This window comes from [Erwinia] mediterraneensis, assembly GCF_900604315.1.
GTDB classification, from domain to species: domain Bacteria; phylum Pseudomonadota; class Gammaproteobacteria; order Enterobacterales; family Enterobacteriaceae; genus Pantoea; species Pantoea mediterraneensis_A.
This window is the reverse complement of sequence record NZ_LR026978.1, coordinates 3,521,645-3,579,315: the sequence shown is the minus strand read 5'-3', so window position 1 is coordinate 3,579,315 and position 57,671 is coordinate 3,521,645. Positions and strand designations below refer to the sequence as shown.

The following is a 57,671-nucleotide window of genomic DNA, read 5'->3' as shown; positions in this document are numbered from 1 at the left end:
CGGGTTCGGGGAGCGCCAGGAAGAGCCTCCCCCTGACGCTGGGGGGCTACTGCAGGCGCTTTACGCTTTGGTGGTGTTTTTGTCCGCTTTTTCGCGCTTTACCGGCGGGACAAGAGCAACCTCAGCTTCAGTCGCAAAGGGCTCGACAAATTTCCGCCCGTAAAAGCTGTCCAGCATAATCTGTTTCAGCTCGGTAATTAACGGATAGCGCGGGTTGGCGCCGGTACACTGGTCATCAAAGGCGTCATCCGCCAGTTTATCGACCTTCGCCAGAAAATCCGCTTCCTGCACGCCTGCTTCACGGATTGATTGCGGAATTCCCAGCGCGGTTTTCATCTCCTCCAGCCATGCCAGCAGTCTCTCGATTTTCTGTGTGGTACGATCGCCAGGGGCGCTTAAACCCAGGTGATCTGCAATTTCGGCATAACGGCGGCGCGCCTGCGGGCGATCATACTGACTGAACGCGGTCTGCTTGGTCGGGTTGTCGTTAGCATTGTAGCGAATGACGTTGGCAATCAGCAGGGCATTGGCCAGACCGTGCGGGATATGAAATTCTGAGCCCAGCTTGTGCGCCATGGAGTGACACACTCCCAGGAAGGCGTTGGCAAAAGCGATACCGGCAATGGTTGCGGCGTTATGCACGCGTTCGCGCGCTACCGGATTTTTTGCACCATCCCGATAGCTGGCGGGCAGGTTCTCTTTCAGCAGTTTCAGCGCCTGTAATGCCTGTCCATCAGAATACTCATTCGCTAATACCGACACATAAGCCTCAAGTGCATGGGTGACCGCATCCAGACCGCCAAAGGCGCACAGGGAACGCGGCATGTTCATTACCAGATTGGCATCAACGATGGCCATATCAGGCGTCAGGGCATAATCCGCCAGCGGATATTTCTGGCCGGTAGCATCATCGGTCACCACCGCGAAGGGGGTAACTTCAGAGCCGGTGCCGGAAGTCGTTGTGATGGCAATCAGACGTGCCTTCACGCCCATTTTTGGGAATTTATAGATGCGTTTACGGATATCCATAAAGCGCAGCGCCAACTCTTCAAAATGGGTTTCAGGATGTTCATACATCACCCACATAATTTTCGCGGCATCCATCGGCGAGCCGCCACCCAGCGCGATAATCACATCAGGCTTAAAGCTGTGCATCTGGGCGGCCCCTTTACGTACGATGCTCAGGGTGGGATCGGCTTCCACCTCAAAGAACACCTCTGTTTCGATGCCGTGCGCCTTCAGCACGCGCGTCACCTGATCCGCATAGCCATTATTAAAGAGGAAACGGTCAGTAACGATAAAGGCACGTTTTGCGCCATCGCTGGCCACTTCCTCCAGCGCGACGGGCAGGGAGCCACGACGGAAATAGATCGATTTCGGGAGTTTGTGCCACAACATATTTTCAGCTCGCTTGGCCACGGTTTTCTTATTGATCAGGTGTTTCGGGCCGACGTTTTCAGAAATGGAGTTGCCGCCCCAGGAGCCGCAACCCAGCGTCAGCGAAGGGGCCAGTTTGAAATTATACAGGTCGCCAATGCCGCCCTGTGAGGCCGGGGTATTGATCAGAATACGCGCGGTTTTCATTTTGTCGCCAAAGTAATGCACGCGCTCGCGCTGATTATCCTGGTCAGTATAAAGGCAGGAGGTATGGCCGATACCGCCCATCGCAACCAGTTTTTCCGCTTTCTCAACGGCATCTTCAAAGGTGGTGGCGCGATACATCGCCAGCGTCGGCGACAGCTTTTCATGGGCAAAGGGCTCCGACTCGTCAACCCGTTCAACTTCACCGATCAGAATTTTTGTGGTATCCGGCACGCTGATGCCTGCCAGCGCCGCGATTTTTATCGCAGGCTGACCGACAATCGCTGCGTTAAGCGCGCCGTTTTTCAGGATCACATTCTGCACCGCCTGTAATTCCTGTCCTTGTAGCAGATAACCGCCATGACCGGCGAAACGCTCGCGAACAGCATCGTAGACGCTATCCACCACAATCACTGATTGTTCAGAGGCGCAGATCACGCCATTATCAAAGGTTTTGGACATCAGAATCGACGCCACGGCCCGTTTGATGTCGGCGCTTTCGTCAATCACCACCGGCGTATTACCGGCACCAACGCCTATTGCGGGCTTACCGGAACTGTAGGCCGCTTTCACCATGCCCGGGCCACCTGTGGCCAGGATCAGATTGATATCCGGATGGTGCATCAGTTGATTTGACAGTTCAACGGAGGGCTCATCGATCCAGCCGATAATATCTTTCGGCGCGCCAGCAGCGACGGCAGCCTGCAGTACAATGTCAGCGGCTTTGTTGGTGGCGTTTTTGGCGCGCGGGTGCGGGGAGAAAATGATAGCATTACGGGTTTTCAGGCTGATCAACGCTTTAAAAATAGCGGTAGAAGTGGGGTTGGTGGTCGGCACAATGCCGCAAATGACCCCTACCGGCTCGGCGATGGTCAGGGTGCCGAAGGTATCGTCACTGGCCAGCACGCCGCAGGTCTGCTCATCTTTATAGGCGTTATAGATATATTCGGAAGCGAAGTGGTTTTTGATGACCTTGTCTTCCACAATCCCCATGCCGGATTCGGCAACCGCCATTTTCGCCAGAGGAATACGGGCATCGGCAGCGGCGAGGGCTGCCGCGCGGAAAATCTTATCAACCTGTTCCTGAGTGAAGCTGGCATACTCACGCTGGGCATGTTTCACACGTTCAACCAGCGCATTAAGTTCAGCGACATTTGTAACGGCCATGATGCTCTCCTGAAGGAAATTAAACTCTTTTAGTAAACATGCCCGCTCAGTCGTCACATTGCATAACAGGAGGGCGGGAAAGTTTTCCGTTTACTGAAAGGGTTTGCGGCTCGTCAGCATGGAAATTGCGCCTGAAACGTTTTCGTTACAAAAAGAGTATCGGGTTTAGCTGTGGGGGAGCTTGATGTAGATCAATTTTTGTGCAAGCTGACTCGTTTCAGTTGCGGTTTTTTCACGAGGCGAAGCGGGGGATTGTGCTCAGCAAAGCAAGGTGGCAACAACAGCGAGCAGAGCGAAAATTAAGCAGGGCATTTCACTCTGTTTTAACAATGGTGCTGGCTCGACTGCCGCTTTTGCACTACATTATGCGCGAAATTTCCTGGCGTGACGGAGCTCTCTTTGAACCCAGCTATTCTGGATTTATCAGGTTACATTAAGTTTTTTATCGGCCTGTTTGCACTGGTTAACCCGGTGGGCATTATTCCGGTTTTCATCAGCATGACCAGCTATCAGGCGGTCGCCGAAAGAAATAAAACCAACATGACGGCGAACCTTGCCGTCGCCATCATTCTCTGGACCTCGTTGTTTTTAGGCGATGCTATTCTGCGCCTGTTTGGCATCTCGATAGATTCTTTCCGCATCGCCGGAGGTATTCTGGTGGTCACCATCGCCATGTCGATGATCAGCGGTAAACTGGGTGAAGATAAACAGAATAAACAGGAGAAATCGGAGACGGCCATTCGTGAAAGCATTGGCGTGGTGCCTCTGGCACTGCCATTGATGGCCGGACCGGGAGCTATCAGCTCGACCATTGTCTGGAGCACGCGTTACCATAGCTGGCTGAATCTGCTGGGTTTCAGTCTGGCTATCGCTATTTTTGCCTTTTGCTGCTGGCTGCTTTTCCGCGCTGCTCCGCTGATGGTACGGGTACTGGGCCAGACGGGCATTAACGTCATTACGCGTATCATGGGATTATTGTTGATGGCGTTGGGCATTGAATTTGTGGTCACCGGCATAAAAGCCACCTTCCCCGGTTTGCTGAATTAAACCGGCTGGGTAGCTCCACTTATTTTTTCTTACAAATCTTATTTTGACCCTTTATGGTGCAATCAGGGCAAACTGATGCACCATAACAAGGACACTATTCACGTTGCTTAATAGCGCGATGTCATTATCAGCGCCATTACTGGCGTGCCTCCCCTGGCGTCATCTTGCGCCTGACAATGTGATAATTATCACAAGATAAAATGCTACTTTCCAGGAATCATCTGGCGTATTTAGCGCCGGATGCCTGAAATGACGGTTTTTTTATGATGAATATCCCTCATGTGAAAACATTATGTGAACAAATCAGGGGTCACAAAGCTGCCTGTCTGTCTGCCGGGTACTGGTTAAAACCAACGCCTAAAAATCAATGTGTTAACTGATATTTTGGTGCGAAAATTAACACTTTCCCCCTGACAAAAGTCGTGATAAAAGAGAATTAGTTAACATTATGGTTATTTTTGTTTTGCTACCCAGGGAAATGTTCTGTTAATTTTCTCCGCACTGAAATTTTTCAGGGTAGAAAGTAAAACGAGTACGGATTTTGCTTACTTACTTTCTGGATGGTGTTTAAAGCCTGGCGTTTTTTTAATGAGATGGCGAAACGCGCGACAACGCTCTCCTTTACATAAAACCGCAGCGGCAGCGTAATCCCTGTTTATCACTGAATGCTCTGCTCACCGCCTCTCCCTGGTGCCATGGATAAAGCGCAGGGCAGGCAGCGAGATCCGGCGTGCGTTGCGGGGAGAGAGCCGTTCGACAAGCGGACAGATCAGGTAACTTTACGCGACGGGCATACCTGACGAGACAGCCAGGATGCACGTTGTGATGGCAAGACCCCTGCAGGGGTTAATACGCTTCCTGTGTAACACAGCAGTAAGCGTCCCGGAAACGGGGGACGCCGCAGCGCGACTGGCTGCGGTGATTATAAAAAAACTGGAGTGTAATAATGACCAACATCACGAAAAAGAGCCTGCTGGCCGTCGGCGTTATGGCGGCGCTGAGCACCCTGGCAGGCAACCCTGTTCTGGCCGCGGACGTTCCCGCTGGCGTGGAACTGGCAGCAAAGCAGGAACTGGTGAAGGGCAACGGCGATGAAATTCAGTCGCTGGACCCGCATAAAATTGAGGGCGTGCCGGAATCAAATGTAAACCGCGATCTGCTGGAAGGGCTGGTGATCAGCAACACGCAAGGGCATCCGGTACCGGGCGTGGCGGAAAGCTGGGACAATAAAGATTTCAAAGTCTGGACTTTCCATCTGCGCAAAAATGCCAAATGGTCGAACGGCGAGCCGGTCACCGCGCAGGACTTCGTTTACAGCTGGCAGCGTCTGGCGGATCCGAAAACCGCATCCCCCTATGCCAGCTATCTGCAATATGGTCATCTGCTGAATGTGGATGACATCATCAGCGGCAAGAAAAAGCCTTCTGAACTGGGCGTCAAAGCCATTGACGATCACACGCTGGAAGTGACGCTGAGCGAGCCGGTGCCTTATTTCTTTAAACTGTTGATCCATCCTTCCATGTCGCCGGTCTACAAACCTGCCATTGAGAAAGCGGGCGATCAATGGACGCAGCCGCAAAACTGGGTGGGTAACGGCGCCTTTAAACTGGAATCGCACGTGATTAACGAACGTATTGTGCTGGTGCGTAACCCGCAATACTGGGACAACGAACATACCGTGCTGGATAAAGTCACCTTTCTGCCGATCCCGTCTGAGGTCAGTGACGTCAACCGTTACTTCTCAGATAACGGCAGCGATATGACCTACAACAATATGCCGATCGAGCTGTTCAAAAAGCTGCAGCGCGACAACGGTAAAGAGTTGCATGTTGATCCTTATCTCTGCACCTATTATTACGAAATCAATAACCAGAAAGCGCCGTTCACCGATCCGCGCGTGCGTGCGGCACTGAAGCTGGGTATCGATCGTGACATCATCGTAAATAAAGTGCTAGCCCAGGGCCAGGTGCCTGCCTACAGCTATACGCCGCCTGCTACTGACGGGATAGAGCTACTGCCGCCGGACTGGTTCAAATGGTCACAGGAAAAACGTAACGAAGAAGCCAAAAAGCTGCTGGCGGAAGCGGGCTACACGGCTGACAAGCCGCTGACCTTTAACCTGCTCTATAACACCTCAGATCTGCATAAAAAGCTGGCGATTGCGGCTTCTTCCATCTGGAAGAAAAATCTGGGCGTTAACGTTAAACTGGAAAACCAGGAGTGGAAAACCTATCTGGATACCCGTCATCAGGGCAACTTTGATGTGGCGCGTGCCGCCTGGTGTGCAGACTATAACGAACCCACTTCGTTCCTGAATACCATGCTTTCTGACAGCAGCAACAACACCTCGCATTATAAGAGCGACGCCTTTGATAAAGCGCTGCACGCTGCGCTGGGCGCAGCAGACGATAAAGCGCGTGCGGCTGACTATCAGCAGGCTGAGCAGATTCTGGATAAAGATTCCGCTATCGTACCGGTCTATTACTATGTGAACGCGCGCCTGGTGAAACCCTGGGTAGGCGGTTACACCGGGAAAGATCCGCTCGATAACGTCTATGACAAGAACCTGTATATCATTAAGCATTAATAGCAGACGGGCTTATTGACACTGGCGGCGCTCGCGCCGCCTTTTCGCTCTTTTCACATAGGTGAAACAACGGCCTGGTAGGTATGGCAATGTTAAAATTCATTCTGCGTCGTCTTCTGGAAGCGATTCCGACGCTCTTTATTCTGATTACCATCTCGTTCTTTATGATGCGTCTGGCACCGGGCAGCCCGTTCAGCGGGGAACGTACGCTGTCGCCAGAAGTGATGGCCAATATCGAAGCCAAATATCATCTGAACGATCCCATCGGCAAACAGTATGTTGACTATCTGATTCAGCTGGCGCATGGCGATTTCGGCCCGTCGTTTAAATACAAAGATTATTCCGTTAACTATCTGGTCGGCCATGCGTTTCCGGTTTCCGCCAAACTGGGGCTGGCAGCCTTTATCCTGGCGGTGGTTCTCGGCGTCACTGCGGGAGTGATCGCTGCGCTGCGGCAAAACAGCCTCTGGGATTATATGGTGATGGGGGTGGCGATGACCGGGGTGGTGATCCCCAGTTTTGTCGTGGCGCCGTTACTGGTGCTGATTTTTTCTATCAGTCTGCGCTGGCTGCCCGGAGGCGGCTGGAACGGCGGACAGTGGCAGTTTATGCTGCTGCCGATGGTGGCGCTCTCCCTGGCTTATATCGCCAGTATCGCGCGTATCACCCGCGGCTCCATGATTGAAGTGATGCACTCGAACTTTATTCGTACCGCGCGAGCCAAAGGCTTGCCGCTGCGCCGCATCGTGCTGCGCCATGCGCTGCGACCCGCATTGCTGCCGGTGATCTCTTATATGGGCCCGGCTTTTGTTGGCATTATTACCGGCTCCATGGTGATTGAATCCATTTATGGTCTGCCAGGCATTGGTCAGCTCTTCGTGAATGGCGCCCTGAACCGCGACTATTCACTGGTGATGAGCCTGACCATTCTGGTGGGGGTCCTGACCATTCTGTTTAACGCGATTGTCGACGTCCTGTACGCGGTGATCGATCCGAAAATTCGTTACTGATTCTGGAGCTCGCCATGCTACTGAGTAAGAAAAACAGCGAAGCTCTTGATGCTTTTAGTGAAAAGCTGGAAGTCGAAGGGCGTAGCCTGTGGCAGGACGCACGTCGTCGTTTTATCCATAACCGTGCGGCGTTGATCAGCCTGCTGGTGCTGCTGCTGATTACGCTGTTTGTGATTTTGGCGCCGCTGTTATCGCCCTTTGCCTATGACGATACCGACTGGGGCATGATGTCTGCGCCGCCGGATACCACCTCGGGTCACTGGTTTGGTACGGATTCGTCCGGGCGCGACCTGCTGGTACGTGTCGCCATTGGCGGACGCATTTCGCTGATGGTTGGTATCGCTTCGGCGCTGATCGCGGTGATTGTCGGCACCCTCTACGGGTCGGTTGCCGGCTACCTCGGCGGCAAAACCGATTCGGTGATGATGCGTATTCTGGAGATCCTGAACTCCTTTCCCTTTATGTTCTTCGTAATCCTGCTGGTGACCTTTTTTGGCCGCAACATTCTGCTGATTTTTGTCGCCATCGGCATGGTCTCCTGGCTGGATATGGCGCGTATTGTGCGCGGGCAAACTCTTGGTCTGAAGCGTAAAGAGTTCATCGAAGCGGCGCAGGTAGGGGGCGTCACTACCGCCAGTATCGTATTGCGCCATATCGTACCCAATGTACTGGGCGTGGTGGTGGTTTACGCCTCGCTGCTGGTGCCGAGCATGATTCTGTTTGAATCTTTTCTCAGCTTCCTGGGACTCGGCACCCAGGAACCCCTGAGCAGCTGGGGCGCACTGCTCAGCGACGGCGCTAACTCTATGGAAGTCTCGGCATGGTTGCTACTGTTCCCGGCCGCTTTCCTGGTGGTTACGCTGTTCTGTTTCAACTTTATTGGCGATGGCCTGCGTGATGCCCTCGACCCGAAAGATCGTTAAGGAGTTTCCCGATGACTATTCATGAATTTCAGCCGACGCCGGCTGCCGCTGCGGGAAACGAACAGCTGCTGGAGGTCAAAGATCTACGCGTCACTTTTTCTACCCATGATGGCGATGTGACGGCGGTGAACGATCTCAACTTCGCGTTGCGCGCGGGTGAGACGCTGGGCATTGTGGGCGAATCCGGCTCCGGGAAATCGCAAACCGCCTTTGCGCTGATGGGGCTGCTGGCGAAAAACGGGCGCATCAGTGGTTCTGCCCGTTTTAACGGTCAGGAGATCCTCAACCTGCCGGAAAAGGCGCTGAACCGGCTGCGTGCCGAGCAGATGGCGATGATTTTCCAGGATCCCATGACCTCGCTGAATCCCTACATGCGCGTAGGCGATCAGCTGATGGAAGTGTTGAAGCTGCACAAGGGCATGAGCAATGCACAGGCGTTTGAAGAGTCGGTGCGTATGCTGGATGCGGTGAAAATGCCGGAAGCGCGCAAGCGCATGAAAATGTTTCCCCATGAGTTTTCCGGCGGGATGCGCCAGCGCGTGATGATCGCCATGGCGCTGCTCTGTCGTCCGAAACTGCTGATTGCCGATGAGCCCACCACGGCGCTCGATGTCACCGTGCAGGCGCAGATCATGACACTGCTGAACGAGCTGAAGCGCGAATTTAATACTGCCATTATTATGATTACCCACGATCTCGGCGTGGTGGCCGGGATCTGTGACAAAGTGCTGGTGATGTATGCCGGACGCACCATGGAATATGGCCGCGCGCGCGATGTGTTTTATCAGCCGGCGCATCCTTACTCTATCGGCCTGCTGAATGCGGTGCCGCGTCTGGATGCGGAGGGGGACGCGCTGATGACCATTCCGGGGAATCCGCCCAACCTGTTACGTCTGCCGCAGGGCTGTCCGTTCCAGCCACGCTGTCCCTATGCGATGGATATCTGTGCCAAATCACCGCCCCTTGAGCCTTTTGCTGAAGGCCGGCTGCGCGCCTGCTTCAAGCCGGTGGAGGAGTTAGTATGAACGCCACAGCTGAGAAAAAAGTATTGCTCGAAATCGCCGATCTGAAAGTGCATTTCGATATCAAAGATGGCAAACAGTGGTTCTGGCAGCCAGCCAAAACCCTGAAGGCCGTGGATGGCGTCAGCCTGCGCCTGTATGAGGGCGAGACGCTGGGCGTCGTCGGGGAGTCGGGCTGCGGGAAATCCACACTGGCGCGCGCTATTATTGGTCTGGTGAAGGCGACGGATGGCCGCGTGGCCTGGCTCGGACGCGACCTGCTCGGGCAGAGCGCCGAAGAGTGGCGTAAGGCGCGTAGCGATATCCAGATGATTTTCCAGGATCCGCTGGCCTCGCTGAATCCGCGGATGACCATCGGCGACATCATTGCCGAACCGCTGCGTACCTACCATCCGGAGATGTCGCGTCAGGAGGTCAAAGATCGCGTCAAAGCGATGATGATGAAGGTGGGGTTGCTGCCCAACCTGATCAACCGCTATCCCCATGAGTTTTCCGGCGGCCAGTGCCAGCGTATCGGGATTGCCCGCGCGCTGATCCTTGAGCCGAAACTGATTATCTGTGATGAGCCGGTGTCGGCGCTCGATGTGTCGATTCAGGCGCAGGTGGTGAACCTGCTGCAGCAACTGCAACGCGAAATGGGGCTGTCGCTGATTTTTATTGCTCACGACCTGGCGGTGGTGAAGCATATCTCCGATCGCGTGCTGGTGATGTATCTCGGTCATGCGGTTGAGCTGGGGACCTATGACGCGGTCTATAACGACCCGCAGCATCCTTATACCCGTGCGCTGATGTCGGCGGTGCCGATTCCCGATCCCGATCTGGAAAAGAACAAGCAAATTCAGCTGCTGGAAGGGGAACTGCCGTCACCGATCAATCCGCCATCCGGCTGCGTTTTCCGTACGCGCTGTCCGATTGCCGGACCGGAATGTGCGAAAACCCGACCGCTGCTGGAAGGGAGCTTCCGTCACGCGGTCTCCTGTCTGAAGGTTGATCCATTATAACGGGCAGAAAAAAGCCGGGTGGATAACCCGGCTTTTTCACATCACTTCTTTCCCTGACCTTTCCCTCACCCGGCAGGAGAGGGGAATGGCGTGTGCGGCTTTCCCGTGAGGGAGAAGGACGCAAAGGCGTGACTTATTCACAAGGCGGAAAAACGGGCAGCATGCCCGTTCTGCGTTATTCGCGCCAGAGAATATGGCACAGCTTATGGTCTTTCTCGCGGCAGAGCAGGATACGGGCAAACACATCGGTGATCGGTTCGCCGTCTGCTTCGCCCAGACCAATCACCACTTCTGAGAAAAAGTCAGGGTTGATGTCGAAATCAACATGCTCCTGCCAGTCTTCTGACGGGTCAAACAGCTCGGCACCGCCACGCTCTTCAAACTGTAAGTTGAAAAGGATGATATCTGCCGGATCGAGATTATCGCCTGCCAGCTCAAGAAAAATATCGTAAGCCTGTTCCAGGGTTTCATCTTCAGTAAGGCGATTATTTAAATCCATGATCTGTCCTGTACGCCGCTTGCGGGCATTTAACAATTTCGCTCGTTTTACAGCAAAGGACTGAAGAAGTAAAACAGTCGTTCAACGATACGTTGCCACCAGGCACGTTTCGCCCAGCGCCGGGCGTCCAGCAGGCGTGAACGCGCAATATAATCGTCCTGAACGCGCGCAAGATCGCTGCCAAAACCGGCATCATCCACCACCAGCGTAATCTCAAAATTGAGCCACAGGCTGCGCATATCCAGGTTAACGGTGCCGATCAGGCTCAGCTGCCCGTCAACCAGCACGCTTTTGGTATGCAGCAAACCGCCTTCAAACTGATAGATTTTCACCCCCGCCTCCAGCAGCTCGCTAAAGAACGCCCGGCTGGCCCAGCCCACCAGCAGGGAATCATTATGTCGTGGCACAATAATACTGACATCCACGCCGCGCAGCGCTGCCGTACAGATCGCATGTAACAGGTCGTCGCTGGGCACAAAATAGGGCGTGGTCATAATCAGTTGCTCGCGCACGGAATAGACCGCGGTCAACAGCGCCTGATGGATCATATCTTCCGGAAAACCCGGGCCGGAGGCGATCACCTGGATGGTATGGCCGCTCTCCTGCTCAAACGGCATAATGTTGCTGTCCGGCGGCGGCGGTAAAATACGTTTGCCGGTTTCAATCTCCCAGTCGCAGGCGTACACAATCCCCATGGTGGTCGCAACCGGTCCTTCCATGCGCGCCATTAAATCGACCCACTGACCAACGCCCGCCTCCTGCTTGAAGAAACGCGGATCCACCAGATTCATACTGCCGGTATAGGCAATATAGTTGTCGATAAGCACCACTTTGCGGTGCTGACGCAGATCCATGCGGCGCAGAAACACACGCAGCAGACTGACTTTCAGCGCCTCGACCACATCGATACCGGCGTTACGCATCATGCCCGCCCAGGGACTGCGGAAAAAGGCGACGCTGCCCGCTGAGTCCAGCAGCAGGCGGCAATGGACGCCGCGCCGTGACGCCGCCATCAACGCTTCGGCCACTTCATCCGCCAGCCCGCCCGGCTGCCAGATATAAAACACCATCTCGATGTTGTGGCGTGCCAGCTGAATATCGCGGATCAACGCCAGCAGTACGTCATCGGCACTGGTCAGCAGCTGCAGCTGATTGCCTTTCACGCCCGCGATGCCTTGCCGGTGCTGGCAGAGCTGAAACAGCGAACGCGCCACATCGCTGTGCTCAGTGGCGAAGATATGGCGGCACTGCTTTAGCTCATTCAGCCAACGCGCGGTTGAGGGCCACATGGTACGCGCCCGCTCGGCGCGGCGCTTACCCAGATGCAGTTCGCCAAAGGAGAGGTAAGCGATAATCCCCACCAGCGGCAGGATGTAGATAATTAACAGCCAGGCCATGGCCGACGTCACTGCACGCCGCCTCATCAGGATGCGCAACGTAATACTGGCAATCAGTAACCAGTATCCGAACACCAGCAACCAGCTGACAAGCGTGTAAAATGTGGTCATGTAAGTGGACATCCTGTTCGCGCTTTGATGGAGAAAGTGTACGTGCAGACGCGCAGCAACGAAACCCTTAATCGTCGCACGTTATCGATAAGAAATCCGACTTGGCATTACGCCGCGGCGTTCTATAATGCGCCGCGTAAATGCAGCAAAAGAGGATGTCATGAGACGTAGCAGAAATGAAGTTGCCCGCTGGAGAATGTTGCGTCAGGCTACGCGGCGTCGCGCCCGCTGGCTGGAAGGTCAATCACGCCGCTACAAGCGGATCCACGCGATTCGTCATCAACTGGCTCAGCAGCAGCGTCGCTCGATTCTGTTTACCACCCAACATCTGTAAAACGAAGGCACAGTCGGTGCCTTCGTTTGTTCTGTGGCCAGCCTTGCCTGCAACACATTGCGGGCAAGGCTGGCTGTACGCTTTTTCGCAAGATAAAACAGACGGCAGGCGAAAAAGGTGTTAAGGTGGATTTTCTTACAGCAACAAAATGAAGGTTTTTATCTTAAACGTAAAATTCAAATGCCCGTGCTGTCACGGTCATCAGTATCGCCTCTCCGTGTTCGACGTCTCCCGCAACAATCCCCATGGCGCAGTCTGCATCTTCTGTAAATCAGTGATGAAGGCAAGCCCCCGGTCGGCTGTCAGCATGGCACATAACACACCCGTTTGCGCGTAAACGCGCATACAACTTCTCAGGCGTCAGGTTAACTCCCTTTCTGGTACATTACCAAAGTGGAACTGAATGATTGTTACACTATCCTGGCTAACTGCACAGGGTAATTACATAATCAGGTACAGGCCGCCGACCATGACGCTGACAGATAAAATATGCATTAATTCAACCATTTCCTCTCTCCTTTCCTTGCGGATACACTTCTAAGTCAAGAGCAAAATTGCCGAATGGTCAAAAAATTTACATTGATAAATTTTATCGGTTTTCGGTGGCGTCTGCGGTCCGGCGTGACAGGGCAATGAGGTTACGGGAAACGCCACAGCAGGCAAGGCAAGGAAGAAAGGGCGGGAAGCGCGGGTCTTTTCGCCCTGTTCATGGCAGTCAGACCCGCTAAAAGATGATTGCGGGAGGTGGCATTAAAAGGTGCGGCGGAACGGCTTCACCGAAACTTGTTTATACACCCCGGCGGCAATATAAGGGTCATCTTCTGCCCAGGCTTGCGCCGCTTCCAGTGAAGGAAACTCTGCGATAATGGTTGAGCCGGTAAAACCCGCTGCGCCCGGATCGTTACTGTCTACTGCGGGCATCGGCCCGGCGACGATTAAACGACCTTCATCCTGTAACATCTGCAGGCGCGCCAGATGGGCAGGGCGCACGGCCGTCCGTTTTTCCAGTGAATCGGCATTGTCTTCCGCATAAATGACATAAAGCACGTTAGCACTCCCGTTAGCTTTCTGATTTTGCCCACACGTTATGTGATTGTTAATCGAAGTGCAAACGAAACATCAAACTGACCGATGCTGACGCATAAAGGGCTAAAGAAAGGGTTTTTATGCGGTGGTGATTTCGCCTGTTATTGTAATTGATTGCTATTTGCATTTAATATTGACGCCTCACTCAATTAACACGATTGTTATGACGACGCTGACTACTCCTTTTCCAAAACGTGCGCCTGTATCTTTATTGCTTTCCGTTATCCTGCACGGTACAGCCATTGCCGGTTTACTTTACGCCTCGTTTCATCAGGTTATTGAAGTGCCAAAAGCGTCGCAACCGATTAGCGTTTCCCTGGTGGCTCCGGAAGTTCAGCCAGAGCCGGCACCGGCCGTGCAGCCGCCTCCGGAACCGGAGCCGCAGCCAGAACCCACTCCGGAACCGGAACCTGTGGCAGAGCCACCGAAGCCGGAGCCGGTACCGGTGCCGCTACCGCAGCCCAAACCCAGGCCGAAGCCCAAACCGAAACCGGTGAAAAAGCAGGAGTCGCCGAAGCGCGAAGTCAAACCGCGTCAGGAGCCGCGTCAGCAGGCCAATCCGTTTGATCATAGCGTGCCCGTGACGCAGAACCGACCTGCGACTGCGCCAAAACCGTCAACAGCGCCTGCGCAAACCACGGTGTCGAATGGTCCGAAAGCGCTCAGCGTCAGTAAACCCGGCTATCCGCAACGCGCGTTCGCTTTGCGTATAGAGGGACGTGTGCGGGTACAGTTCGACGTGGACAGATCGGGGCGCGTGGATAATATCCGTATTCTCTCCGCCGAACCGCGCAACATGTTTGAGCGCGAAGTGAAGCAGGCGATGAAGAAATGGCGTTATCAGAGTGGACGGCCAGGGCAGAACCTGACCATGAATATTGTGTTCCGGATCAACGGCACCAGTATGGAATGACAAAAGGCGGTCAGATGACCGCCTTTTTTCCGCTTACTTTTCCTGTTGTGGCATCTGTCGCCAGATATAGAAGCCACTGAACAGCGTAAACAGCAACGTCAGCGCCGTCAGGCCAAATACTTTGAAGTTCACCCATACCGCCTGCGGCAGCCAGAAGGCGACGTAGATATTCGCCAGGCCGCAGAGCAGGAAAAAGAGCGCCCAGGCAATATTCAGGCGGCGCCAGGCACCTTCCGGCAGCTGCAGCTCTTTACCCAACATGCTCTGAATCAGCGGCTGTTTCATCCACCACTGGCTGTAGAGCAGCGCCAGCGCAAACAGCGAATAGATCACCGTGACTTTCCACTTGATGAACTCATCATTGTGAAACACCAGCGTCAGGGTGCCAAACACCGCGACCAGCACGAAAGTAAAAATGGTCATCTTTTCCAGCTTACGGTAGAGCACCCAGCTCACCACCAGGGCCAGCCCGGTCGCGACGATCAGCGCGCCGGAGGCGACAAAGATGTCGTACAGCTTGTAAAAAATGAAAAAAACCACCAGCGGAAGAAAATCGAGTAACTGCTTCATAATAATTCCAGTCAGGGCAGGAGCGTTAAGCCGGTGCGCCTGATCATTCAGGCGCACAGACCTTTAACGTAACAGCATATAAAGCCGGTACAGATAGATAATCAATATGGCTGAAACCAGATTACCCAGGGCATTCAGCACGATTGAGGCTACTGTCGCGGGCAATACCGTAAACGACGAGAAGAAAAACATCAGCACGATTTTTGCCAGCAGCCAGAGCACAATTGCTGGCGCGATCAGCCGCATATTCTTCCACGCCATACGCACACTGGCACGCATTGCCCCCATCACGCCCATCTTCTCACTGACCAGCATCACCGGCGACAGCGCAAGCAGAATGGCGAGCAGCACGCCCGGCAGCATCAGCACCATAAAGCCCAGCTGTACCAGCAGGGTGATCAGGAAGGTCTGGATCAGCAGCTTAGGCAACTGCGGGGCGGAAGCGCCGATGGCGCGCAGTGCACTGACGCGCTGACCGGCAGATACCATCGGGATCAGGCACAGCATGCCACCCAGCAGCAGCGTATTGCCGATCAGCGCGGCAAGCGTGCCCGCCGCAGAGGCGCGCAGCAGAACACGCTGCTGCTCTGGCGACATATTCTGCACCAGTTCAAACAGTGACGAGGCGCTTCCATCGCTTTGACTCAGCACGGAGAGCTGCCCGGCGTCAGGGGTCAGCGCATGGCCGATAATGACCGTAATGAAAGAGGCCACTAACGACATCAGCACAATAGTAACCAGCTGATGACGCAAAAAATTTCCTGTGTCACGGTATAACGAGCTTGCCGTGATAGACATGTACACTCCTTGAGGAAAACCGGGTTAATTAACCCGGCGATTGTACATGTTCTGGTGGGCTGCTGGCACCCAGACTTACATAACTTTCAGTTATGACAGGCAGAGAGGCGGCAGACAGCGGCGGCAGGCCATAACGCGCGCGGGCACGATCGCAGGCGTCGTTGTGAACACCGTTTTCGCCAGACATCATGAAATCGCGACAGGGCGTGGGACGCTGATCATAAATGCCACAGGAGACGCAGCCGCCCACCTCGCCCTGCAGCGCGACACAGCGCGGTGTAGACGCGTTTGTGCCGCGCATATTGCGCATAAACAGGTTCAGCGGCTCCGTCAGCGCAGCAGGGACCTTCCCGCCAGCATCATCCGCTTCAGCCCAGTAGAAAGAAACACGAAAGTGGGCGCAGCAGGCGCCACAGCTCATACAAGGGTTAAGGTTATTGCTCATTTGATCGCCCGCCACTCCTGAGGCATCGAACCAAAATCACCGGGGAACAGCAAAATAATCAAGCCGCTGAATCTGCGCAAGCGGATTTTTTCAACCCTGAGATCTGGCAACGTTGATCTAAATCAACCCACTGTTTATTAAACCTTTTATGCAGGATGTTCTGCGTGATTTTTGCCGCGTTTCGCGTTAAATCTGTCGCCAGAATTTTTTAGCGTAATCTCCATTTTCTCTGACAAGGGGTGAATATGAAAAGGACTGCACTGGCGGCCGCGATAGCGCTGCTTTTACCGGGTATGGCACTGGCGCACCAGGCCGGCGATTTCTTTATGCGTGCGGGCTCTGCCACGGTCCGGCCCACGGAAGGCTCTGACAATGTATTGGGGCTGGGGGGATTTGACGTCAGCAACAATACCCAGCTCGGCTTAACCTTTACCTATATGGCGACCGACAATATCGGCGTTGAGCTGCTGGCCGCCACGCCGTTCCGCCATAAAGTGGGACTGGCTGCCACCGGTACCCTGGCCACGGTGCGCCAGCTGCCGCCGACCCTGATGGCGCAGTACTACTTTTTTGACAGCCGCAGCGCGGTACGTCCCTATGTGGGCGTCGGGATTAACTACACCACCTTCTTTGACAGCGACTTTAACCAGACCGGGCGTGATGCTGGCCTGAGCGACCTCAGCGTGAAGGATTCCTGGGGCGTTGCCGGACAGGTGGGGCTGGACTATCAGATTAACCGCGACTGGATGCTGAACGCCTCGCTCTGGTATATGGATATCGATACGGAAGTGAAATTCAAAGCGAACGGCCAGCAGCAGAATATCAATACGCGTATTGATCCCTGGGTATTCTTTTTTGGCGCGGGCTATCGTTTCTGAGGGGACAACAGCCGGGCCGGTGCAGCGCCGGCCCGGCTGGAGGCTTACTTGATTTGCATATTATTGGTTACGGCTTTTACGCCTTTCACCTGACGGGTCACTTCTACCGCACGGCTCGCCATCTGCGGTGAAGAGACAAAACCGCTCAGCTGCACACGTCCTTTAAAGGTTTCCACGTTAATTTCTGTCGATTTCAACGTATCCTCTTTCAGCAGTTCAGCTTTGACTTTGGTTGTAATCACGGTGTCATCAATATAGCCACCGGTACCTTCCTGCGTTGAGGTGGGGGCACAGGCACTCAGCGTCAGCGCCATCACTGCCGCAGCCAGCATACCTGCAAAGACTTTGAATAATTTCATGGCTTTTCTCCCTGTCTCACAATGTCGTGCGTCGTCACCATAACGGCGCGCTTAAAGTGTGGTGCAGAAGAGAGGAAATGTACAAACCGGAGCTGTAAAAAAGCAGAAAAATCATGCCTTACCCGCAGGTAAGGCATCGGGAACTCAGCGCGTAGCTGCTTTCAGGGTGCTGACAAAGTTTTTCAGCTCAGCCAGCATCACGTCCGGCTGGTTATGGTGACGTTCAATGATCTTCACAATTGCAGAGCCGGAAATCGCACCCGCTGCACCGGCCGCCACTGCCTCTTTCACCTGACCGGGTTCAGAGATACCAAAGCCCTGCAACGGCGGCGCGGCATGGTATTCACGCAGTTTGGTAACCAGATGCTGTAATGGCATGCTGGCGCGATTCTCGGCACCGGTTACCCCGGCGCGCGACAGCAGGTAGGTGTAAGCACGGCCATGAGAAGCGATTTCCCGCAACAGATCGTCATTAGCGTTAGGCGGGCAGATAAAGATAGGCGCAATCTGGTGGCGCATCGCCGCCTGACGGAAGGGCGCTGACTCTTCCACCGGCACATCGGCAACCAGCACAGAGTCCACGCCGACCGCAGCGCACTGAGCATAAAAGTTGTCGATCCCCTTATTGAACACCAGGTTGGCATACATCAGCAGGCCAATGGGTAATTCCGGATATTTTTCCCGCACCGCCGCCAGTATTTCGAAGCATTGCGCCGTGGTAGTACCGGCCGCGAAAGCACGCAGCGTGGCGCTCTGAATAGTAGGGCCGTCCGCCAGTGGATCGGAGAAGGGAATTCCCAGTTCCAGCGCATCCGCGCCGCCTTCCACCAGGGCGTCAATAACCTGCAGGGAGAGCGCGGGAGAGGGATCGCCAAGGGTAACGAAAGGCACAAAAGCGCCTTCTTTGTTGGCCGCTAAACGTTGAAACAAGCGATCATAACGATCCATCAGATTTCTCCCTTCGCTGTTAAGATATCGTGAACGGTAAAGATGTCTTTATCTCCGCGACCGGAGAGGTTAACCACCAGCAACTGCTCTTTGTCCGGGTTCTCACGCATCATCTTCAGGGCGTGGGCCAGCGCATGGGAAGACTCCAGCGCCGGGATGATCCCTTCGCTGCGGCAAAGTTCTTTAAAGGCCGCCATTGCTTCATCATCGGTGATGGAAACATACTCGGCGCGGCCTGTGCTGTTGAGGTGAGCGTGCTGTGGCCCCACGGACGGGAAATCGAGACCGGCGGAGATGGAGTAAGATTCCTCAATCTGGCCTTCTTCGGTCTGCATCATCGGCGCTTTCATGCCGAAATAGATACCTACGCGGCCATGTTTCAGTGGCGCCCCGTGCTCGCCGGTTTCGATACCGTGGCCCGCCGGTTCAACGCCAATCAGGCCCACTGCGGTTTCGTCAATAAAGTCGGCAAACATCCCGATAGCATTAGAGCCGCCACCAACACAGGCGATCACCGCATCTGGCAGGCGGCCCTCTTTGCCGAGAATCTGCGCTTTGGTCTCCTCCCCGATCATGCGCTGAAACTCGCGCACAATGGTGGGATAGGGGTGCGGACCGGCGGCGGTGCCCAGCATATAGTGTGCGGTTTCGTAGCTGCCTGACCAGTCGCGCAGGGCTTCGTTACAGGCATCTTTCAGCGTGGCGGAGCCGCTGTGTACCGGGATCACCTCAGCACCCATCAGACGCATTCGGAAGACGTTGGGCGACTGGCGCTCCACATCTTTCGCACCCATATAGATGCGGCATTTCATGCCCAGCAGGGCGCTGGCGAGCGCAGAAGCCACCCCGTGCTGACCGGCACCGGTTTCAGCGATAATCTCATTTTTGCCCATGCGTTTAGCCAGCAAAGCCTGACCCAGCACCTGGTTGGTTTTATGCGCGCCACCATGTAGCAAATCCTCACGCTTCAGGTAAAGACGCGTTTTGGTGCCTTTGGTCAGGTTACGGCAGAGCGTCAGCGCCGTGGGACGTCCGGCGTAGTTTTTCAGCAGATCGGCAAACTCCGCCTGAAATTCCGGGTCACGCTGCGCGCTGACAAAGGCTTCTTCCAGCTGCTGTAAGGCTGGCATCAGGATCTGCGGGACATACATCCCGCCAAATTCGCCAAAATAGGGATTGAGTAAGGTCATTTTTTCATTTTCCTGTTTCCGGCCCGCCACAGACGGGCCTGCCAATCAATAAGCGCGCAGGGAGCGGAATACCGCCGCGAGTTTGCTGCCATCTTTAATGCCTGGCGCAGACTCCACCCCGGAGTTAAAATCCAGGCCCGCACAGCCCAGCCGTGCCGCTTCCACGCAGTTAGCGGCGCTGAGTCCGCCTGCCAGCATCACATTGCTTAAATCCTGCCCCTGCAGCAGCGACCAGTCAAAACGCTGACCGCTACCACCCCGGGCGTTGTCAAAGATATAACGATCCACATGCGGCCAGTCGCGCGCAGGCAGCGCTGAGTCAATACTCAACGCTTTCCAGATCTCTACCTGAGCAGGCAGCGCCGCACGTAACGCAGCGACATATGCAGGGTCTTCGTCGCCGTGCAGCTGCACCGCTGTCAGCGCCAGCGTCTCAGCAAGAGTGACAACGTCACTGATTTCTGCGTTGCGCACTACGCCAACATAGTTCAGCGGCGCGGCAGCCACCACACTCTGCGCCTGCTCCAGCGTAATCTGGCGCGGCGACCCGGCAGCAAAGATCAGACCGCCATAAATAGCGCCCGCTTCGTGTGCTGCACGCGCATCTTCCGCACGGGTCAGGCCGCAGACCTTGTTATCACCCAGCAGAACACGGCGCACTGCCAGGTTGAGATCGTTTTCGCCCATCAGCGCCGAGCCGATAAGAAAACCGTTGGCGTAATGGCTCAGCTCACGCACCTGGGCGTAACTGTGAATACCGGATTCGCTAATCACCGTCACGCCGTGGGAGAGGCGCGGCGCCAGCTGACGCGTACGTTCCAGATCGATGGAGAGGTCACGCAGATCGCGGTTATTGATACCCACCACTTTCGCTTCCAGCGCAATGGCGCGCTCCAGCTCCGCTTCGTTGCTGACTTCGGTCAGCACGCCCATTTTCAGGCTGTGCGCCACGGCAGCCAGCGCGCGATACTGTTCATCATCCAGCACCGACAGCATCAGCAGAATGGCATCCGCCTGATAGTAACGCGCCAGGTAGATCTGATAAGGGTCGATAATAAAATCTTTGCACAATACCGGCTGGGTCAGGGCTGCACTGACGATGGGCAAAAAGTCGAAGCTGCCGTGAAAATATTTCTCATCTGTCAGAACGGAAACCGCAGAGGCATGATGACGATACACTGCCGCGATGGCCGCCGGATCGAAATCTTCGCGGATCACCCCTTTCGAAGGTGACGCTTTTTTACACTCCAGAATAAAGGCCGTGCGGGGTCCCTGCAGTGCCGCGTAGAAGCTGCGCGTGGCAGGTTCTACCTTATCCTGAAAGGTGGCCAGCGGCTGTTGCGCTTTGCGCGCTGCGACCCACACCGCTTTATCCTGAACAATTTTGTGAAGTACGGTTTCCTGCATGGTTATCCTCGTGCTGCCAGTGCAACCACACGCTCGTATGCCTGACCGCTACGAATAGCCGCCAGCGCGCGCTGTGCGTTGTCTCGCAAATCCTCATTACCGAATACTTTCAGAAGCATCGCAACATTGATAGCGACCGCTTCCTCGTGCGCCTGCTGGCCTTTACCCTGGAGCAAACGGCTGAGAATGTCACGATTTTCTTCCGGTGTACCGCCCGCAAGCGCCTCTTTGGGATGGAAGTTAAGACCGAAATCTTCCGGCGAGAGCTGGTAACTGGTGATTTCCCCTTCGCGCAGTTCCGCCACCTGAGTGTTGCTGTGTAGCGCCACTTCATCCATACCGCCGCCATGCACTACCGCCGCACGCTGATAGCCGAGCACTTTCAAGGTCTGGGCAATCGGCAGCACCAGTTCCGGATGATAAACGCCGATCACCGCCAGCGGCGGGCGAGCCGGGTTAATCAGTGGGCCGAGCACATTAAACAGCGTACGCGTTTTCAGCTGCTGGCGTACTGGCATCGCATGACGGAAACCGCTGTGGTACTGCGGCGCGAAAAGAAAGCAGACGTTAAGTTCATCCAGCGCGCGGCGTGCCTGTTCTGCGGGCATATCGAGATCGATACCGAACGCCGCCAGCAGATCGGAGGAGCCCGACTTGCTGGAGACGCTGCGGTTGCCGTGTTTGGCCACTTTCAGACCGCAGGTGGCGGCCACAAAGGCGCTGGCGGTAGAGATATTAATGCTGTTGCTGCCGTCGCCGCCAGTGCCGACAATATCCGCAAAGGCATAATCGGGGCGCGGGAAAGGTTTCGCATCTTCCAGCAGCGCCGAAGCGGCACCGGCGATCTCTTCCGGGCGCTCGCCACGCACTTTCATGGCGATTAACGCGGCGGCAAGCTGTGTGGGTTCCAGTTGTCCGGTAATAATAGCGCTGAACAATTGATGGCTTTCTGCCTGACTCAGCGTCTGTGCCTGATAAAGCTTTTCCAGTATCGGTTGCATGTGCATATCTCTGTTATTTCGCCAGCGCCCAGGCCAGCGTCTGCTCCAGCAGTCGTGCGCCCTGAGTGGTAAGAATGGATTCCGGATGGAACTGGAAGCCACAGACCCGGTCGGCCTCGTGGCGTACGGCCATCACCATGCCGTTAAAGCTGGCGTTTACCGTCAGTCCGGCGGGGATATCGCTGCCGACCAGCGAGTGATAGCGGGCGACCGGCAGCGGATTGCTCAGCCCGGCAAACATCGCGGCGCCATCGTGGGTAATCGCCGACGCTTTACCATGCAGAATTTCGCCCGCCTGGCCGACCTGACCGCCATAGGCTTCCACAATCGCCTGATGCCCGAGGCAGATACCGATAACCGGCAGGCGGCCACGGATTTTCTGCAGCAGCGCCGGCATACAGCCCGCATCTGCCGGTGCGCCAGGGCCAGGGGAGAGCATCAGTACCGGATTTTCCATGCTCTCCAGCTTCGCAATCAGAGTGTCAGCGGGCACGTTATTACGGTAGATCACCACGTTGTGACCAAAGGTGCGCAGCTGATCAACCAGGTTATAGGTAAAAGAGTCGAAATTATCGAGCAGCAGGATATCGGCCATCAGAACATCTCCTTACAGTGGTGCGCCGTGGCGATGGCACGCAGCACGGCACGCGCTTTATTGCGGCTCTCGTCCGCTTCCGCCTGTGGTTCAGAGTCAAGCACCACACCGGCACCCGCCTGTACGGTGGCAACGCCATTTTCTACCCAGGCAGAGCGAATCACGATGCAGGTATCCAGATCGCCGTGCGCGGTGAAATAGCCCACTGCGCCGCCATAACTGCCGCGCCGCGTACCTTCGGCTTCAGCAATCAGCTGCATGGCGCGGACTTTCGGTGCACCGCTCAGCGTGCCCATGTTCATGCAGGCGCGGTAAGCGTGCAGTACATCAAGATCCGCACGCAGTTTGCCTACCACGCGCGACACCAGATGCATGACAAAGGAGTAGCGATCAACCTTGGTCAGGTCCGCCAGATAACGGCTGCCCGGCTCGCAGATGCGCGCCAGATCGTTACGCGCCAGATCCACCAGCATCAAATGCTCCGCCAGCTCTTTATGATCGGTACGCATTTCCAGTTCAATACGGCTGTCAAGGTCACGATCCAGCGTGCCATCCGCGTGGCGACCGCGTGGACGGGTACCGGCGATAGGGTAGATTTCAATCTGACGGGATGTTGCGTCATATTTCAGCGAACTCTCGGGCGAGGCGCCGAACAGGGAGAAGTCGCGGTCCTGCATAAAGAACATGTACGGGCTGGGGTTGCTGTGTTTCAGCGTCTCATAGGCAGCCAGCGGCGAAGGACAGGGCAGCGAGAAACGACGCGACGGCACCACCTGGAAGATTTCTCCCACACGAATGGCGTTTTGCATACGACGCACAATCTGGCCAAACGCTTCGTCGCTCTGGTTACAGCTCAGCGTCATCTGCTCCATGGTCTGTACCGGCAGCGCCGGCGCAGGCTGCTGCATCTGGCCGTGCAGCTGTTCAATGCGGCCCTGCAAACGCTGAAACTCGCTGGTTGAAGGCACAAACAAGCTGGCCTGCAGACGGGCGCTGCGTTGCTGGTGATCGATCACCAGTAAGGTTTCTGCCAGATAAAAGCAGTAATCCGGGCAGTTCTGCTCATTTTTCAGCGCAGGCAGCTCTTCAAAACCCGCCACCAGGTCGTAGGCAAAAAGTCCACCCAGCAGCATCGCTTCACGCTCATCCTCGGGCACTCTTACCAGCGTGGGGATCAGGCGCAGTGCATCAAATACTGACAGCGATTGCAGACGTGAATCTTCATCCTGTACGCTTTCGGTCTGGGGAAAATAGAGCTCACGGCCATCGGGACGTGCTTCAGTTCTGACGCTCTGCGGCAACGCCGCATCCAGCAGCGGCAGCAGGGCGCGGCCATTTTCCGTCAGTGCCTGCACCGTGACGCAATTGCCCAGTGCGGTAATACGCAGCGCGCTGTCAACGATCAGCAGGCTTTTCAGGTTGCGCTTGCTGTCGATATCCGCAGATTCCAGCAACAGGGTAGCCGGACGTGATCCGCATAACTGATGAAATACTGCTGCCGGATCTTCGCGGTAAGGCGCGGTGCCGGTAATCAACTTCAATCCTGGTGTCGCATTAGCCATGATGAATTCTCTGAATTTCGCTCAAAAAAAAGCCCGCTTTAATGGCGGGCTCAGGTATCTGCACAGCGTTTAAGCAAATTGTGCACGACAGCGTCGCCCGATATCGGGAGAGCCGCGCCACCAACCCATTAACAGTGAATTAAGCGTTGTCATGATGAAATACCCGTTGCCCGTGAACTGAACTTGTGTACTAGTTAACTGGTTCAGCGGCAAAAAGTCAATACTCTTTTTCACCGAAAGGCAAAATCGTTATCATGCCCGACAGAATATTATTCAGCGGGAGTTATCTTGACGGAAATTTCACGTTTTCCTCTTTATGATTTACACAGCCATACCCTGGCATCCGACGGATTATTGACCCCGGAAGCACTGGTACAACGCGCAGTGACGATGCGGGTCGGGGTGCTGGCGATTACCGATCATGACTGCGTGGCGGGGGTGGCCCCGGCTCAGGAAGCCGTGGCGCGTCTGGCGCTACCGCTCAGCATTGTGCCTGGCATTGAAGCCTCCACCTGCTGGGAAAATCATGAAATCCATATTGTGGGCTTAAATATCGCTACGGCTCACCCGGCGATGGTCAGTTTTCTGGCGGCGCAGAGCGCGGCGCGGCAGGCACGTGCCGTATTGATTGCAGAACGTCTGGCGAAAGCGCAGATCCCTGATGCGCTGGAAGGGGCACAGCGTCTGGCGGCAGGCGGCATTCTGACGCGTGGTCACTTTGCCCGTTACCTGATCGAGATCGGCCGCGCTGGGAACATGGCGCAGGTATTCAAACATTATCTCGCCCGGGGCAAAACCGGTTATGTGCCGCCGCAATGGTGTACAATTAAACAAGCCATTGATGCAATTCATCATTCTGGCGGCTATGCGGTACTGGCGCACCCGGGGCGCTATGGCCTCTCGGCGAAATGGCTGAAGCGCCTGATCGCGCATTTCAAAGAGGTCGGCGGAGATGCCATGGAAGTGGCGCAATGTCAGCAGGCGCCTGATGAGCGTCGTCAGCTGGCGCAGTATGCACGCGACAATGGACTTGCCGCTTCCCAGGGGTCCGATTTTCATCAACCCTGCCCGTGGATCGAACTGGGCCGCAAGCTTTGGTTACCGGCGGGCGTCGAGCCGATTTGGGAACGTTTTCCTGCGCTGGCACCGGCTATCAACGACACGGAAAGGTGACACGAGGTTTTTATGAGTCAATTATTTCATATCCATCCCGATAATCCCCAACCGCGCCTGATCAAACAGGCGGTGGATTATCTGAACAAAGGCAGTGTGATTGTCTATCCGACCGATTCGGGATATGCGCTGGGTTGTCGGCTTGAAGAAAAAAACGCCATGGAGCGTATCTGCCGTATTCGCCAGCTGGATGAACAGCATAATTTCACGCTGATGTGTCGTGATTTGTCGGAATTGTCCATTTATTCTCACGTCGACAACAGCGCTTTCCGTCTGATTAAAAACAATACCCCAGGCAGCTACACCTTTATCCTGAAGGCGACCAAAGAAGTACCGCGCCGTCTGATGAACGAGAAGCGTAAAACGATCGGTCTGCGCGTGCCCTCCAACCCGGTCGCGCTGGCGCTGCTGGAGGCGCTGAATGCGCCTATGATGTCGACCTCGCTGATGCTGCCGGGCAATGACTTTACCGAGTCGGACCCGGAGGAGATCCAGATGAGTATCGGCAAACAGGTCGATCTGATCATGCATGGCGGGACGCTCGGTCAGCAACCCACCACGGTGGTGGATCTGACCGATGACTCGCCGGTGATCGTGCGTGCCGGTGTCGGAGACACGCGCCCCTTCCAGTGATGTTTGCAGTCAGACACCTGTGGCGGGTGTCTGACCGAGATTCTCTTCCAGCCAGTTTTTGAAATCGGCGTAGGGAATATAGAGCGAGACATCTTTCAATATTACTTTCCCGTTGCGGCGCTGCTTAATCTCGTTGCTGTAGCCGACAATCACTCCGCTCAGCGTTGCGTCTGCGTTATAAACGCCGCCGCCCGACATGCCCTGTACCACCCCCGCATTTGACGCCATCGCCAGGCAAGGGCTTTTATTCCAGCGATTGCGAATAGCGGTGCGCGCCAGATTAACGCCCGACGATTCAACCGGCAGGGCGGAAATAAAACTGTAACCATACATCTTTACCCGATCGCCGATCTCACTGCTGCGAAATCGGGCCAGAGTATCAGCATCATTTTTATGATAAATAAGGGCGATATCGCAATAAGGGTGCCAGGCTTTAACGCGCTGAACGGCATATTTCGCCACATGCGCAGCGGTCAGACTATATTGCGGGGTAACAGGAATGCTGGTGCCCAGGGTGCCCAGACCTAAAATCGTCGGAATGCCGGTTACGCTCATGTCGACATGCTGCAGCGCATCCCGGCTGTAGCGGGTCTGGCCCACAGAGCAACCGCTCAGCGCCAGCACCGCGAGCGCTGATAATAAAGCGATTTTTTTCATGATATTAACTTTTAATAAGCATGTCGTTAAATTTCCTGGTGAAGAAATTGACATACTAATGCCAGCTCATCCCTAAGCAGGAGTGGCGCAGGCGTCCGTTATACGCCGCTTGTTTTTAGAATAAATTTTAAATTTAACCTTAAGGATCAAAGCCTTTATTTTAGGTATGCGCTAAAGCATGACTGAGTCATATTCAGGCGCGACCTTTGGCATGGAAAAGAATTCTACACAACTTTTATAACCAGACAATTAAGGGCAGGCGGCGGCGATTAAATAACACAAAAAATAGCGCCTTAATTCAATCCCGATGTGAAAAAACGGGGTAATTTATTTATACCGCTGTATCAGCCATGATCTAACGGAAATGTGCCAGATAAAATACTGATGTAGCGGGAAATGGCAGAGGATGTCCAGCTTTTTCGGCGCAGACTGGGTTAACGTGAACCTGCCTGGCCGATTTATCTCAGCGACAATCTCAGGAAAAGATGTCCAGAAGCGGAAGGAGTGGTGTAGAATAGCCGGTCAACTCGCATTTGCCGGTGCCACGCGCATCAGCCATGCCGATTATCTGGTCAGGGGCTGGTAATCCCTGACAACTCTGTTCATTACCACGACGCCTGTGAAGGCGACAGCGAGGCAGCTCAATGAGCGAAAAATTACAAAAAGTTTTAGCGCGCGCCGGTCACGGCTCGCGTCGCGAAATCGAAGCGATGATTTCTGCGGGTCGTGTCAGTGTGGATGGCAAACTCGCCACCCTGGGCGATCGTATCGAACCCAGCAAGTCCCTGAAAATCCGTATCGACGGTCATCTGGTATCAATTGCGGAATCCGCCACCGAAGTGTGCCGCGTGCTGGCCTATTACAAACCGGAAGGCGAACTCTGTACGCGTAACGATCCGGAAGGACGCCCCACGGTGTTTGATCGCCTGCCAAAACTGCGTGGTTCACGCTGGATTGCGGTAGGACGTCTGGACGTGAATACCTGCGGTCTGATGCTGTTCACCACCGATGGCGAACTGGCCAACCGTCTGATGCACCCGAGTCGGGAAGTTGAACGTGAATATGCGGTACGCGTATTTGGCGAAGTGGATAACGACAAAGTGCGTCAGCTCAGCCGTGGCGTGCAGCTGGAAGATGGTCCGGCGGCGTTCAAAACTATTAAGTTTGGCGGCGGCGAAGGCATCAACCAGTGGTATAATGTGACACTGACCGAAGGACGTAATCGTGAAGTGCGTCGTCTGTGGGAAGCGGTGGGCGTGCAGGTGAGCCGACTGATCCGTGTACGCTACGGGGATATCTCTCTGCCAAAAGGACTGCCGCGTGGCGGCTGGATGGAGCTGGATCTCGCTGCGGTGAACTATTTACGCACCCTGGTGGAGATGAAAGAAGAGACCGTGACCAAACTGGCGGTGGAAAAAGATCGTCGTCGTACCAAAGCGAACCAGATTCGTCGGGCCGTGAAACGTCACAGCCAGGTGAGCGGGGCGCGCCGCAGCAGTAAACGCAGCTAACGAGGCCGCGCAGCCGCCAGACGGCTGCGCAGTTTCCTGCTACCAGTCAATGCCCTGTTGTGCCTGAATGCCTGCATCAAACGCGTGCTTAACCGGACGCATCTCAGTGACCGTATCCGCCATCTCCATTAATTGCCGGTGACAGCCGCGGCCAGTCAGAATTACGTTTTGCTGCGCCGGGCGCTGGCTGAGTGCCGCCATCAGCCGCTCCAGCGGCAGGTAATCCATCGTGACCATATAGGTAATTTCATCCAGGATTACCAGATCGAGATCGGCATCGGCCAGCATGCGTTCGGCATGCTGCCACACCGCCAGACAGGCCTCGGTGTCACTCTGCCGGTTCTGGGTTTCCCAGGTAAAACCTGTCGCCATTACCTGAAACTCGACGCCGTGCTGCGCCAGCAGGTTACGCTCCCCGTTGGGCCATTCCCCTTTGATAAACTGAATCGCGCCGACTTTCTTGCCATGTCCCACCGCACGCAGAGCAGTGCCAAAGGCGGCGGTGGTTTTCCCTTTGCCGTTTCCGGTAAATACCATCATGATGCCGCGCTGTTGATCAGCGGCAGCGATGCGCGCATCCACCTGTTCTTTCAGCCGCTGCTGGCGCTGCTTATGGCGATCATCCTGCATTATTCAGCGGGCCCCGGTTTTCTGCCGGGCTGCGCATCAAAGCTGATGCCCGTCTTGCGTCGGCTGTCATCGCCCATCAGATAGAGATAAAGGGGCATCAGATCCGCTGGCGTTTTCAGCTTGCTGGCATCCTCTTCCGGGAAGGCGCTGGCGCGCATTTTGGTGCGTGTACCGCCCGGGTTAATGCAGTTCACCCGTAAATGGCGATTTTTATACTCATCGGCCAGCACCTGCATCATGCCTTCGGTAGCGAATTTCGACACCGCGTACGCTCCCCAGCCCGCACGTCCTTCGCGACCAACGCTGGAGGTGGTGAAAACCAGCGAGCCGGCAGCGGATTTGAGTAGCAGAGGCAGCAGGGCCTGGGTAAGGTAAAAGGTCGCATCAAGGTTGATCTGCATCACTTCGCCCCAGACCCGGGGATCCAGTTCCGCCAGCGGAACGATATCGCCCAGAATACCGGCGTTGTGCAGCACACCATCAAGACGGGGCACCTGGTCGCCAATCGCCTGCGCCAGCTGCTGACAGCTCTCCGGCGTGGCGCTGGAGAGATCCAGAGTAAAGCTGCGCGCCGGACGCGCGTTTAACTGACTGATGGCACGTTCGACCGCCTGCAGTTTTTCCAGGTTTCGTCCCAGCAGGATGACCTCGGCGCCATAACGGGCGTAGGTCAGCGCGGCTTCACGGCCAATGCCGTCGGAAGCACCGGTCACGAGGATGATGCGATTGGTAAGCAGATCGCTTTTTGGTTGATAGTGCACAGCGATATCCTTTAACAAAGGTCTGAGATACTTTGGGGCTTTATGCCTGATTTCTTCTTCAGGTGCAATCACCGGCAGGCGCATTCTGTGCCAGCTGCTGGCAATTCAGGCGACGAATGGCTGTGAAGCCGGTAAACTAACGGCTTGCTCTAATTCACTGTTTAATAAGGCGGCGGAATGGATTTACTGTTTCAGTATGGATTATTTCTGGCGAAGGCGGTAACACTGGTGGTGGCGATTGCCGCTATCGCGCTCATTATCGTTAACCTGAGTCAGCGTAAACGCAGTCAGAGCGGCCAGCTACGGCTGAGCCATCTGGGCGAAGAGTATCAGCATATGAAGGATGATCTTCTGCTGGCGAAGATGAAGCCGCACGAGCAAAAAGAGTGGCTTAAACGGCATAAAAAAGAGGAAAAAGAGCGGACGAAAGCGGAGAAACTGCAGGCAAAGCAGGGGATCATTCCTGCAGCCCGGCCCACGCTTTATGTGCTCGATTTTCGCGGCAGCGTGGATGCGGCAGAAGTCGCCTCGCTGCGCGAAGAGGTTTCGGCAGTGCTCGCCGTGGCTGTCCCTGGCGATGAGGTGCTGCTGCGTCTGGAGAGCCCGGGCGGCGTCGTACATGGCTACGGCCTGGCGGCCTCGCAGCTGCAGCGTCTGCGTGACCACGGGTTACGCCTGACGGCGGCCGTGGATAAAGTGGCCGCCAGTGGCGGCTATATGATGGCCTGTGTCGCGGACCGCATTGTGGCTGCGCCTTTCTCCATCATCGGCTCCATCGGCGTGGTCGCGCAGATCCCTAACTTCAACCGGCTGCTGAAGCGCAACGATATTGAGGTTGAGCTGCACACGGCAGGCGAGTACAAGCGTACCCTGACGATGTTTGGTGAGAACACGGAAGAAGGCCGGGAAAAATTCCGCGAAAATCTGAATGAAACCCATGTGCTGTTTAAAGATTTTGTCCATCAGATGCGGCCGGGGCTGAATATTGAGGAGGTCGCGACCGGGGAATACTGGTTCGGCCGCCAGGCGCTGGCGAAGGGGCTGATCGACGAGATTGGCACCAGCGATGAACTGATCATCAGCCAGATGGCAACATATAATGTGCTGGGCGTGCGTTATGCCCGACGCAAAAAAATGATCGATCGCTTTACCCACAGTATGGGGGCGGTAGCAGAACGGCTGGTATTGAAATTTTGGCAGCGCGGCGAGAAGCCGCTGCCGTAATGCAAACCCGGCTCTGGCCGGGTTTTTTTATCTCTGCACGTCAGCGGCGAATGCTGCAAACAGAGCGGGTAAACAGGGGCGCGTTTATCGTTTTCAGTAACGGCTTTTATTAAGGAAAAGCGAAGTTGTGAAACGTCCCTCAGGGTTTGTTTTTACATCATCTTATCTGAGGGAAAAGCGATAAAATAATTGGTATTATTTTTTCAGGCGCAGGGAATTTTCCAGTTAAATCTGGTGTGCAAATGGCTTCGTTTTAACTTTACAGTGCTCAACATTTTTTGACACCAGACGAAACCTTTCTATATTACATGCCAGTTGCTCCCTGTGCTGAATTGAACTTCTGACGATAAAAAGTGGCGAAAAATTAAACAGAGTGCTAATTAAGTTGCGTAACGTATTTTATCAGGTAGAGTGTGGGCGATTCAGAATTTGGGGAGATTACGCCAGGATGCGTGATAAAGTCAGATAGAAAACGCGATTGTAATCAAAAAGTTGCATAAGCTTATGCAATCTGGCCTGAGATTTACCCTGCTGCCTTGAAAAAGTAAAGTGGCGCAGCAATATTGAACCCGATGGGTTTTTGGGTATCTAATCCACTCCCGTTTATCAGGACGTTTTCATTAGGTAAAGGTTATTATGGGTAAAGCACTCGTTATCGTTGAGTCCCCGGCAAAAGCCAAAACAATCAATAAATACCTCGGCAATGACTACGTGGTGAAATCCAGCGTCGGTCATATCCGGGATTTGCCGACCAGTGGTTCAACCGCCAAAAAGAGTGCTGATGCGGCACCCGGAAAAGCGGGTAAAAAAGTTAAAAAAGATGAAAAAGCGGCGCTGGTCAGTCGTATGGGCGTTGATCCCTATCATGGCTGGCAGGCGAATTATCAGATTCTGCCGGGTAAAGAAAAGGTGGTCTCTGAACTGAAAGCGTTGGCCGCCAGCGCCGACCACATCTATCTCGCTACCGACCTTGACCGCGAAGGGGAAGCCATTGCCTGGCACCTGCGGGAAGTGATCGGCGGCGATGACAAACGCTTCAGCCGCGTGGTGTTTAACGAAATCACCAAAAATGCGATTCGTCAGGCGTTTGAACAGCCCGGCGAGCTGAACATTGACCGTGTTAATGCGCAGCAGGCACGACGCTTTATGGACCGCGTGGTGGGCTATATGGTTTCGCCCCTGCTGTGGAAGAAAATTGCCCGTGGCCTTTCTGCGGGCCGCGTTCAGTCGGTCGCTGTGCGACTGGTGGTGGAACGCGAACGTGAAATCAAAGCCTTCGTTCCGGAAGAGTACTGGGAACTGAATGCCGAGCTCACTACGCCGCAGGGAGACGCGCTGCCGATGCAGGTCACTCACCAGGGCGAGAAAGCGTTCCGTCCGGTGAATGGCGAACAAACGCAGGCGGCCGTGGCGCTGTTACAAAAAGCGCGTTTCGAGGTAGTGGATCGGGAAGATAAACCGACCAGCAGCAAGCCTGGCGCTCCCTTTATTACCTCTACGCTGCAGCAGGCGGCCAGTACCCGCCTGGGCTTTGGCGTAAAGAAAACCATGATGATGGCGCAGCGGTTATACGAAGCGGGGCATATCACCTATATGCGTACCGATTCCACAAACCTGAGCCAGGATGCCATCGCAATGGCGCGTGGCTATATAGATGAAAACTTTGGCGCCAGATATCTGCCGTCATCGGCGAACACCTACGCCAGCAAAGAGAACTCTCAGGAAGCGCACGAAGCGATCCGTCCTTCTGATGTGAATGTGCAGGCGGAAAAACTGAAAGATATGGAAGCGGACGCGCAGAAGCTCTATCAGCTGATCTGGCGTCAGTTTGTGGCCTGTCAGATGGTGCCGGCGCAATATGATTCCACCACGCTGACGGTCGCCGCCGCCGACTTCCGCCTGAAGGCAAAAGGCCGTACGCTGCGTTTTGATGGCTGGACCCGCGTAATGCCTGCGCTGCGCAAAAATGATGAAGATCGTACCTTGCCGCCGGTCAATGTGGGTGAACAGCTCGACCTGCAGCAACTGGTGCCGAGCCAGCACTTCACCAAACCACCGGCCCGTTTCAGCGAAGCTTCGCTGGTGCGTGAACTGGAAAAGCGTGGCATTGGCCGTCCGTCTACCTATGCGTCGATTATTTCTACCATTCAGGATCGTGGCTATGTGCGGGTTGAAAACCGCCGCTTCTATGCTGAGAAGATGGGGGAAATTGTCACCGATCGTCTGGAAGAAAATTTCCGCGATCTGATGAATTACGACTTTACCGCGCACATGGAAGACAGCCTCGACCAGGTAGCGAATAATCATGCGGAGTGGAAAGCGGTCCTGGATAACTTCTTTGCCGATTTCAGCCAGCAGCTGAGCCAGGCGGAAAAGGATCCGGAAGAGGGGGGCATGCAGCCCAACCAGATGGTGCTGACCTCCATTGATTGCCCGACCTGCGGGCGCAAAATGGGGATCCGTACTGCCAGCACCGGTGTGTTCCTTGGTTGTTCAGGCTATGCGCTGGCCCCGAAAGAGCGTTGTAAGCAGACCATCAACCTGATTCCGGAAAACGAAGTCCTGAACGTGCTGGAAGGGGATGATGCTGAAACTAACGCTCTGCGTGCCCGCCGTCGTTGCGGCAAATGCGGCACGGCGATGGACAGTTATCTGATCGATAACCAGCGTAAACTGCACGTCTGTGGTAACAACCCGGAATGCGAAGGTTACGAAATTGAGCAGGGCGAATTCCGCATCAAAGGTTATGACGGTCCGGTGGTGGAGTGTGAGAAATGCGGCTCAGAAATGCACCTGAAAATGGGACGTTTCGGCAAGTATATGGCCTGCACCAACGACGACTGTAAAAATACGCGTAAGATCCTGCGCAACGGTGAAGTCGCACCGCCGAAAGAAGATCCGGTGCCGTTACCGGAACTGCCGTGCGAGAAGTCGGATGCTTACTTTGTTCTGCGCGATGGCGCTGCCGGGGTGTTCCTGGCTGCCAACACCTTCCCGAAATCGCGTGAAACCCGCGCGCCGCTGGTGGAAGAGTTGCAACGCTTCAGCGATCGTTTGCCGGAAAAACTGAAGTATCTGGCAGAGGCGCCTGCCGTCGATCCGGAGGGCAATAAAACGCTGGTACGCTTCAGTCGTAAAACCCGTCAGCAATATGTCGCCTCGGAAAAAGAGGGTAAAGCGACAGGCTGGTCCGTCTTCTATATCGACGGCCGCTGGCAGGAAGTGAAAAAATAAGCTAACGCCTTATATTTTCCTTATCAGGCCAGCCTTCGGGCTGGCTTTTTTATTGCCAGCTTAAAACCACGTCCTGCGGGCGTGGTCATCAATAAGTTTTTGGCTCTGCCGTATCGTCTCTGGATTTGAATCTTACGGAACAGGCAGAAACTGCTTTTTAAGGTTTTTGGTACACCCCTATGGGGTACAATCAAAGCCGCCTTCTATGAAGGCGGATTTTTACTGCCTTATAACGAAATGTTCTACTCTCAGGAAGGTGATGATATAGTAGTTATAGCGTTACGCGCCTTCTTAACGCCTCATCTCATCTGTATCGCAGCTCCGTTACCCAGGGGCTTGCGGCACCATAGCCTTACCGGGACGGAACATTATGAAACTGCAGCAGTTGCGCTACATCGTCGAAGTGGTGAATCACAATCTTAATGTCTCTTCGACAGCAGAAGGCCTTTATACTTCGCAGCCAGGTATCAGCAAACAGGTGCGTATGCTGGAGGATGAACTGGGCGTACAAATTTTCGCCCGCAGCGGAAAGCATCTGACGCAGGTCACGCCTGCTGGCGAAGAGATTATCCGTATTGCACGTGAAGTATTGTCGAAGGTCGATGCGATAAAGTCAGTGGCTGGCGAACATACCTGGCCTGATAAAGGTTCACTCTACGTTGCGACGACGCACACCCAGGCGCGCTATGCCTTGCCGGGCGTGATCAAAGGGTTTATTGAACGCTATCCGCGCGTTTCTCTGCACATGCATCAGGGATCTCCCACGCAGATTGCGGAAGCGGTCTCCAAAGGTAATGCGGACTTCGCTATCGCAACAGAGGCGTTACATCTCTATGACGACCTGATCATGCTGCCTTGCTATCACTGGAACCGCGCGATCGTGGTGACGCCTGACCATCCACTGGCCGGAAAAGGGCAGGTCACTATTGATGAACTGGCAGAATATCCGATCGTCACCTACACCTTTGGCTTTACCGGTCGTTCTGAACTGGATACTGCCTTTAACCGGGCAGGATTAACGCCGCGCATTGTTTTCACCGCGACCGATGCCGATGTCATTAAAACCTATGTACGGCTGGGGTTAGGGGTCGGGGTTATCGCCAGTATGGCGGTCGATCCGGTATCCGATCCCGATTTGGTGCGTATTGAAGCTTCGGAAATTTTTACCAACAGCACTACCAAGATTGGCTTTCGCCGTAGTACCTTTCTGCGCAGCTATATGTATGATTTTATTCAGCGCTTCGCTGCGCATCTTACGCGCGATGTGGTCGATACGGCGGTGGCGTTACGCTCAAATGAGGATATTGAAGCGATGTTTAAGGATATTAAGCTTCCGTTTAAATGATTGCTTAACTAACAGTTTCCCGCCGGGCCGCCTTTGCGGCCCTTTTTATTGGGCTTTCTTTAGAGCCAACATTAGATTAAAAGTTGCCTTTCTTTTCTTATAAATGAAACATGGCTCACATGTTTCTCTATTGTTATTAGTTAAATGAGAAACAGTACACATTTTTTCGTTTCCCGCTTTGCAGCCTGCCAGGATTATTCCCATACTCTGATTAAGACATACCACAAAGGCCGCTAATATGGGGTGTTAAGAAGGAGGCTTTAATTATCACTGGATCTAAATTTAACTTAAGCCAAATTTAAGTAGCATTATTTTGGGTGGTTGAAAAGTATCTGGCAGTAATATTTTTTGATGCTTTGCGCCACGTTTGATAAATAGCCTTAATCGTTGAGCTCAATAAAAATAACTGGATTTTTGGTCTTAATGTGTTTAGGATTCGTCCTAAATCTTAATCGATGTTATCAATCGTTTTATTGAGAGTGATTATCATAAACTATGGCTACGAGAATAACTGTACAACCTGATTTCCGGGCGAAAAGTGCTAAGGCGAAACGTACGGGTAACCTCCGTCGCAAGGCCTGGTTAACCATCTTTGCTGCTTCGGCACTTTTTTGGGTAGTAGTCGCATTCATGATTTGGCGTATGTGGGGTTAAGCCATGTGGGCAAATACTCTCAGTCGTAAACATCCGTTATCTGCTCGTCAGCTCAGTACACGTTCGTGTAAGAGCAATGAGTCCAGAGGAAAAGATGAAAAAGTGATGATTCCCGATTCCTGGGAGCTGAATGAAAACCAGCGTCACTTCATTGAATCTTTTCTGGACGCTAAACAAAAATAACGCAGATAATCTGTTTTATTTGATCACGATCTCTTTCTGACGCTCATTAGCCCGTCATCCTGGCAGGCCGATAAAAAGCGCTTCTAAACACTCAGCATAAAAATGGTGTACTCAACCCTGGGTTGGGCACGGTCTGTGGTTTTTATCAGCCGTCATGCGGCAGGAGTGTAACTTATGAATATCATAAAAATATCCTGGTTCAGTGCATACGCTTTCTCATTCACCTTTTGGGCTGCCGCTGCCTTAATCCTTCTCTGAGCCTGCCCCTCCTCGGTTAACACAAAATGCCTCGCCTGTTGCGGGGCATTTTGTATTCAATCGCATGTGTTCATTCGTGTTGTAATAAAAACGTTAATAAGATTGTGGTCTATCTTTAACATAAACCTTTTTCCCGCTGAGGTTAGCCAGATTACGATAAAAAGGAGGAGCTATGTCGTCTACCCTACGCGAGCAGAGTCAGGACACACTGGAGGTGAAGACACAAAAATACCACTTCTACAGTTTGCCTCGCGCTGCTCAACAGCTCGGAAATATTGATCGTTTACCTAAATCCATGAAAGTTCTGCTGGAAAATCTGTTGCGCTGGCAGGATGGCGATTCCGTCACCACCGAAGATATTCAGGCGCTGGTTGACTGGCAGCAACAGGGTCATGCTGATCGTGAAATTGCTTATCGTCCGGCACGCGTTCTGATGCAGGACTTTACCGGCGTACCGGCAGTGGTGGATCTTGCTGCCATGCGTGAAGCCGTAAAACGCCTGGGCGGTAATGTTGAGAAAGTGAACCCCTTGTCGCCGGTCGATCTGGTGATTGACCACTCGGTTACCGTTGACCGCTTCGGTGACGACGACGCGTTTGAAGAGAATGTCCGTCTGGAGATGGATCGTAACCACGAGCGCTACGTGTTCCTGCGCTGGGGACAAAAAGCCTTTAATAAATTCCGCGTGGTGCCGCCCGGCACTGGCATCTGCCATCAGGTGAACCTTGAATACCTGGGTAAATCGGTCTGGTACGACAGCCAGTCGGACGGCAGCATTGTCGCTTATCCCGATACGCTGGTCGGTACCGACTCGCATACCACGATGATTAATGCGCTGGGCGTGCTGGGTTGGGGGGTTGGTGGTATCGAGGCCGAGGCGGCCATGCTGGGCCAGCCGGTCTCAATGCTGATCCCCGATGTCGTAGGCTTTAAGCTGACGGGTAAATTACGTCCCGGTATCACGGCAACCGACCTGGTACTGACCGTCACGCAAATGCTGCGTAAACATGGCGTGGTCGGGAAATTTGTTGAGTTTTACGGTGACGGCCTGGCGGATCTGCCGCTGGCGGATCGCGCGACCATTGCCAACATGGCGCCTGAGTATGGCGCGACCTGTGGTTTCTTCCCGGTAGATGAAGTGACCATCGCTTATATGACATTGACCGGACGCGATGCCGGGCAGGTGGAACTGGTGGAGGCCTATGCCAAAGCGCAGGGGCTATGGCGTAACCCGGGCGAGGAGCCGATTTTCACCAGTACGCTGGCGCTGGATATGGCTGAGGTGGAATCGAGCCTGGCGGGACCAAAACGTCCGCAGGATCGCGTTTCCCTGGCTGACGTGCCCGCGGCTTTTGATGCCAGTAATGAGCTGGAAGTGAATCAAGCGCAAAAAGCTCATAAAACGGTGAGCTATATCGACAGCGATACCGGACTGACCCATGAACTGGAAGATGGGGCAGTGGTGATTTCGGCAATTACCTCCTGTACCAATACCTCGAACCCGAGCGTGCTGATGGCCGCTGGCTTGCTGGCGAAAAAAGCGGTCAACCTTGGCCTGAAGCGCAAGCCCTGGGTGAAAGCCTCTCTGGCGCCTGGCTCGAAAGTGGTATCCGATTACCTTGCCGTGGCGCGCCTGACGCCTTATCTGGATAAGCTGGGCTTTAACCTGGTGGGCTATGGCTGTACTACCTGTATCGGTAACTCCGGCCCGTTACCGGATAATATCGAAAGTGCGATTAAAGAGGGCGATCTCACTGTCGGCGCGGTGCTTTCCGGCAACCGCAACTTTGAAGGGCGTATTCATCCGCTGGTCAAAACTAACTGGCTGGCGTCGCCGCCGCTGGTGGTCGCCTATGCACTGGCAGGAAATATGAAGATCAATCTGCAAACGGATCCGATCGGTAAGGATCCAACAGGTAAGCCGGTCTGGCTGAAGGATATCTGGCCAACGCCAGAAGAGATCGCCGATGCAGTGCAAATGGTGACCAGCGACATGTTCCACAAAGAGTATTCTGAAGTCTTTGACGGTACGCCGGAATGGCAGGCGATTAAGGTCAGCGAGGCCGCTACCTACGACTGGGACGAAGGATCCACCTATATTCGTCTCTCGCCGTTCTTTGATGATATGGAAAAAGAGCCGAAGCCGGTGCAGGACATCCGCGGCGCGCGCATTCTGGCGATGCTGGGCGACTCGGTCACCACGGACCATATTTCTCCGGCAGGCAGTATCAAAGCGGAAAGCCCGGCCGGACGCTATCTGCTGGCGCACGGGGTAGAGCGCAACGACTTTAACTCGTACGGTTCGCGCCGTGGTAACCATGAGGTGATGATGCGAGGCACCTTCGCCAATATCCGTATCCGCAATGAAATGGTACCGGGAGTAGAGGGAGGATATACCCGACATTATCCCAGCGGCGAACAACTGGCCATCTATGATGCGGCGATGAAATATCAGGAAGAGGGCGTCCCGCTGGCGGTTATCGCCGGTAAAGAATATGGCTCAGGCTCCAGCCGTGACTGGGCGGCGAAAGGCCCGCGTTTGCAGGGGGTTCGTGTGGTGATTGCGGAATCCTTTGAACGTATTCACCGTTCAAACCTGATCGGGATGGGCATACTGCCGCTGGAATTCCCGCAAGGCGTCACGCGTAAAACGCTGGGGCTGACAGGGGAAGAGCGCATCGATGTGGAGAACCTGACCGATCTGACGCCGGGTTGCCGCGTGAAAGTAACGCTGACCCGGCCGGGTGGGGAATCGGAAACGCTGGAAACCCGTTGTCGCATCGATACCGGTAATGAACTGACCTATTACCGTAACGATGGCATCTTACATTATGTAATACGCAATATGCTCACCTGAAAGCAAAGCCGGGGAAACCCGGCTTTATTTTTTATTCTCTCGGTAACAGATGCCCCATTTTGGCGGCTTTAGTATCCAGATAGTGCGCATTTTTTGGATTACGCCCCACAATCAGCGGCACACGCTCAACAATATTGATCCCGGCCTCGCTGAGGATCTCCACTTTGCGCGGATTATTGGTCAACAGGCGTACCTCGTTGATCCCCAGCAGTTTGAACATATCGGCACACAGGGTAAAGTCGCGCTCGTCAGCGGCAAAGCCCAGCTGATGGTTAGCCTCTACCGTATCGTAACCTTTGTCCTGTAAGGCATAAGCGCGGATCTTGTTCAGCAGACCAATATTGCGCCCTTCCTGCCGATGGTACAGTAACACCCCACGTCCTTCTTCAGCGATAGCCGTCAGCGCGGCCTCCAGTTGAAAACCGCAGTCACAGCGCAGGCTGAACAGCGCATCGCCAGTCAGACACTCCGAGTGAACGCGCGCCAGTACCGGCAGATTATCGGTGATATCCCCGTAAACCAGCGCAACATGATCGTGACCCGTTGCCAGTTCTTCAAAACCTACCATGAGGAAATCTCCCCATGGCGTTGGCAGTTTGGCTTCTGCCACCCGTTTAAGCTGCATGTGACTCTCCAGAACCTTCAGAGGATGCGCTATCATCATGGTAGCGCACAGGCCAGCGTGGCCTGACAAATCAGACATTATTGTGCCATAACCGGCAACAGGGCTGTTAATCTGTCAGAGCGATTGCAGTGATAAAGCACAATTATCCAGACTGCAAGAGTTATGTTATTATTTTTCAAGCTAAAGTTATGCCAGGCAGCAGACAGGCGCAGCAGTAAAAGGGGAAAAGGATGTTTAAAATCGCTCAATGTACCACCTTCGGCGCACTATTACTGCTTATCACGCCAACCGCTTTCTGGCTCTCTGGCTGGCAATGGCAGCCAGACGACAGCCCGGGCCCGGTGCTGAAATTCTTTTTTATCATGACGGAAACCGTAACCCGCCCCTGGGGCATTATCACCAGCGTGCTGCTGAGTGGCTGGGTGTTATGGTGCCTGCGCTTTCGTCTCAAGCCCGCGATCCTGTTGCTGATTATCATGAACGGCGCAATTCTGACCGGGCAGTACACCAAATCCTGGATTAAAGAGCAGGTGCAGGAGTCGCGCCCCTATGTGCTCTGGCTGGAACAACATCATGGCATCAATCAACAGGCTTTTTATCAGCTCGAGCGCCAGCAACGTAGTGAGCAGGTTGCCATGCTGCTGGCGGGCGATACGCAATTGCCCGACTGGCTGAAACAGCACTGGGCCTTTGAAACCGGCTACGCGTTTCCCTCCGGTCATACATTGTTTGCGGCCAGCTGGGCGTTACTGGCGATTGGCTTACTCTGGTCGCGTCGGCATGTTAAAACTGTCGTCATCCTGTTTATCTGGGCCGCGCTGGTGATGGAGAGTCGTCTGCTGCTGGGCATGCACTGGCCGCAGGATTTAGCGGTGGCGACCCTGATCGCCTGGTTGCTGGTAACCGTAGCTATCTCGCTGGCGCAGCGTTTCTGTGGCCCGCTCACGGTGCCGCCTGCCGAACATCAGGAGATACGGGAACGGCAATGATGATTGTAAAGCGCTCATTGATCCCCATATTGTAGACATTACCGGTATAACATTGCTGTCAGGGAGCAGTATCCTGGCCCCGTTTTTGGCATAATTCATCTGGATAACCTCACAACAGGATGCACTGTGAAATATTTGCTGATTTTTTTAGTGGTTTTGGTCATCTTCATCATCTCTGTCACCCTGGGTGCACATAACGATCAGATCATTACCTTCAATTATCTGCTGGCGCAGGGCGAATTCCGTATCTCTACGCTGCTGGCAGCGCTCTTTGGTGCTGGCTTTCTGCTCGGCTGGGCGATTTGCGGTCTGTTCTGGCTGCGGGTTCGCGTGTCGCTGGCCCATGCACAGCGCAAAGTAAAGCGCCTGCAGGCGCAGATTGAGCAGGGCAATACCGTCTCGTCTGCAAACGTGCCTGCCAGCAGGGAATAATCTGGATGCTTGAATTGCTGTTTCTGTTACTGCCTGTTGCGGCGGTTTACGGCTGGTATATGGGCCGTCGCAGCGCGCAACAAGGTAAGCAACAGGAAGCGAACCGCCTTTCCCGCGAATATGTGGCCGGAGTGAACTTTCTCCTCTCTAACCAGCAGGACAAAGCGGTCGATCTTTTTCTCGATATGTTGAAAGAGGACAGCGGCACGGTGGAAGCGCACCTGACGCTGGGTAACCTGTTCCGTTCGCGTGGAGAAGTGGACCGCGCTATCCGCATTCATCAGGCGTTAATGGAAAGCGCCTCGCTGAACTATGAGCAGCGCTTACTGGCGGTGCAGCAGCTGGGGCGCGACTATATGGCTGCGGGCCTGTACGACCGCGCCGAAGATATGTTTAACCAGCTGACGGACGAAACAGACTTCCGTATCGGCGCGCTGCAACAGCTGCTGCTGATCCATCAGGCCACCAGCGACTGGCAACAGGCTATCGAAGTAGCGGAGCGGCTGGTGAAGCTGGGTCAGGATAAGCAAAAGGGTGAAATTGCCCATTTTTATTGTGAGCTGGCGCTGCAGGCGATCAGCAGCGACGACCTTGACCGTGCGATGGGGCTGCTGAAAAAAGGCGAGGCGGCCGATCGGCAAAGCGCGCGTATCTCGATCATGATGGGACGGATCCTGATGGAGCAGGGTGACAATGCCAGAGCGGTTGATCGCCTGCAGCGTGTGCTGGAACAGGACAAAGAGCTGGTGAGCGAAACGCTGCCGATGCTGCAAACCTGCTATCAGCGACTTAATCAGGCGGACGCCTGGACCCACTTTCTGCAGCGCTGTGTGGAAGAAAACACCGGTGCTGCGGCCGAACTCTATCTGGCCGATATTATTGAGCAACAGGAGGGTGCAGAGGCGGCGCAAAATTACATTAACCGTCAGCTGCAGCGTCATCCTACCATGCGCGTTTTCCATCGCCTGATGGATTTCCACCTGCACGAAGCAGAGGATGGTCGGGCGAAAGAGAGCCTGATGGTGCTGCGCGATATGGTAGGCGAGCAGATTCGTACCAAACCGCGTTACCGCTGTCAGAAATGTGGCTTTACGGCCCATGCGCTGTACTGGCATTGTCCCTCCTGTCGCGCCTGGTCATCAGTGAAACCGATTCGTGGACTGGATGGCCAGTAGTGGCCATCTGCCCGGTCTGCTGACAGAGGTGTTTATAGTTACAACATACCCATAAGAAATTAACCTGCCAACCTGCACCAGAGTGCACTGAAAAGTCTGGCAGAAGATGAAGAAGTGGCAGCTATCCCTGACGGCAGGTAGAATGCTTGCCGTTTGTCAATCGCGCCTGCACCGGGTGCGCACTGCCGAGGAATTGTTAATGTCTTCTCACGCCCTGACCCCTTCTCCCGTTCTGGTGGCGCTGGATTACGCCGATCTGAACCGCGCGCTGGCTTTTGTTGATCGTATCGACCCGCAAAGCTGCCGGTTGAAAGTGGGTAAAGAAATGTTCACGCTGTTTGGTCCGTCGTTGGTTAAAACGCTGCAGGCGCGCGGTTTTGACATTTTCCTTGATCTCAAATTTCATGATATTCCCAATACCACTGCCCATGCGGTAGCCGCAGCGGCAGAACTCGGCGTCTGGATGGTAAATGTCCACGCCAGCGGCGGGGCGCGCATGATGGAAGCGGCGCGCGAAGCGCTGGTGCCCTATGGCAAAGATGCGCCATTGCTGATAGCGGTAACAGTGCTGACCAGCATGGATGCCGATGACCTGAAGGATCTCGGTATTACGATCACGCCCGCTGAGCAGGCGGAACGCCTGGCGCGCCTGGCGCAGCGTTGTGGCCTCGATGGCGTGGTCTGCTCGGCACAGGAAGCAGCCCGCTTTAAACAGCAGCTGGGCGACGCCTTTGCGCTGGTTACGCCGGGTATTCGTCCGGCAGGCAGCGAGGCGGGTGATCAGCGTCGCATTATGACGCCACAGCAGGCAAAACAGGCGGGCGTCGACTATATGGTAATTGGCCGGCCGATTACTCAGTCCGCCGATCCGGCAGCAACGCTGCACAACATTCTTGCCAGCTTACAGGAGGCCTGATGGCGCAGGACAATCCTCTCGTCTACTCAACTGAGAGCGGCCGTATTGAACAGCCGCAGGCAAAAGCCGAACGCCCGAAAGGTGACGGTATCGTACGTATTCAGCGTCAGACCAGCGGGCGCAAAGGCAAAGGAGTATGTCTGATCAGTGGTATTGATCTGGATGACGTTGCCCTGGACAAGCTGGCTGCTGAGTTGAAGAAAAAGTGCGGATGTGGCGGCGCGGTGAAAGAGGGCGTGATTGAAATTCAGGGCGACAAGCGCGATCTGCTGAAAAGTTTGCTGGAAGCGAAAGGGATGAAAGTCAAACTCGCGGGCGGTTAACAAAAGAGCGGGCCACTCTGTGGCCCGATGACAGGTAGATGCGCTGCGTAAAGCCGAAAATTATTCTTATTGCTGATCGGTCATTAATGAACCTGATGACCAATAATGCCGCCTACCGCTGCACCGCCAACCGTTCCTAACGCGCTGCCGTTGGTCAGTACAGAGCCGCCGATAGCGCCTGCGCCAGCACCGATAGCGGTGTTACGGTCACGTTTGGACCAGTTAGAACAGCCGCTCAGGGCGACTACCAGCGTGGTAGCCAGTACTGTTGCAGTGATACGTTTCATCGTTGTTGTCATAAACTTCTCCTTAGTTATTCGCAGAGGCAACACCTTCAGTATAGGTGGTTTGCTCTGATTTTCTTCACCCGCTGAGTCGGCGTCACTTCTCTTCCGTGACGTACGCAGTAAGCGGGGCATCCTGGGCGCTTCAGTTCCGGGCGGGTGAACAGCCATCGTGCGCGGCCTGCTAAACAGATCCGCTGATTGCCTGAGACAAGTTTAAACTTTACGCTGCGGTTACAAAGGTAGAAAACTCTTAATTCGCGCCACATATTTTCACACACAGCCATATTCTGCTGCTTTTCCAGCCAATCCCTCCATAACGATTTTCACTGCCGGTCCGCAAAATCACCTGATAACTTCGATCAGGAGAATATGTTTATGCTGGAAGATCTTAAACAGCAGGTACTGGAAGCGAATCTCGATTTACCGCGTTATCAGTTGGTCACTTTTACCTGGGGTAACGTCAGTGCGGTAGACCGTGAGCGCGGGTTGCTGGTCATCAAACCTTCCGGGCTTGCTTACGATAAGATGCAACGCGACGATATGGTGGTGGTTGAACTGGAAAGCGGCAACATTATCGAAGGGAACAGAAGACCTTCATCAGATACGGCAACCCACCGCGCTCTCTATCTCGCCTGGCCGCAAATCGGCGGAATTGTCCATACCCATTCCCGCCATGCCACCATCTGGGCACAGGCGGGTCGCGCGCTTCCCGCCTGGGGCACTACCCATGCCGATGATTTCTATGGCGAGATTCCCTGCACACGCGCCATGCGCGATGAGGAGATCCACCACAACTATGAGTGGAATACCGGTCAGGTGATTATTGAAACCTTCACCACACGAGAGCTCTCACCGGAAAGTATTCCTGCTGCGCTGGTCAATTCTCACGGCCCCTTTGCCTGGGGTAGCGATGCGCAGGCGGCAGTGCACAGCGCGGTGGTGCTGGAAGAGGTGGCTTATATGGCGCTTTATACGCAGCAGTTGCGGGCTGATTTGCCGCCGATACAGCAGAGCCTGCTGGATCTGCACTATCAGCGTAAACATGGCAAAAACGCCTGGTACGGACAGCGTTAATTCTTTCTGCGCCGCGGCTTACCACAAAGGGCGCCCCTGGGCACCCTTTGTCACTGGTATGGCGACGCAGGCCAAAGTAATGAAACAATGTATATATAAAAATAAAACAGCATTTCAAGTTTAAGCTGAGATCACTTTTTTCTTTGCGTACTCTCGCTATTTTGCTGGTCTTGCCTGCGGGCATCCCTAACGCAATCTCCTCTGGATCAGCAAAGGTGACACCATTATGCATATCAAGCGTGCGATAGATAAACTTCCCGGCGGCATGATGCTGGTACCATTATTCATCGGTGCTCTGTGCCATACCTTTTCTCCCGATGCGGGGAAATATTTTGGCTCCTTTACCAATGGTCTGATTAGCGGCACGGTGCCAATTCTGGCGGTCTGGTTCTTCTGTATGGGCGCGTCGATTAAGCTCAGCGCAACCGGCGTGGTACTGCGTAAATCGGGGACGCTGGTCATCACCAAAATTGCCGTGGCCTGGGTAGTTGCCGCCATCGCAGCACGGGTAATGCCAGAGAATGGCATCGAAGTGGGCATGTTCGCCGGTCTCTCTACCATGGCGCTGGTTGCCGCCATGGACATGACCAACGGCGGATTATATGCCTCGATCATGCAGCAGTACGGCAGCCGTGAAGAGGCGGGGGCCTTTGTGCTGATGTCGCTGGAGTCGGGGCCGTTAATGACCATGGTGATCCTCGGCACTGCCGGCATCGCCTCCTTTGAGCCACATCTTTTCATCGGGGCAGTATTACCCTTCCTGGTGGGCTTTACCCTGGGGAATCTCGATCCGGAACTGCGCGAATTTTTCGCTAAAGCGGTGCATACCCTGATTCCGTTTTTCGCCTTCGCGCTGGGTAACACCATTGATCTGTCGGTAATCGCGCAAACCGGTATGCCGGGAATTTTGCTGGGCCTGGCGGTGATCGTGATCACCGGTATTCCGCTGATAATTGCCGATCGACTGATCGGCGGCGGAGATGGTACGGCGGGCATTGCCGCATCCAGTACCGCCGGGGCGGCGGTGGCTACGCCGGTCCTGATTGCCGAAATGATCCCGCAGTTTAAGCCGATGGCGCCGGCGGCGACTGCGCTGGTGGCCACTTCGGTGATTGTGACGTCGGTGCTGGTGCCGATTATTACCGCCCTCTATTCCCGACGCGTAAAGCGCGCTCATCTGTCTGTCGGCCAGCGCGCGGCTATCAAGTAAGCCTGCTAATTAATTCCCGGCAACCCCGTCGGGAATATCTCTGTAATTTACTTTAGAAATCAAACTCTCATTTGGTATGGCCTCACTCTGGATTACGCTGATGTGGCGTAGAACGCATCAAATAAACAGAGGATAGAGACTATGTCAGTAATTAATCAGCCAACCTGCAGACTGTTCACCGAAGCGGGAAAAACCAGCCAGCTTGTCGCTTATTATGAAGAAGGACGCAAAACCATGTGGATGATGCTGCAGGCGCAACCACGCCCCAGTTTCAACCATGAGTTGATCGAAGAGATCATGAACCTGAGCTATGCCGCACAGCGTTCTGGTTTGCCGATCGATTTCTGGGTTACCGGTTCGCTGGTGCCGCAGATGTTTAATGCCGGCGGTGATCTGCGCTTTTTTGTCGAGTGCATTCGCAACGGGCGTCGCGAAGCCTTGCGCGCTTATGCCCGCGCCTGCGTGGACTGCATCCATTCGGCGGCAAAGGGGTTCGATACCGGGGCGGTGACGCTGGCGATGATTGAAGGCAGCGCGCTGGGCGGTGGTTTTGAGGCCGCGCTGGCGCATCACTTCATCCTGGCGCAAAACAATGCGCGCATGGGCTTTCCGGAAATCGCCTTTAACCTGTTTCCCGGCATGGGCGGCTACTCACTGGTGGCGCGCCGGGCCGGCATGAAACTGGCGGAGGAGCTGATTTGCGAAGGGGAGTCGCACAGCGCCGAATGGTACGAAGCGCGCGGACTGGTGGATAAAGTGTTCCAGCCAGGGGAGAGTTATCGCGCCACGCGCACATTCATTGATACCTTACGTCCTAAACTGAACGGCATACGGGCGATGTTAAAAGCCCGTCAGCGGGTACTGCAACTCTCCCGCGCCGAGCTGATGGACATCACCGAGGACTGGGTCGATTACGCCTTTACGCTGGAGCCGAAAGACATTGCTTATATGGAACGCCTGGTACAGTTACAAAACCGACACAGCGCTACGTTGCGTAAAGTCGGCTAATTCTGACCAGCGAGATTAAACGCGGGCAGGATGCTTAGTCAGCCAATGCCCGAACTGTTCGGCGGGCATTGGCTTCGCGTAGTAATAGCCCTGACGGCCATCCACACCGCTGTTAAGCACAAACTCCTCCTCAGACTCGGTTTCAATGCCTTCGGCGATCACCTGCAGATCGAGGGCCCTGGCGACCGCCACAATCGCCCGTACCAGTGACTGCGAAACGGGTTGCTCATTCACGTTACGGATAAAGCTCTGATCCAGCTTGATGGCATTGATCGGTACGCGCGCCAGCTGCGACAACGACGAATAGCCGGTGCCGAAGTCATCCAGATGCACCTGAGCGCCCAGATCCTGAAACTGTTTCATCAACATCAGCGCCTGGGATTCGTTCTCAATCAGACAGCTTTCCGTAAGTTCTATATCGATCGGGCAGCACACCAGATCGCTCTCCGCCATCGCCTGTTTCAGATCGCTGTAAATGCTTTGATCGATCAGCTGACGCGGCGAGACGTTTACTGCCACGCGCAGATCGATGCCTTCGTGTCGCCACTGCAAAATTTGCTGCAGAACATTGAGCATCACCCAGCGGCCAAGGGGGACGATCAGCCCTGACTCTTCGGCATAGGAGATAAAGTCGCCCGGCGGCACCAGACCGCGCTCCGGTGAATGCCAGCGTACCAGCGCCTCGGCACTGCGCACCTTGCCATCACGATCGACTTTTGGCTGGTAGTATACGATCAGTTGATCCTGCTCCAGCGCCTTGCGCAGGTTAGTATCCAGCCACAGATACTCAAAGACGCGCTGATTCATTTCGCTGGCGAATACGCAAAAACGGCCGCGGCCATTCTCTTTGGCGTGGTACATCGCGGTATCGGCATTGCGGATCAGGCTTTCGCGATCGGTCCCGTGGGCCGGGGCGAGAGCCACGCCGATGGAGCAGCCGCTGTAAACTTCAATCAGACCAATGCGGAACGGCTGGCGCAGACGCTCCAGAATGCGTGCGGCCATCGCTTCCAGCGCTGCCTGACTGGTCTGCTCGGCCAGCACCACAAATTCATCGCCGCCCAGACGGGCGAGGGTCTGGTTTTTCTCAAGGCAGCTGAGGATCGCCAGCGACACTGCCTGCAACAGCTGGTCGCCAAACATATGGCCGTAGGCGTCATTGACCTTCTTAAAGTTGTCCAGATCGAGATAAACCACCCCGGTTTCCTGCAGGCCTGCTTTCTCCAGGGCCAGGCTGATTTGCTGATGAATGGCGTTGCGATTAGGCAAACCGGTGACGGTATCGGTGTTAGCCAGTACCCGCAAACGCTCCTGCGCCCGTCGCTCTTCAGTAATATCGGTTCCGGAACAGATTAAGAAAATTTCATTTTTCCCGCTGCCGCTGTGGACAAACTTATTACGAAACAGAAACAGACGTTGACCTTTTTTGGTTTTAATCCAGCGTTCCACTTCGTAGGAGTTACCGTCGCGGAAAAAGCCGGCAATGTTGCGCCGTGACGCACTCGCTTCTTTGCGCGTCATAAACAGCTGAAACACATTACGGCCAATCACTTCCTGCTCTTTCAGGCCGGTATACTCTTCACTCAGCCGATTGAAGCGCTGGATATTGCCGCGCTGATCGAGAATAACAATCACCGAATTGGCTTCTGATACCACCTGTTCGGCAAAAGAGAGTCCGAGCGTCAGGTCGCGCGCTACCGAGGAGGTATCGCCCCAGGCGGAGGCGGTGCCAGCCCAGCTCGACTGATTGACCTTGCGGCCGACAAAGTGCATCGCTACCGGCTCGCCGTGCAGCGAAAGAGTCAGGTTGATGCTGGACGTAATCACGGTCATGGCACGCAGCAGACTGGCCTGTGGAGGTGTCAGCGGCACGGCAAGATTAATATGTGCGTTCTCATTTTCTGCCAGATGCAGAGCATCACTGTCCGCGGTAAGACGCCAGTAAGGGCTGGTGGTACCAAACAAGGTATACAACATCGATTGCCCTTGTTCATCGGTCATGAAAACTTCCTCCGGAGAAATGCTCTGCAGGGGTTATGTTATTATTTAGCAACAGTATTCATCAAACCAGCTTCAGTACAAGCAGCCTGTTGAATTTATTTTTTCTTTCCGCGAAAAATGATGAAAAAAGCCCCGCTGTGCAGGGCTTCGGATCTCAGCACGGACATTTTCCCAGCTTGCCCGCTTTACCGGGAAAGCGCGCTTCAAGGCAGTAGCGGTGAAAGGCGCGTTCATCCATCGGCGTCTGGTCTGGATGATGGGTACGCATATGCTGCAGGTAATTTTGATAATCCTGCACGCCAACCATCAGGCGAAACGATCGTTGCAATCCACGCCACAGCGCCCGCCAGGAAAACTGCGGAGCAGGCGCAGCAAACAGCGGGCGGCAGCTGCGGATGGCACCGAGGCTGTCAGGTAGCACGGCGCGACGAATGGCATCAGACATGGCGCACCTCTTCCCGTAAAGAAACTTCGGCTTCGTGGATAGTGGGGACATTGCTCTTCAGCGCCCGGCGGATAACAAAAAAGGCGGCGATAAGCATCGTTACCGCGACCAGCATAAAGAACCCGCACAAAATCGCGTTGATCTGATTGCTGAGGATAATGGTCTGCATATCCGCCATGCTTTTGGCCGGGGCAATAATCACGCCTTGTTCCACGCCCTTGCTGAACTTATTCGCCTGTGCCAGAAAGCCGATGGCGGGTTTTTCATGAAAGATCTTCTGCCAGCCCGCTGTCATCGAGGTGACAAACAGCCAGAGGGTCGGCAACACCGTAACCCAGGCGTAGCGCTGTTTTTTCATTTTAAACAGCACCACGGTGCCCAGGATCAGCGCCATGGACGCCAGCATCTGGTTACCGATACCAAACAGCGGCCACAGGGTATTGATGCCGCCCAGCGGATCCACGACGCCCTGATAGACGAAAAAGCCCCAGCCGGCGACGGCGACGGTGGTACCCGCCATATTGCCGATCCAGGAGCGGTTGTTCGCCAGCGCAGGCACCACGGTGCCAACCAAATCCTGCACCATAAAGCGACAGGCGCGGGTACCGGCATCCACTGCGGTCAGAATGAACAGCGCTTCAAACAGAATGGCAAAGTGATACCAGAATGCCATCATCGCGCGGCTGTTAAACACATCGGTAATAATGTGCGCCATGCCCACGGCAAACGTGGGCGCGCCCCCGGCGCGGGAAAGCACCGAACTTTCTCCCACGTCGCGCGCAATGGTGCTCAACATTTCCGGCGTGACCACAAAGCCCCAGCCGTTAATGACCTGCGCGGCGTTTTCCACCGTAGAGCCAATCACGGCGGCCGGGGCGTTCATGGCAAAGTAAACGCCGGGATCGATCACCGAGGCGCAAATCAGCGCCATGATCGCCACAAAGGACTCCATCAGCATCGCGCCGTAGCCGATAAAGCGGGTATGGCTTTCACGCTCCACCAGTTTAGGCGTCGTGCCGCTGGACACCAGGGCATGAAAGCCCGAGATAGCGCCACAGGCGATAGTGATAAACAGGAAGGGGAAGAGCGCACCGGAGAACACCGGACCGCTGCCGTCAATAAAGCGCGTCACGGCGGGCATTTTCAGATCCGGCATGGCAAACACAATGCCAATGGCGAGGCCGATAATCACGCCGATTTTCAGGAAGGTGGAAAGATAATCACGCGGGGCCAGCAGCAACCAGACCGGCAGCACCGAGGCCACAAAGCCATAAATCACCAGCACCCAGGTAAGGGTGGTGCCTTTCAGGGTAAAGAAAGGGCCCCAGTAGGGATGCTGCGCAATATCGCCGCCGTAGATAATCGCCGCCATCATCAGTACGAAACCGATAATGGATACCTCGGCGATTTTTCCGGGTCGCAGAAAACGCATGTAAATGCCCATGAATAACGCAATAGGCAGCGTCGCCGCGATAGTGAACAGGCCCCAGGGACTGTCAGCCAGCGCTTTCACGACCACCAGCGCCAGCGCCGAGAGAATAATAATCATCACCCCCAGCGCGCCCAGCATGGTAATAACCCCGGCAAAGGGCCCGAGTTCCTGGCGGGCCATCTCACCGAGAGAGCGTCCGTCACGCCGGGTAGAGATAAACAGCACCAGAAAATCCTGTACCGCACCGGCGAACATCACACCGACCAGAATCCAGATGGTGCCGGGCAGAAAGCCCATCTGCGCCGCCAGAATCGGCCCGACCAGCGGCCCGGCGCCGGCAATCGCAGCAAAGTGGTGACCAAACAACACCCACTTATTGGTGGGCACGTAGTCGAGTCCGTCATTATAACGTTCTGCTGGCGTACGCCGCCGATCGTCCAGTTCGAATATCTTGCGGGAAATAAACAGGCTGTAGAAACGGTAGGCGATGCTGTAACAGGCAACCGCGGCGATCACCAGCCACACAGCATTCACCTGTTCGCCCCGACTGATTGCCAGCATGGCAAACGCAAAGGCACCGAGTAACGCCACAGCTAACCAGATAATGCCGGTTTTGACGTTGTTCATTACTGACTCCTTGTTGGATCGAGAGGGAAGCGATCAAAAACAAGTTAAAAGTAATGTAATTGTTTGTCAGGGAAAGAGAATCAGTAAAGAAGTGTGAAGCAGAAGACAAATTTAACTTTTGCTGGTGGGCAAAGAAAAAAAGCGGGATAACTCTGTTATCCCGCACTGTTTTTAACTCAGATTGTCGTCAGGCTACCGGACGAGCAACCACGCTACGTGTTTCCATGCGCACTTCTGCGATAGTTACATCAATCACATCCGTAACGCGGTAAACGGTCTCGCCTTTAATCTGTACCGTACCGTTTTCCTGACTGCACACCAGTTCATCACGCACCGCGTGAATAAAGGGAGCAGGGATAAAGGCCACGGCGCCGTTCTCCAGCAGACGCACCCGCATCCCGCCGCGTGAGACATCGATAATCTCCGCGCTGAACTTACGGTCGCTGCCGGCAGCAGGGGCCAGGAAGCGCGCGTAGAGCCAGTCACCCACATCACGTTCCGCCATGCGGTTCAGACGACGACGTTCGCTCATGGTGAGCGTCAGCGCATCCTGGGGACGCGCCACGTCGGCGCCACGAATGATCGCTTTCAGCAGACGATGGTTGACCATATCGCCATACTTACGAATCGGTGAGGTCCAGGTCGCATACGCTTCCAGCCCGAGGCCAAAGTGCGGGCCGGGTTCGGTACTGATCTCGGCAAAGGCCTGGAAACGACGAATACGGCTGTCGAGATATTGTGTTGGCAGGGCATCCAGTTGCTGACGCAGCGCGCGGAAGCCTTCCAGCGTAGTGATATGCCGGGCATCCACGGTAACGCCGTGTCCGGCAAGCACGCCCGCCACCTGTTCAGCATTGGCGGCGTCGAAGCCGTAGTGCACGTTGTAGATACCAAAGCCCAGTTTGTCGCGCAGCACTTTGGCGGCGCAGACGTTGGCCAGAATCATCGCTTCTTCGACCATGCGGTTAGCGATGCGGCGCGGCTCGGCCAGAATATCCAGCACTTCGCCTTTTTCGCCCAGCAGGAAGCGGTAGTCCGGGCGATCTTTGAACACCAGCGCGTGCTGCTGACGCCACTCGCCGCGCGCCAGGCAGAGGCGGTGCAGCAGACGAATTTGTTGCGCGATGGTTTCGCTGGCAGGCTGCCACTCACCGGCATTTTCCAGCCAGTCAGAGACTTCGTCATACACCAGTTTGGCTTTGGATTCGATCCAGGCGGCAAAGAAGTGGATATCATCCGCCAGACTACCATCTTTTTCCACCGTGACGCGGCACACCAGCGCCGGACGACGCACCTGCGGACGCAGCGAGCAAACATCGTCAGACAACTGACGCGGCAGCATCGGGATATTGAAGCCCGGCAGGTAGTTGGTAAAGGCGCGCTCTGCGGCCAGCTTATCCAGCTCGCTGCCGGGCGTCACATAGGCGGTAGGATCGGCGATAGCCACCGTCAGGCGCAGCGCGCCTTCCGGCGTCTCTTCCACATACAGGGCATCGTCCATATCTTCGGTGCTGGCGCTGTCGATGGTGACAAACGGCAGAGCGGTCAGATCCTCACGCGTAAGATCCTCTTCCAGCATCTCGCCGAAAGTGACGTCCGGGGCTTCGCGTTCCAGATTATGGCGCGACAGAGTGACCCACCAGGGTGCCAGATGGTCTTCCGCAGTGGTGATAAATTCGGTCAGTTCAGCATAAAAGCCGCGATCGCCCTTCAGCGGATGGCGGCGCATCTCGGCAACCGCCCAGTCGCCCGCCTGAAAATCGTGGGTCAGACCACGTACGGCACGGCAGGGAATAGCATCTTTCAACAGGGGATGGTCCGGCACAATAGAAAGACGATCGTCTTTCTTTTGTACCCGGCCAACGAAGCGGCTCAGGAAGGGCTCAACCAGTGTTTCCGGCTCGGCACTCTCACGATCTTTATCCGTGTGGATGATGGCCACAACGCGGTCGCCATGCATCACTTTTTTCATCTGCGGCGGCGGAATGAAATAGCTCTTTTGCGCATCGACTTCAAGGAAGCCGAAGCCTTTTTCGGTGCCTTTCACTACACCTTCCGCGCGCGGGGTTTGCGCGTGGAGTTTCTCTTTGAGCTGCGCGAGCAGCGGATTATCCTGGAACATAGTTTATTTAGTTTCGTGGCCTAACAGCGGCAGACAGTTTTACGCGAATCAGGGGCGCGCGGCAAGGCCAAAACAAGGGAAAAAGCCGGCAGAGCCGGCTTTTTATCTGGGAAAACAATACCGTTACGCGATACGTTGCGTTGACATTGTCGCGGTCAGTGCCAGCTTCACCGGAACCGATTTTGAGGTCGGCGTGCCGCTCACGTCACCAAAGCTGGAAAGGGGCACCAGCGGGTTGGTTTCAGGATAGTAAGCAGCCAGATTACCCCGTGGAATGTTGTAAGGCACCAGCTTAAAGCCGCTGACGCGACGGCTGATACCATCATTCCACACCGTTTCAATATCCACCAGCTGACCTTCGCTGAAGCCCAACGCTTCCATGTCTTCCGGATGGATAAAGACCACTTCGCGCTGACCGTAGACGCCACGATAGCGGTCATCGAGACCGTAAATGGTGGTGTTGTACTGGTCGTGCGAACGCAGCGTTTGCAGCGTAAAGGGCACGGCTTCATCCAGCTGCGGGAAGAGCGAGGCCGGCAGGGCGGCAGCGCTGAATTCCGCTTTCTGCGACGGCGTATTGAAACGCAGTTCGGCAGCGGCGTTACCCAGGTAGAAACCGCCCGGGATATCACACTTGTTGTTGAAGTCAGCAAAGCCCGGGATGGTAGCGGCGATATGATCGCGGATCAGGTTATAATCGCCTGCCAGCGCCAGCCAGTCTACTTTCTCATTGCCCAGCACTGCATTGGCGATACCGGCAACAATTGCCGTTTCTGAACGCTGCGTCTCTGCCAGCGGGATGCCAACACCTTCAGAGGCGTGCACCATGCTGAACGAGTCTTCGACGGTGATGAACTGCGAACCGGTAGCCTGCAGATCGCGCTCGGTACGGCCCAGGGTCGGCAGAATCAGACTTTCATGACCCGGTACCAGATGGCTGCGGTTCAGTTTGGTGCTGATATGAACCGTCAGACCACAGCGCGCGAGCGCTTCTTCGGTACGCGGAGAGTCAGGCGCGGCGGCGGCCAGGTTGCCCCCCAGCGCAATCAGCACTTTAATCTCGTCACGCAGCATTGCGCCCAACGCTTCGACAGTATTATGACCATGCTCGCGCGGCGGTTCGAAATTGAAGTGAGCGCCCAGGGCATCCAGAAATGCCTTGTTCGGCTTCTCATCGATCCCCATAGTGCGGTTGCCCTGCACGTTACTGTGACCACGAACCGGGCAGAGGCCTGCGCCTTTTTTACCCAGCTGACCAAACAGCAGCTGCAGGTTAACGATTTCACGTACCGTATCCACAGAGTGTTTATGCTGGGTAATCCCCATCGCCCAGGTGATGATCACCCGATCGGCGCTCTGATAGATGGCGGCAGCTTCACGAATCTGCTGTTCGCTCAGACCAGACTGCTGCACGATATCTTCCCAGCGGGTTTCATCAACCGCCGCGAGATAAGCATCCACGCCCTGGGTTTTTGCGTTCAGGAACGCCTGATCAAACAGACCGTTTTCACCGGCAGCCAGACGGGCGCGATGAGTCTCCAGCAGCGCTTTCACCATACCGCGTACGGCAGCCATATCACCGCCGAGATTCGGCTGGTAATAGGCGGAGCTGATGGTGCCAGCCATGGATGTCACCACTTCCAGCGGTTTCTGCGGATCGGCAAAACGTTCCAGACCACGTTCACGCAGAGTGTTAAAGGTCACAATCTTCGCACCGTGGTCGGCAGCATGACGCAGGCTATGCAGCATACGCGGGTGATTAGTGCCCGGGTTCTGACCGAAGACAAAAATCGCATCGGCATGATCGAAATCATCCAGACGAATAGTGCCTTTACCCACGCCGATGCTGCGCTTCAGACCGGAGCCGCTCGCTTCGTGACACATGTTGGAGCAGTCAGGGAAGTTATTGGTGCCCAGCATGCGGCCAAACAGCTGGTAGAGCCAGGAGGCTTCGTTACTGGCGCGACCTGACGTATAGAGTTCCATCTGGTTGGGATTGTCCATCGCCTTGATATGGCGGGCGATTAACGCGAAAGCGTCATCCCAGCTGATGGGTTCGTAATGATCGTTTTCAGCGTTATAACGCAGCGGGTGAGTCAGGCGACCCTGGTATTCCAGGAAATAATCGCTCTGACCATAAAGGGTGGTGACACTGTGACGGGCAAAGAATTCGGGATCGACTACGCGGCGTGTCGCTTCCCAGGTCACAGCTTTGGCGCCGTTCTCACAAAAACTAAAGGTGCTTTTATTATCATCGCCCCAGGCGCAGCCCGGGCAGTCAAAACCACGTGCTTTGTTCATGCGCATCAGGTTGCGCATATTTTTCAGTGCTGCTTTGCTGTCAAAAACGAAACGGGTGGTTGCTTCCAGTGATCCCCAGCCGCCCGCGGCAGCGCGGTAGGGTTTAATTTTGCGTTTAAATTTCATAGTGAGTGCAGGCTTTTTTATGTAGAAAAATTGTTAATAAATTATGACTTACTCTGGGTGGCAAGTGTGCGACTCACAGCAAAACTTGTCTAATTGATTGACTTAATGGTGCGATAGCTGGCGTTTATCGTCACCGGGACAGAAAGTGTGAAGGCGATCTAATTTTATTCTCCCTTCGGCTGCGGTTTTGCCTCTAACACCAGGGAAGTGGCTAATACTTGCTCTTTCTCCACAAGAAAGGGCGCAAAAATGAAAAATCTCGGCAGCCAGGTTCACGCCTTTGGCAAAGCCTTAATGATGCCAATTTCGGTGATTGCTGCGGCGGGCATCTTCCTTGGTCTTGCCGCCGCGATGCAGAACCCGGCGGTGACAGGGGAAACGTTCGCCAGTCTGCAGGTGCCGCAGCTGGTGATTGGCTTTATTCGTAAGGTGGCGGGTGCACTGTTTGCCAACTTACCGGTGTTTTTTGCCGTCGCCAGTGCCATTGGCCTGGCAAAAGCGGAAAAACCCACGGCCGCATTTGCCGCGGTGATCGGCTATATCGCCATGAACGTGGGTATTAGCGCGACGCTGGCGGCAAAAGGATTGACGGCAGCTACCACCACGCCGGAAGCGTTGCAACAGGCGGGGATGGATCAAACTGCAGCGATGATGTCGTCTGCAGAATATATCGAAATGCTGGGCATCTTCACCTACAACATGAGCGTGCTGGGTGGGGTGATTGCCGGCTTACTGACGGTGGTGCTGCATAATCGCTTTTACACCCAGCAGTTGCCTACCGCGATCAGCTTCTTTGGCGGACGGCGATTTGTGCCTATCGTGACGGTGGTGATTCTGCCGCTGGTGGGGGTGCTGCTGGCGCTGATCTGGCCCACGCTGGGCGCGGCGATTGCCTGGGTCGGTCAGATGATTGGCAAAAGCGGGCAATACGGCGCTTTTTTACTGGGCGCCAGCGAACGGCTGCTGATCCCGACCGGTTTACACCATATTCTTAATGAAACCGTGCGCTTCACGCCTATTGGCGGCG

Annotated in this window: 50 protein-coding genes, 1 pseudogene and 1 other annotated feature (1 of these 52 cut by a window edge); of the genes and pseudogenes, 28 read left to right on the top strand and 23 right to left on the bottom strand. The window is 54.9% G+C overall.

Annotated features, from left to right (window positions below; translation table 11 throughout):
• Positions 1–60: 60 nt before the first annotated feature.
• Positions 61–2,748 (bottom strand): bifunctional acetaldehyde-CoA/alcohol dehydrogenase, encoded by a 2,688-nt coding sequence (gene adhE / locus E0E17_RS16840; RefSeq protein WP_130835147.1) that lies wholly within the window; start codon positions 2,746–2,748, stop codon positions 61–63.
• 399 nt (positions 2,749–3,147) lie between these two features.
• On the opposite strand from adhE, the gene E0E17_RS16835 reads away from it, so the two are divergent.
• From E0E17_RS16835 to oppF, 6 genes are all read left to right on the top strand, one after another.
• On the top strand, positions 3,148–3,795 hold the full coding sequence (locus E0E17_RS16835; protein ID WP_130835146.1) for a YchE family NAAT transporter: 648 nt from the start codon (positions 3,148–3,150) through the stop codon (positions 3,793–3,795).
• A gap of 946 nt (positions 3,796–4,741) precedes the next feature.
• Positions 4,742–6,382: an oligopeptide ABC transporter substrate-binding protein OppA gene (gene oppA, locus E0E17_RS16830; protein ID WP_130835145.1), complete on the top strand. Its 1,641-nt coding sequence runs from the start codon at positions 4,742–4,744 to the stop codon at positions 6,380–6,382.
• 89 nt (positions 6,383–6,471) lie between these two features.
• Complete coding sequence (gene oppB / locus E0E17_RS16825; RefSeq protein ID WP_130835144.1) at positions 6,472–7,392, top strand: oligopeptide ABC transporter permease OppB; 921 nt, start codon at positions 6,472–6,474, stop codon at positions 7,390–7,392.
• Positions 7,393–7,406: 14 nt separating this feature from the next.
• Positions 7,407–8,315 (top strand): oligopeptide ABC transporter permease OppC, encoded by a 909-nt coding sequence (gene oppC / locus E0E17_RS16820; protein WP_130835143.1) that lies wholly within the window; start codon positions 7,407–7,409, stop codon positions 8,313–8,315.
• Between the two features lie 11 nt (positions 8,316–8,326).
• Entirely contained in the window at positions 8,327–9,340 is a 1,014-nt protein-coding gene (locus E0E17_RS16815; protein WP_130835142.1) for an ABC transporter ATP-binding protein, read from the top strand.
• Positions 9,337–10,338, top strand: a complete 1,002-nt coding sequence (oppF, locus tag E0E17_RS16810; protein WP_130835141.1) for a murein tripeptide/oligopeptide ABC transporter ATP binding protein OppF — start codon at positions 9,337–9,339, stop codon at positions 10,336–10,338. The genes E0E17_RS16815 and oppF overlap by 4 nt, the downstream gene beginning before the upstream one ends.
• Before the next feature lie 175 nt (positions 10,339–10,513).
• Here the strand turns inward: oppF and E0E17_RS16805 are convergent, their stop codons facing one another.
• Together E0E17_RS16805 and cls are read right to left on the bottom strand one after the other, a co-directional pair.
• Complete coding sequence (locus E0E17_RS16805) at positions 10,514–10,837, bottom strand: HI1450 family dsDNA-mimic protein (protein WP_130835140.1); 324 nt, start codon at positions 10,835–10,837, stop codon at positions 10,514–10,516.
• Between the two features lie 47 nt (positions 10,838–10,884).
• Positions 10,885–12,345: a cardiolipin synthase gene (cls, locus tag E0E17_RS16800; RefSeq protein ID WP_130835139.1), complete on the bottom strand. Its 1,461-nt coding sequence runs from the start codon at positions 12,343–12,345 to the stop codon at positions 10,885–10,887.
• A 160-nt stretch (positions 12,346–12,505) separates the two neighbouring features.
• Here cls and E0E17_RS16795 point away from each other — a divergent pair, with 160 nt between their 5' ends.
• Positions 12,506–12,679, top strand: a complete 174-nt coding sequence (locus tag E0E17_RS16795) for a YciY family protein (RefSeq protein ID WP_130835138.1) — start codon at positions 12,506–12,508, stop codon at positions 12,677–12,679.
• A 148-nt stretch (positions 12,680–12,827) separates the two neighbouring features.
• On the top strand, positions 12,828–13,016 hold the full coding sequence (ymcF, locus tag E0E17_RS20470; protein WP_130835137.1) for a cold shock small protein YmcF: 189 nt from the start codon (positions 12,828–12,830) through the stop codon (positions 13,014–13,016).
• A gap of 413 nt (positions 13,017–13,429) precedes the next feature.
• On the opposite strand, the gene E0E17_RS16785 is transcribed toward ymcF, so the two are convergent.
• Positions 13,430–13,726, bottom strand: coding sequence for a YciI family protein (locus tag E0E17_RS16785; RefSeq protein WP_130835136.1), 297 nt, complete (start codon positions 13,724–13,726; stop codon positions 13,430–13,432).
• Positions 13,727–13,928: 202 nt separating this feature from the next.
• Here E0E17_RS16785 and tonB point away from each other — a divergent pair, with 202 nt between their 5' ends.
• Complete coding sequence (gene tonB, locus E0E17_RS16780) at positions 13,929–14,678, top strand: TonB system transport protein TonB (protein WP_207302063.1); 750 nt, start codon at positions 13,929–13,931, stop codon at positions 14,676–14,678.
• A 33-nt stretch (positions 14,679–14,711) separates the two neighbouring features.
• Here tonB and E0E17_RS16775 read toward each other — a convergent pair whose 3' ends face one another.
• The 3 genes from E0E17_RS16775 to E0E17_RS16765 all read right to left on the bottom strand — a co-directional run bounded on the left by E0E17_RS16775 (position 14,712) and on the right by E0E17_RS16765 (position 16,491).
• Complete coding sequence (locus tag E0E17_RS16775; protein WP_130835135.1) at positions 14,712–15,248, bottom strand: septation protein A; 537 nt, start codon at positions 15,246–15,248, stop codon at positions 14,712–14,714.
• A 63-nt stretch (positions 15,249–15,311) separates the two neighbouring features.
• Entirely contained in the window at positions 15,312–16,046 is a 735-nt protein-coding gene (locus tag E0E17_RS16770) for a YciC family protein (RefSeq protein ID WP_130835134.1), read from the bottom strand.
• 28 nt (positions 16,047–16,074) lie between these two features.
• Complete coding sequence (locus E0E17_RS16765; protein ID WP_130835133.1) at positions 16,075–16,491, bottom strand: YkgJ family cysteine cluster protein; 417 nt, start codon at positions 16,489–16,491, stop codon at positions 16,075–16,077.
• A 245-nt stretch (positions 16,492–16,736) separates the two neighbouring features.
• Here E0E17_RS16765 and ompW point away from each other — a divergent pair, with 245 nt between their 5' ends.
• On the top strand, positions 16,737–17,369 hold the full coding sequence (gene ompW / locus E0E17_RS16760; RefSeq protein WP_130835132.1) for an outer membrane protein OmpW: 633 nt from the start codon (positions 16,737–16,739) through the stop codon (positions 17,367–17,369).
• A 44-nt stretch (positions 17,370–17,413) separates the two neighbouring features.
• On the opposite strand, the gene E0E17_RS16755 is transcribed toward ompW, so the two are convergent.
• From E0E17_RS16755 to E0E17_RS16725, 6 genes and pseudogenes are all read right to left on the bottom strand, one after another.
• A complete protein-coding gene (locus E0E17_RS16755) occupies positions 17,414–17,728 on the bottom strand; it encodes a BON domain-containing protein (protein ID WP_130835131.1) in 315 nt (104 codons plus the stop codon).
• 144 nt (positions 17,729–17,872) lie between these two features.
• Entirely contained in the window at positions 17,873–18,676 is an 804-nt protein-coding gene (gene trpA / locus E0E17_RS16750) for a tryptophan synthase subunit alpha (RefSeq protein ID WP_130835130.1), read from the bottom strand.
• A complete protein-coding gene (gene trpB / locus E0E17_RS16745) occupies positions 18,676–19,866 on the bottom strand; it encodes a tryptophan synthase subunit beta (protein WP_130835129.1) in 1,191 nt (396 codons plus the stop codon). Before trpB ends, trpA begins: the two co-directional genes overlap by 1 nt.
• Positions 19,867–19,911: 45 nt before the next feature.
• Positions 19,912–21,273 (bottom strand): bifunctional indole-3-glycerol-phosphate synthase TrpC/phosphoribosylanthranilate isomerase TrpF, encoded by a 1,362-nt coding sequence (gene trpCF, locus E0E17_RS16740; protein WP_130835128.1) that lies wholly within the window; start codon positions 21,271–21,273, stop codon positions 19,912–19,914.
• 2 nt (positions 21,274–21,275) lie between these two features.
• A pseudogene (gene trpD, locus E0E17_RS20465) lies at positions 21,276–22,869 on the bottom strand (bifunctional anthranilate synthase glutamate amidotransferase component TrpG/anthranilate phosphoribosyltransferase TrpD).
• Complete coding sequence (locus E0E17_RS16725) at positions 22,869–24,431, bottom strand: anthranilate synthase component 1 (RefSeq protein ID WP_130835125.1); 1,563 nt, start codon at positions 24,429–24,431, stop codon at positions 22,869–22,871. Before E0E17_RS16725 ends, trpD begins: the two are co-directional and overlap by 1 nt.
• 23 nt (positions 24,432–24,454) lie before the next feature.
• Positions 24,455–24,560, bottom strand: a sequence feature (Trp leader region).
• Between the two features lie 159 nt (positions 24,561–24,719).
• On the opposite strand from E0E17_RS16725, the gene rnm reads away from it, so the two are divergent.
• Complete coding sequence (rnm, locus tag E0E17_RS16720; RefSeq protein WP_130835124.1) at positions 24,720–25,604, top strand: RNase RNM; 885 nt, start codon at positions 24,720–24,722, stop codon at positions 25,602–25,604.
• Positions 25,605–25,616: 12 nt separating this feature from the next.
• Positions 25,617–26,237, top strand: a complete 621-nt coding sequence (locus tag E0E17_RS16715) for an L-threonylcarbamoyladenylate synthase (protein WP_130835123.1) — start codon at positions 25,617–25,619, stop codon at positions 26,235–26,237.
• A gap of 9 nt (positions 26,238–26,246) precedes the next feature.
• Here E0E17_RS16715 and E0E17_RS16710 read toward each other — a convergent pair whose 3' ends face one another.
• Complete coding sequence (locus E0E17_RS16710; RefSeq protein ID WP_130835122.1) at positions 26,247–26,894, bottom strand: S1 family serine peptidase; 648 nt, start codon at positions 26,892–26,894, stop codon at positions 26,247–26,249.
• Positions 26,895–27,538: 644 nt separating this feature from the next.
• On the opposite strand from E0E17_RS16710, the gene rluB reads away from it, so the two are divergent.
• The gene (rluB, locus tag E0E17_RS16705) at positions 27,539–28,405 is read left to right on the top strand and encodes a 23S rRNA pseudouridine(2605) synthase RluB (RefSeq protein ID WP_130835121.1); all 867 of its coding nucleotides are present in this window, start codon (positions 27,539–27,541) and stop codon (positions 28,403–28,405) included.
• A gap of 39 nt (positions 28,406–28,444) precedes the next feature.
• On the opposite strand, the gene cobO is transcribed toward rluB, so the two are convergent.
• The gene (gene cobO, locus E0E17_RS16700) at positions 28,445–29,035 is read right to left on the bottom strand and encodes a cob(I)yrinic acid a,c-diamide adenosyltransferase (protein ID WP_130835120.1); all 591 of its coding nucleotides are present in this window, start codon (positions 29,033–29,035) and stop codon (positions 28,445–28,447) included.
• Positions 29,035–29,796 carry a YciK family oxidoreductase gene (locus E0E17_RS16695; protein ID WP_130835119.1) on the bottom strand — a complete coding sequence of 254 codons (762 nt, stop codon included), beginning with the start codon at positions 29,794–29,796 and terminating at the stop codon, positions 29,035–29,037. The genes cobO and E0E17_RS16695 overlap by 1 nt, the downstream gene beginning before the upstream one ends.
• Positions 29,797–29,973: 177 nt before the next feature.
• Between E0E17_RS16695 and sohB the strand changes: the two genes are divergently transcribed.
• The 6 genes from sohB to acnA all read left to right on the top strand — a co-directional run bounded on the left by sohB (position 29,974) and on the right by acnA (position 39,551).
• Positions 29,974–31,020, top strand: a complete 1,047-nt coding sequence (gene sohB / locus E0E17_RS16690; RefSeq protein ID WP_130835118.1) for a protease SohB — start codon at positions 29,974–29,976, stop codon at positions 31,018–31,020.
• 636 nt (positions 31,021–31,656) lie between these two features.
• Positions 31,657–34,254, top strand: a complete 2,598-nt coding sequence (topA, locus tag E0E17_RS16685) for a type I DNA topoisomerase (protein ID WP_130835117.1) — start codon at positions 31,657–31,659, stop codon at positions 34,252–34,254.
• A 370-nt stretch (positions 34,255–34,624) separates the two neighbouring features.
• A complete protein-coding gene (cysB, locus tag E0E17_RS16680) occupies positions 34,625–35,599 on the top strand; it encodes an HTH-type transcriptional regulator CysB (protein WP_130835116.1) in 975 nt (324 codons plus the stop codon).
• Positions 35,600–36,094: 495 nt separating this feature from the next.
• Positions 36,095–36,253 carry a YmiA family putative membrane protein gene (locus E0E17_RS16675; protein WP_130835115.1) on the top strand — a complete coding sequence of 53 codons (159 nt, stop codon included), beginning with the start codon at positions 36,095–36,097 and terminating at the stop codon, positions 36,251–36,253.
• A gap of 3 nt (positions 36,254–36,256) precedes the next feature.
• Entirely contained in the window at positions 36,257–36,436 is a 180-nt protein-coding gene (locus E0E17_RS20690; protein WP_130835114.1) for a YciX family protein, read from the top strand.
• A 430-nt stretch (positions 36,437–36,866) separates the two neighbouring features.
• On the top strand, positions 36,867–39,551 hold the full coding sequence (gene acnA, locus E0E17_RS16665; protein WP_130835113.1) for an aconitate hydratase AcnA: 2,685 nt from the start codon (positions 36,867–36,869) through the stop codon (positions 39,549–39,551).
• Between the two features lie 31 nt (positions 39,552–39,582).
• On the opposite strand, the gene ribA is transcribed toward acnA, so the two are convergent.
• A complete protein-coding gene (gene ribA / locus E0E17_RS16660; RefSeq protein WP_130835112.1) occupies positions 39,583–40,176 on the bottom strand; it encodes a GTP cyclohydrolase II in 594 nt (197 codons plus the stop codon).
• A 230-nt stretch (positions 40,177–40,406) separates the two neighbouring features.
• Between ribA and pgpB the strand changes: the two genes are divergently transcribed.
• The 5 genes from pgpB to yciH all read left to right on the top strand — a co-directional run bounded on the left by pgpB (position 40,407) and on the right by yciH (position 44,011).
• Positions 40,407–41,165 carry a phosphatidylglycerophosphatase B gene (gene pgpB, locus E0E17_RS16655; protein ID WP_130835111.1) on the top strand — a complete coding sequence of 253 codons (759 nt, stop codon included), beginning with the start codon at positions 40,407–40,409 and terminating at the stop codon, positions 41,163–41,165.
• Between the two features lie 126 nt (positions 41,166–41,291).
• Positions 41,292–41,597 carry a LapA family protein gene (locus E0E17_RS16650; protein ID WP_130835110.1) on the top strand — a complete coding sequence of 102 codons (306 nt, stop codon included), beginning with the start codon at positions 41,292–41,294 and terminating at the stop codon, positions 41,595–41,597.
• 5 nt (positions 41,598–41,602) lie between these two features.
• Positions 41,603–42,772, top strand: a complete 1,170-nt coding sequence (gene lapB, locus E0E17_RS16645; protein ID WP_130835109.1) for a lipopolysaccharide assembly protein LapB — start codon at positions 41,603–41,605, stop codon at positions 42,770–42,772.
• Between the two features lie 199 nt (positions 42,773–42,971).
• Positions 42,972–43,688: an orotidine-5'-phosphate decarboxylase gene (pyrF, locus tag E0E17_RS16640; RefSeq protein ID WP_207302062.1), complete on the top strand. Its 717-nt coding sequence runs from the start codon at positions 42,972–42,974 to the stop codon at positions 43,686–43,688.
• Positions 43,688–44,011: a stress response translation initiation inhibitor YciH gene (gene yciH / locus E0E17_RS16635; protein WP_130835108.1), complete on the top strand. Its 324-nt coding sequence runs from the start codon at positions 43,688–43,690 to the stop codon at positions 44,009–44,011. Before pyrF ends, yciH begins: the two co-directional genes overlap by 1 nt.
• An 83-nt stretch (positions 44,012–44,094) precedes the next feature.
• On the opposite strand, the gene osmB is transcribed toward yciH, so the two are convergent.
• Positions 44,095–44,310, bottom strand: a complete 216-nt coding sequence (gene osmB / locus E0E17_RS16630; protein WP_130835107.1) for an osmotically-inducible lipoprotein OsmB — start codon at positions 44,308–44,310, stop codon at positions 44,095–44,097.
• Positions 44,311–44,673: 363 nt separating this feature from the next.
• Here osmB and araD point away from each other — a divergent pair, with 363 nt between their 5' ends.
• From araD to E0E17_RS16615, 3 genes are all read left to right on the top strand, one after another.
• Positions 44,674–45,372, top strand: a complete 699-nt coding sequence (gene araD / locus E0E17_RS16625) for an L-ribulose-5-phosphate 4-epimerase (protein WP_130835106.1) — start codon at positions 44,674–44,676, stop codon at positions 45,370–45,372.
• A 226-nt stretch (positions 45,373–45,598) separates the two neighbouring features.
• Positions 45,599–46,582, top strand: a complete 984-nt coding sequence (kdgT, locus tag E0E17_RS16620) for a 2-keto-3-deoxygluconate transporter (RefSeq protein ID WP_130835105.1) — start codon at positions 45,599–45,601, stop codon at positions 46,580–46,582.
• A gap of 141 nt (positions 46,583–46,723) precedes the next feature.
• Positions 46,724–47,590: a crotonase/enoyl-CoA hydratase family protein gene (locus E0E17_RS16615; protein ID WP_130835104.1), complete on the top strand. Its 867-nt coding sequence runs from the start codon at positions 46,724–46,726 to the stop codon at positions 47,588–47,590.
• 15 nt (positions 47,591–47,605) lie between these two features.
• Here the strand turns inward: E0E17_RS16615 and pdeR are convergent, their stop codons facing one another.
• The 5 genes from pdeR to E0E17_RS16590 form a co-directional block, all read right to left on the bottom strand.
• Entirely contained in the window at positions 47,606–49,591 is a 1,986-nt protein-coding gene (gene pdeR, locus E0E17_RS16610) for a cyclic di-GMP phosphodiesterase (RefSeq protein WP_130835103.1), read from the bottom strand.
• 154 nt (positions 49,592–49,745) lie between these two features.
• Positions 49,746–50,036 carry a YbdD/YjiX family protein gene (locus E0E17_RS16605; RefSeq protein WP_130835102.1) on the bottom strand — a complete coding sequence of 97 codons (291 nt, stop codon included), beginning with the start codon at positions 50,034–50,036 and terminating at the stop codon, positions 49,746–49,748.
• Complete coding sequence (locus E0E17_RS16600) at positions 50,029–52,095, bottom strand: carbon starvation CstA family protein (RefSeq protein ID WP_130835101.1); 2,067 nt, start codon at positions 52,093–52,095, stop codon at positions 50,029–50,031. Before E0E17_RS16600 ends, E0E17_RS16605 begins: the two co-directional genes overlap by 8 nt.
• 187 nt (positions 52,096–52,282) lie before the next feature.
• Positions 52,283–54,217 carry an exoribonuclease II gene (locus tag E0E17_RS16595; RefSeq protein ID WP_130835100.1) on the bottom strand — a complete coding sequence of 645 codons (1,935 nt, stop codon included), beginning with the start codon at positions 54,215–54,217 and terminating at the stop codon, positions 52,283–52,285.
• Between the two features lie 123 nt (positions 54,218–54,340).
• On the bottom strand, positions 54,341–56,644 hold the full coding sequence (locus E0E17_RS16590) for an FdhF/YdeP family oxidoreductase (RefSeq protein ID WP_130835099.1): 2,304 nt from the start codon (positions 56,642–56,644) through the stop codon (positions 54,341–54,343).
• A 249-nt stretch (positions 56,645–56,893) separates the two neighbouring features.
• Here E0E17_RS16590 and E0E17_RS16585 point away from each other — a divergent pair, with 249 nt between their 5' ends.
• Positions 56,894–57,671: the beginning of a PTS transporter subunit EIIC gene (locus E0E17_RS16585; RefSeq protein WP_130835098.1), read on the top strand. It continues 812 nt past the right edge of the window; the window shows 778 of its 1,590 coding nt (coding positions 1–778); its start codon is at positions 56,894–56,896; its stop codon lies beyond the right edge, outside the window.

Coding starts and splice junctions, on each gene's coding strand:
- trpB (WP_130835129.1), bottom strand. CDS start 19,866: ATGACCTTACTCAATCCCTATTTTGGCGAATTTGGCGGGATGTATGTC.
- ompW (WP_130835132.1), top strand. CDS start 16,737: ATGAAAAGGACTGCACTGGCGGCCGCGATAGCGCTGCTTTTACCGGGT.
- rluB (WP_130835121.1), top strand. CDS start 27,539: ATGAGCGAAAAATTACAAAAAGTTTTAGCGCGCGCCGGTCACGGCTCG.
- pyrF (WP_207302062.1), top strand. CDS start 42,972: ATGTCTTCTCACGCCCTGACCCCTTCTCCCGTTCTGGTGGCGCTGGAT.
- ymcF (WP_130835137.1), top strand. CDS start 12,828: ATGAAGGTTTTTATCTTAAACGTAAAATTCAAATGCCCGTGCTGTCAC.
- E0E17_RS16765 (WP_130835133.1), bottom strand. CDS start 16,491: ATGAGCAATAACCTTAACCCTTGTATGAGCTGTGGCGCCTGCTGCGCC.
- kdgT (WP_130835105.1), top strand. CDS start 45,599: ATGCATATCAAGCGTGCGATAGATAAACTTCCCGGCGGCATGATGCTG.
- cysB (WP_130835116.1), top strand. CDS start 34,625: ATGAAACTGCAGCAGTTGCGCTACATCGTCGAAGTGGTGAATCACAAT.
- E0E17_RS16815 (WP_130835142.1), top strand. CDS start 8,327: ATGACTATTCATGAATTTCAGCCGACGCCGGCTGCCGCTGCGGGAAAC.
- E0E17_RS16615 (WP_130835104.1), top strand. CDS start 46,724: ATGTCAGTAATTAATCAGCCAACCTGCAGACTGTTCACCGAAGCGGGA.
- yciH (WP_130835108.1), top strand. CDS start 43,688: ATGGCGCAGGACAATCCTCTCGTCTACTCAACTGAGAGCGGCCGTATT.
- E0E17_RS16795 (WP_130835138.1), top strand. CDS start 12,506: ATGAGACGTAGCAGAAATGAAGTTGCCCGCTGGAGAATGTTGCGTCAG.
- E0E17_RS16755 (WP_130835131.1), bottom strand. CDS start 17,728: ATGAAATTATTCAAAGTCTTTGCAGGTATGCTGGCTGCGGCAGTGATG.
- E0E17_RS16600 (WP_130835101.1), bottom strand. CDS start 52,095: ATGAACAACGTCAAAACCGGCATTATCTGGTTAGCTGTGGCGTTACTC.
- topA (WP_130835117.1), top strand. CDS start 31,657: ATGGGTAAAGCACTCGTTATCGTTGAGTCCCCGGCAAAAGCCAAAACA.
- E0E17_RS16595 (WP_130835100.1), bottom strand. CDS start 54,217: ATGTTCCAGGATAATCCGCTGCTCGCGCAGCTCAAAGAGAAACTCCAC.
- sohB (WP_130835118.1), top strand. CDS start 29,974: ATGGATTTACTGTTTCAGTATGGATTATTTCTGGCGAAGGCGGTAACA.
- oppC (WP_130835143.1), top strand. CDS start 7,407: ATGCTACTGAGTAAGAAAAACAGCGAAGCTCTTGATGCTTTTAGTGAA.
- trpA (WP_130835130.1), bottom strand. CDS start 18,676: ATGGATCGTTATGATCGCTTGTTTCAACGTTTAGCGGCCAACAAAGAA.
- osmB (WP_130835107.1), bottom strand. CDS start 44,310: ATGACAACAACGATGAAACGTATCACTGCAACAGTACTGGCTACCACG.
- oppF (WP_130835141.1), top strand. CDS start 9,337: ATGAACGCCACAGCTGAGAAAAAAGTATTGCTCGAAATCGCCGATCTG.
- trpCF (WP_130835128.1), bottom strand. CDS start 21,273: ATGCAGGAAACCGTACTTCACAAAATTGTTCAGGATAAAGCGGTGTGG.
- E0E17_RS16725 (WP_130835125.1), bottom strand. CDS start 24,431: ATGGCTAATGCGACACCAGGATTGAAGTTGATTACCGGCACCGCGCCT.
- tonB (WP_207302063.1), top strand. CDS start 13,929: ATGACGACGCTGACTACTCCTTTTCCAAAACGTGCGCCTGTATCTTTA.
- acnA (WP_130835113.1), top strand. CDS start 36,867: ATGTCGTCTACCCTACGCGAGCAGAGTCAGGACACACTGGAGGTGAAG.
- pgpB (WP_130835111.1), top strand. CDS start 40,407: ATGTTTAAAATCGCTCAATGTACCACCTTCGGCGCACTATTACTGCTT.
- araD (WP_130835106.1), top strand. CDS start 44,674: ATGCTGGAAGATCTTAAACAGCAGGTACTGGAAGCGAATCTCGATTTA.
- cobO (WP_130835120.1), bottom strand. CDS start 29,035: ATGCAGGATGATCGCCATAAGCAGCGCCAGCAGCGGCTGAAAGAACAG.
- E0E17_RS16805 (WP_130835140.1), bottom strand. CDS start 10,837: ATGGATTTAAATAATCGCCTTACTGAAGATGAAACCCTGGAACAGGCT.
- oppB (WP_130835144.1), top strand. CDS start 6,472: ATGTTAAAATTCATTCTGCGTCGTCTTCTGGAAGCGATTCCGACGCTC.
- E0E17_RS20690 (WP_130835114.1), top strand. CDS start 36,257: ATGTGGGCAAATACTCTCAGTCGTAAACATCCGTTATCTGCTCGTCAG.
- pdeR (WP_130835103.1), bottom strand. CDS start 49,591: ATGACCGATGAACAAGGGCAATCGATGTTGTATACCTTGTTTGGTACC.
- E0E17_RS16605 (WP_130835102.1), bottom strand. CDS start 50,036: ATGTCTGATGCCATTCGTCGCGCCGTGCTACCTGACAGCCTCGGTGCC.
- E0E17_RS16775 (WP_130835135.1), bottom strand. CDS start 15,248: ATGAAGCAGTTACTCGATTTTCTTCCGCTGGTGGTTTTTTTCATTTTT.
- oppA (WP_130835145.1), top strand. CDS start 4,742: ATGACCAACATCACGAAAAAGAGCCTGCTGGCCGTCGGCGTTATGGCG.
- lapB (WP_130835109.1), top strand. CDS start 41,603: ATGCTTGAATTGCTGTTTCTGTTACTGCCTGTTGCGGCGGTTTACGGC.
- E0E17_RS16715 (WP_130835123.1), top strand. CDS start 25,617: ATGAGTCAATTATTTCATATCCATCCCGATAATCCCCAACCGCGCCTG.
- ribA (WP_130835112.1), bottom strand. CDS start 40,176: ATGCAGCTTAAACGGGTGGCAGAAGCCAAACTGCCAACGCCATGGGGA.
- cls (WP_130835139.1), bottom strand. CDS start 12,345: ATGACCACATTTTACACGCTTGTCAGCTGGTTGCTGGTGTTCGGATAC.
- adhE (WP_130835147.1), bottom strand. CDS start 2,748: ATGGCCGTTACAAATGTCGCTGAACTTAATGCGCTGGTTGAACGTGTG.
- E0E17_RS16770 (WP_130835134.1), bottom strand. CDS start 16,046: ATGTCTATCACGGCAAGCTCGTTATACCGTGACACAGGAAATTTTTTG.
- E0E17_RS16590 (WP_130835099.1), bottom strand. CDS start 56,644: ATGAAATTTAAACGCAAAATTAAACCCTACCGCGCTGCCGCGGGCGGC.
- E0E17_RS16710 (WP_130835122.1), bottom strand. CDS start 26,894: ATGAAAAAAATCGCTTTATTATCAGCGCTCGCGGTGCTGGCGCTGAGC.
- E0E17_RS16675 (WP_130835115.1), top strand. CDS start 36,095: ATGGCTACGAGAATAACTGTACAACCTGATTTCCGGGCGAAAAGTGCT.